Source organism: Pectobacterium cacticida (assembly GCF_036885195.1).
GTDB classification, from domain to species: Bacteria; Pseudomonadota; Gammaproteobacteria; order Enterobacterales; family Enterobacteriaceae; genus Pectobacterium; species Pectobacterium cacticida.
This window is the reverse complement of record NZ_CP133656.1, coordinates 346,029-403,699: the sequence shown is the minus strand read 5'-3', so window position 1 is coordinate 403,699 and position 57,671 is coordinate 346,029. Positions and strand designations below refer to the sequence as shown.

General features: G+C 51.1%; 52 protein-coding genes, 2 tRNA genes and 3 rRNA genes (2 of these 57 cut by a window edge). 20 read left to right on the top strand and 37 right to left on the bottom strand.

All coding sequences use genetic code 11. The features are described from left to right. From wzyE to trxA, 12 genes are all read right to left on the bottom strand, one after another. Positions 1-456, bottom strand: the beginning of a protein-coding gene (gene wzyE, locus RFN81_RS01920) for an ECA oligosaccharide polymerase (protein WP_264497546.1). The gene continues 933 nt to the left of window position 1, outside the view; 456 of the gene's 1,389 nt are visible here — the first part of the coding sequence; it begins with the start codon at positions 454-456; its stop codon lies beyond the left edge, outside the window. Then, positions 453-1,538 carry a TDP-N-acetylfucosamine:lipid II N-acetylfucosaminyltransferase gene (locus tag RFN81_RS01915; protein ID WP_264497545.1) on the bottom strand — a complete coding sequence of 362 codons (1,086 nt, stop codon included), beginning with the start codon at positions 1,536-1,538 and terminating at the stop codon, positions 453-455. The genes wzyE and RFN81_RS01915 overlap by 4 nt, the downstream gene beginning before the upstream one ends. Continuing rightward, positions 1,535-2,785 (bottom strand): lipid III flippase WzxE, encoded by a 1,251-nt coding sequence (wzxE, locus tag RFN81_RS01910; protein WP_264497544.1) that lies wholly within the window; start codon positions 2,783-2,785, stop codon positions 1,535-1,537. Before wzxE ends, RFN81_RS01915 begins: the two co-directional genes overlap by 4 nt. A 1-nt stretch (position 2,786) precedes the next feature. Beyond that, on the bottom strand, positions 2,787-3,917 hold the full coding sequence (gene rffA, locus RFN81_RS01905; RefSeq protein ID WP_264497543.1) for a dTDP-4-amino-4,6-dideoxygalactose transaminase: 1,131 nt from the start codon (positions 3,915-3,917) through the stop codon (positions 2,787-2,789). A 4-nt stretch (positions 3,918-3,921) separates the two neighbouring features. Further along, positions 3,922-4,653 carry a dTDP-4-amino-4,6-dideoxy-D-galactose acyltransferase gene (gene rffC, locus RFN81_RS01900; RefSeq protein ID WP_264497542.1) on the bottom strand — a complete coding sequence of 244 codons (732 nt, stop codon included), beginning with the start codon at positions 4,651-4,653 and terminating at the stop codon, positions 3,922-3,924. A 49-nt stretch (positions 4,654-4,702) separates the two neighbouring features. Then, the gene (rffG, locus tag RFN81_RS01895; protein WP_264497541.1) at positions 4,703-5,776 is read right to left on the bottom strand and encodes a dTDP-glucose 4,6-dehydratase; all 1,074 of its coding nucleotides are present in this window, start codon (positions 5,774-5,776) and stop codon (positions 4,703-4,705) included. Next, positions 5,767-7,029: a UDP-N-acetyl-D-mannosamine dehydrogenase gene (gene wecC / locus RFN81_RS01890; RefSeq protein ID WP_264497540.1), complete on the bottom strand. Its 1,263-nt coding sequence runs from the start codon at positions 7,027-7,029 to the stop codon at positions 5,767-5,769. The genes rffG and wecC overlap by 10 nt, the downstream gene beginning before the upstream one ends. Before the next feature lie 188 nt (positions 7,030-7,217). Then, positions 7,218-8,348: a non-hydrolyzing UDP-N-acetylglucosamine 2-epimerase gene (wecB, locus tag RFN81_RS01885; RefSeq protein ID WP_264497539.1), complete on the bottom strand. Its 1,131-nt coding sequence runs from the start codon at positions 8,346-8,348 to the stop codon at positions 7,218-7,220. Positions 8,349-8,412: 64 nt separating this feature from the next. After that, positions 8,413-9,459, bottom strand: a complete 1,047-nt coding sequence (gene wzzE, locus RFN81_RS01880; RefSeq protein WP_264497538.1) for an ECA polysaccharide chain length modulation protein — start codon at positions 9,457-9,459, stop codon at positions 8,413-8,415. A gap of 21 nt (positions 9,460-9,480) precedes the next feature. Beyond that, positions 9,481-10,578 (bottom strand): UDP-N-acetylglucosamine--undecaprenyl-phosphate N-acetylglucosaminephosphotransferase, encoded by a 1,098-nt coding sequence (gene wecA / locus RFN81_RS01875; protein ID WP_264498846.1) that lies wholly within the window; start codon positions 10,576-10,578, stop codon positions 9,481-9,483. A gap of 206 nt (positions 10,579-10,784) precedes the next feature. Continuing rightward, positions 10,785-12,044, bottom strand: a complete 1,260-nt coding sequence (rho, locus tag RFN81_RS01870; protein ID WP_264497537.1) for a transcription termination factor Rho — start codon at positions 12,042-12,044, stop codon at positions 10,785-10,787. 492 nt (positions 12,045-12,536) lie between these two features. Then, positions 12,537-12,863, bottom strand: coding sequence for a thioredoxin TrxA (gene trxA / locus RFN81_RS01865; protein WP_264497536.1), 327 nt, complete (start codon positions 12,861-12,863; stop codon positions 12,537-12,539). Positions 12,864-12,981: 118 nt separating this feature from the next. Here trxA and rhlB point away from each other — a divergent pair, with 118 nt between their 5' ends. Both rhlB and ppx read left to right on the top strand, forming a co-directional pair. Beyond that, complete coding sequence (gene rhlB / locus RFN81_RS01860) at positions 12,982-14,271, top strand: ATP-dependent RNA helicase RhlB (protein WP_264497535.1); 1,290 nt, start codon at positions 12,982-12,984, stop codon at positions 14,269-14,271. A gap of 6 nt (positions 14,272-14,277) precedes the next feature. Continuing rightward, positions 14,278-15,774: an exopolyphosphatase gene (ppx, locus tag RFN81_RS01855; RefSeq protein ID WP_264497534.1), complete on the top strand. Its 1,497-nt coding sequence runs from the start codon at positions 14,278-14,280 to the stop codon at positions 15,772-15,774. Between the two features lie 10 nt (positions 15,775-15,784). Here ppx and rep read toward each other — a convergent pair whose 3' ends face one another. Beyond that, positions 15,785-17,812: a DNA helicase Rep gene (gene rep / locus RFN81_RS01850; RefSeq protein ID WP_338539451.1), complete on the bottom strand. Its 2,028-nt coding sequence runs from the start codon at positions 17,810-17,812 to the stop codon at positions 15,785-15,787. Between the two features lie 314 nt (positions 17,813-18,126). Here rep and RFN81_RS01845 point away from each other — a divergent pair, with 314 nt between their 5' ends. From RFN81_RS01845 to putP, 8 genes are all read left to right on the top strand, one after another. Continuing rightward, a complete protein-coding gene (locus RFN81_RS01845; RefSeq protein WP_264497532.1) occupies positions 18,127-18,978 on the top strand; it encodes a MurR/RpiR family transcriptional regulator in 852 nt (283 codons plus the stop codon). A 251-nt stretch (positions 18,979-19,229) separates the two neighbouring features. Then, positions 19,230-20,066 (top strand): transporter substrate-binding domain-containing protein, encoded by an 837-nt coding sequence (locus tag RFN81_RS01840; protein ID WP_264497531.1) that lies wholly within the window; start codon positions 19,230-19,232, stop codon positions 20,064-20,066. Positions 20,067-20,068: 2 nt separating this feature from the next. Further along, complete coding sequence (locus RFN81_RS01835) at positions 20,069-20,701, top strand: urea carboxylase-associated family protein (RefSeq protein ID WP_264497530.1); 633 nt, start codon at positions 20,069-20,071, stop codon at positions 20,699-20,701. Continuing rightward, on the top strand, positions 20,685-21,332 hold the full coding sequence (locus tag RFN81_RS01830) for an urea carboxylase-associated family protein (protein ID WP_264497529.1): 648 nt from the start codon (positions 20,685-20,687) through the stop codon (positions 21,330-21,332). The genes RFN81_RS01835 and RFN81_RS01830 overlap by 17 nt, the downstream gene beginning before the upstream one ends. Before the next feature lie 4 nt (positions 21,333-21,336). Then, complete coding sequence (locus RFN81_RS01825) at positions 21,337-21,987, top strand: amino acid ABC transporter permease (protein ID WP_264497528.1); 651 nt, start codon at positions 21,337-21,339, stop codon at positions 21,985-21,987. Beyond that, positions 21,987-22,655, top strand: coding sequence for an amino acid ABC transporter permease (locus tag RFN81_RS01820; RefSeq protein ID WP_264498845.1), 669 nt, complete (start codon positions 21,987-21,989; stop codon positions 22,653-22,655). The genes RFN81_RS01825 and RFN81_RS01820 overlap by 1 nt, the downstream gene beginning before the upstream one ends. 14 nt (positions 22,656-22,669) lie before the next feature. Then, positions 22,670-23,344 carry an urea carboxylase-associated family protein gene (locus tag RFN81_RS01815; RefSeq protein WP_264497527.1) on the top strand — a complete coding sequence of 225 codons (675 nt, stop codon included), beginning with the start codon at positions 22,670-22,672 and terminating at the stop codon, positions 23,342-23,344. A 590-nt stretch (positions 23,345-23,934) separates the two neighbouring features. Further along, positions 23,935-25,419: a sodium/proline symporter PutP gene (gene putP, locus RFN81_RS01810; protein WP_264497526.1), complete on the top strand. Its 1,485-nt coding sequence runs from the start codon at positions 23,935-23,937 to the stop codon at positions 25,417-25,419. A gap of 42 nt (positions 25,420-25,461) precedes the next feature. On the opposite strand, the gene RFN81_RS01805 is transcribed toward putP, so the two are convergent. Beyond that, complete coding sequence (locus tag RFN81_RS01805; protein WP_264497525.1) at positions 25,462-26,349, bottom strand: LysR family transcriptional regulator; 888 nt, start codon at positions 26,347-26,349, stop codon at positions 25,462-25,464. A gap of 101 nt (positions 26,350-26,450) precedes the next feature. Here RFN81_RS01805 and RFN81_RS01800 point away from each other — a divergent pair, with 101 nt between their 5' ends. After that, positions 26,451-27,113, top strand: a complete 663-nt coding sequence (locus RFN81_RS01800; protein ID WP_264497524.1) for an NADPH-dependent F420 reductase — start codon at positions 26,451-26,453, stop codon at positions 27,111-27,113. Positions 27,114-27,192: 79 nt separating this feature from the next. On the opposite strand, the gene ilvC is transcribed toward RFN81_RS01800, so the two are convergent. Then, positions 27,193-28,671, bottom strand: a complete 1,479-nt coding sequence (ilvC, locus tag RFN81_RS01795) for a ketol-acid reductoisomerase (RefSeq protein ID WP_264497523.1) — start codon at positions 28,669-28,671, stop codon at positions 27,193-27,195. 163 nt (positions 28,672-28,834) lie between these two features. On the opposite strand from ilvC, the gene ilvY reads away from it, so the two are divergent. Together ilvY and RFN81_RS01785 are read left to right on the top strand one after the other, a co-directional pair. Next, positions 28,835-29,725 (top strand): HTH-type transcriptional activator IlvY, encoded by an 891-nt coding sequence (ilvY, locus tag RFN81_RS01790; protein ID WP_264497522.1) that lies wholly within the window; start codon positions 28,835-28,837, stop codon positions 29,723-29,725. Continuing rightward, the gene (locus RFN81_RS01785; RefSeq protein WP_264497521.1) at positions 29,722-30,516 is read left to right on the top strand and encodes a lysozyme inhibitor LprI family protein; all 795 of its coding nucleotides are present in this window, start codon (positions 29,722-29,724) and stop codon (positions 30,514-30,516) included. Before ilvY ends, RFN81_RS01785 begins: the two co-directional genes overlap by 4 nt. A gap of 18 nt (positions 30,517-30,534) precedes the next feature. Here the strand turns inward: RFN81_RS01785 and RFN81_RS01780 are convergent, their stop codons facing one another. The 10 genes from RFN81_RS01780 to ilvL form a co-directional block, all read right to left on the bottom strand. Beyond that, positions 30,535-31,278 (bottom strand): DUF2461 domain-containing protein, encoded by a 744-nt coding sequence (locus RFN81_RS01780; RefSeq protein WP_264497520.1) that lies wholly within the window; start codon positions 31,276-31,278, stop codon positions 30,535-30,537. A gap of 97 nt (positions 31,279-31,375) precedes the next feature. Next, positions 31,376-31,801, bottom strand: coding sequence for a hypothetical protein (locus RFN81_RS01775; protein ID WP_264497519.1), 426 nt, complete (start codon positions 31,799-31,801; stop codon positions 31,376-31,378). Further along, positions 31,774-32,148, bottom strand: coding sequence for a hypothetical protein (locus RFN81_RS01770; RefSeq protein WP_264497518.1), 375 nt, complete (start codon positions 32,146-32,148; stop codon positions 31,774-31,776). Before RFN81_RS01770 ends, RFN81_RS01775 begins: the two co-directional genes overlap by 28 nt. A gap of 30 nt (positions 32,149-32,178) precedes the next feature. Next, positions 32,179-32,772 carry a PhoP regulatory network YrbL family protein gene (locus RFN81_RS01765; RefSeq protein ID WP_264497517.1) on the bottom strand — a complete coding sequence of 198 codons (594 nt, stop codon included), beginning with the start codon at positions 32,770-32,772 and terminating at the stop codon, positions 32,179-32,181. Positions 32,773-33,119: 347 nt separating this feature from the next. After that, complete coding sequence (ilvA, locus tag RFN81_RS01760) at positions 33,120-34,673, bottom strand: threonine ammonia-lyase, biosynthetic (protein WP_264497516.1); 1,554 nt, start codon at positions 34,671-34,673, stop codon at positions 33,120-33,122. Between the two features lie 5 nt (positions 34,674-34,678). Further along, positions 34,679-36,529, bottom strand: coding sequence for a dihydroxy-acid dehydratase (gene ilvD, locus RFN81_RS01755; RefSeq protein ID WP_264497515.1), 1,851 nt, complete (start codon positions 36,527-36,529; stop codon positions 34,679-34,681). A gap of 74 nt (positions 36,530-36,603) precedes the next feature. Further along, positions 36,604-37,530, bottom strand: a complete 927-nt coding sequence (locus RFN81_RS01750; protein ID WP_264497514.1) for a branched-chain amino acid transaminase — start codon at positions 37,528-37,530, stop codon at positions 36,604-36,606. Between the two features lie 24 nt (positions 37,531-37,554). After that, complete coding sequence (gene ilvM / locus RFN81_RS01745; protein WP_264497513.1) at positions 37,555-37,815, bottom strand: acetolactate synthase 2 small subunit; 261 nt, start codon at positions 37,813-37,815, stop codon at positions 37,555-37,557. 38 nt (positions 37,816-37,853) lie between these two features. Further along, on the bottom strand, positions 37,854-39,500 hold the full coding sequence (gene ilvG / locus RFN81_RS01740; RefSeq protein WP_264497512.1) for an acetolactate synthase 2 catalytic subunit: 1,647 nt from the start codon (positions 39,498-39,500) through the stop codon (positions 37,854-37,856). 139 nt (positions 39,501-39,639) lie between these two features. Further along, the gene (ilvL, locus tag RFN81_RS01735) at positions 39,640-39,738 is read right to left on the bottom strand and encodes an ilv operon leader peptide (RefSeq protein WP_071531109.1); all 99 of its coding nucleotides are present in this window, start codon (positions 39,736-39,738) and stop codon (positions 39,640-39,642) included. Between the two features lie 406 nt (positions 39,739-40,144). On the opposite strand from ilvL, the gene RFN81_RS01730 reads away from it, so the two are divergent. Further along, entirely contained in the window at positions 40,145-41,671 is a 1,527-nt protein-coding gene (locus tag RFN81_RS01730) for a YifB family Mg chelatase-like AAA ATPase (RefSeq protein ID WP_264497511.1), read from the top strand. A 108-nt stretch (positions 41,672-41,779) separates the two neighbouring features. On the opposite strand, the gene RFN81_RS01725 is transcribed toward RFN81_RS01730, so the two are convergent. Continuing rightward, positions 41,780-42,118, bottom strand: a complete 339-nt coding sequence (locus RFN81_RS01725) for a DUF413 domain-containing protein (protein WP_264497510.1) — start codon at positions 42,116-42,118, stop codon at positions 41,780-41,782. 119 nt (positions 42,119-42,237) lie between these two features. Here RFN81_RS01725 and hdfR point away from each other — a divergent pair, with 119 nt between their 5' ends. Continuing rightward, positions 42,238-43,065: an HTH-type transcriptional regulator HdfR gene (gene hdfR, locus RFN81_RS01720; RefSeq protein ID WP_264497509.1), complete on the top strand. Its 828-nt coding sequence runs from the start codon at positions 42,238-42,240 to the stop codon at positions 43,063-43,065. A 696-nt stretch (positions 43,066-43,761) separates the two neighbouring features. On the opposite strand, the gene rrf is transcribed toward hdfR, so the two are convergent. The 5 genes from rrf to RFN81_RS01695 form a co-directional block, all read right to left on the bottom strand. Beyond that, positions 43,762-43,877, bottom strand: a 5S ribosomal RNA gene (gene rrf, locus RFN81_RS01715). Positions 43,878-44,014: 137 nt separating this feature from the next. After that, a 23S ribosomal RNA gene (locus RFN81_RS01710) occupies positions 44,015-46,920 on the bottom strand. A 218-nt stretch (positions 46,921-47,138) separates the two neighbouring features. Beyond that, positions 47,139-47,214, bottom strand: a tRNA-Ala gene (locus tag RFN81_RS01705). A 42-nt stretch (positions 47,215-47,256) separates the two neighbouring features. Then, positions 47,257-47,333, bottom strand: a tRNA-Ile gene (locus RFN81_RS01700). Positions 47,334-47,405: 72 nt separating this feature from the next. Next, a 16S ribosomal RNA gene (locus RFN81_RS01695) occupies positions 47,406-48,945 on the bottom strand. Together the 16S, 23S and 5S rRNA genes with 2 tRNA genes alongside form the textbook arrangement of a ribosomal RNA operon. A gap of 488 nt (positions 48,946-49,433) precedes the next feature. Here RFN81_RS01695 and RFN81_RS01690 point away from each other — a divergent pair. Beyond that, positions 49,434-49,982: a gamma carbonic anhydrase family protein gene (locus RFN81_RS01690; RefSeq protein ID WP_264497508.1), complete on the top strand. Its 549-nt coding sequence runs from the start codon at positions 49,434-49,436 to the stop codon at positions 49,980-49,982. Here the strand turns inward: RFN81_RS01690 and RFN81_RS01685 are convergent. The 6 genes from RFN81_RS01685 to dprA are packed head-to-tail and all read right to left on the bottom strand — an operon-like array spanning position 49,967 to position 53,778. Continuing rightward, entirely contained in the window at positions 49,967-50,224 is a 258-nt protein-coding gene (locus RFN81_RS01685) for a DUF1488 domain-containing protein (RefSeq protein ID WP_264497507.1), read from the bottom strand. The genes RFN81_RS01690 and RFN81_RS01685 overlap by 16 nt on opposite strands. Next, positions 50,221-51,048 carry a shikimate dehydrogenase gene (gene aroE / locus RFN81_RS01680; protein ID WP_264497506.1) on the bottom strand — a complete coding sequence of 276 codons (828 nt, stop codon included), beginning with the start codon at positions 51,046-51,048 and terminating at the stop codon, positions 50,221-50,223. Before aroE ends, RFN81_RS01685 begins: the two co-directional genes overlap by 4 nt. A 19-nt stretch (positions 51,049-51,067) precedes the next feature. After that, positions 51,068-51,634 carry an L-threonylcarbamoyladenylate synthase type 1 TsaC gene (gene tsaC / locus RFN81_RS01675; protein WP_264497505.1) on the bottom strand — a complete coding sequence of 189 codons (567 nt, stop codon included), beginning with the start codon at positions 51,632-51,634 and terminating at the stop codon, positions 51,068-51,070. After that, a complete protein-coding gene (locus RFN81_RS01670) occupies positions 51,634-52,191 on the bottom strand; it encodes a DNA topoisomerase family protein (RefSeq protein ID WP_264497504.1) in 558 nt (185 codons plus the stop codon). Before RFN81_RS01670 ends, tsaC begins: the two co-directional genes overlap by 1 nt. Before the next feature lie 20 nt (positions 52,192-52,211). After that, entirely contained in the window at positions 52,212-52,685 is a 474-nt protein-coding gene (locus RFN81_RS01665; RefSeq protein WP_264497503.1) for a DUF494 family protein, read from the bottom strand. Then, entirely contained in the window at positions 52,657-53,778 is a 1,122-nt protein-coding gene (gene dprA / locus RFN81_RS01660; protein ID WP_264497502.1) for a DNA-protecting protein DprA, read from the bottom strand. Before dprA ends, RFN81_RS01665 begins: the two co-directional genes overlap by 29 nt. Before the next feature lie 127 nt (positions 53,779-53,905). On the opposite strand from dprA, the gene def reads away from it, so the two are divergent. From def to trkA, 4 genes are all read left to right on the top strand, one after another. Beyond that, entirely contained in the window at positions 53,906-54,418 is a 513-nt protein-coding gene (gene def / locus RFN81_RS01655; protein ID WP_264497501.1) for a peptide deformylase, read from the top strand. Between the two features lie 24 nt (positions 54,419-54,442). Next, entirely contained in the window at positions 54,443-55,390 is a 948-nt protein-coding gene (gene fmt, locus RFN81_RS01650) for a methionyl-tRNA formyltransferase (RefSeq protein ID WP_264497500.1), read from the top strand. A gap of 66 nt (positions 55,391-55,456) precedes the next feature. Next, the gene (rsmB, locus tag RFN81_RS01645) at positions 55,457-56,746 is read left to right on the top strand and encodes a 16S rRNA (cytosine(967)-C(5))-methyltransferase RsmB (RefSeq protein WP_264497499.1); all 1,290 of its coding nucleotides are present in this window, start codon (positions 55,457-55,459) and stop codon (positions 56,744-56,746) included. Positions 56,747-56,802: 56 nt separating this feature from the next. After that, positions 56,803-57,671, top strand: partial view of a Trk system potassium transporter TrkA gene (trkA, locus tag RFN81_RS01640; protein WP_264497498.1) — the 5' portion only. 508 nt of this gene lie beyond the right edge of the window; the window shows 869 of its 1,377 coding nt (coding positions 1-869); the start codon lies at positions 56,803-56,805; its stop codon lies beyond the right edge, outside the window.

The following is a 57,671-nucleotide window of genomic DNA, read 5'->3' as shown; positions in this document are numbered from 1 at the left end:
CACACCGCTGGAAAATATCTGGCTGTAAGAGTGCAGTTTAAACAACAAAAAACCATTATTAAGAAAGAAAATACCCACGGTAACAACCGCAATCAATGCCAGTAGCAGCCAGGTTAGGTTGGCTTCGACCCGATTGACCGTCAGTCGCGGCGCCTGCGGCGCTGCAATTTTCCGGCACAGACGCGTTTTATAGCTAACGTAATAGATCGCATAAAATGCCGTTGCCGATAGCAGCGCCTGAAGCAGGTACTGCACCGGAACGACGTCAACGCCAAAACGAAACACCAACACACAGGTAAATGGGAAACCAAAGTAGAACGTCAATAGATAGAGTAGAGAAAACAGCACGTTAAAATTAAAACGCACCCGACGAAACTCTACCCAGGTCAGGCTTAGGATAAACGTGACTGAAATCAGATAAACGACCAACAGCCCACCGAATTGTCCCAGCGTCATGTGGGTTCTCCCGCCGCCAATGCCAGCGCATCCCGCCAACCTTGTAGATAATTTGGATAAAAGAACGCGATCTGCCGTTTATCCACCGACGCCAGTTGCCGCTGCGCCTCACGCACCAGCGCCTCATTCAGGTCGTCACCGTAAAACAGCACGGGCAGTCCCTGTTCCGTCAAATCGCGCCAGAATGGATTTTTTCGGCTAATGACGAAGGGTACGCCAGACTGGATCAACAGACATAGCGTCCCGATTCCCTGCTGTCGATCGAAAATAAAATAACCCAAATCACAAGTACGTAGCATGTTGAGATAATCATCAAACGCCAGTTGATCTTTCAGCAGTTGGAAATTTTTCACGCCGAATAGCGCCAAACCGTCTTTTTCCACCTGCGCGATGTAGGATTCGTTATTCGCTGGATAACCCATTGGCACAATCACCCGCACACGGTTGCCAAACTGTTGGTGAATCGCCCGCAGTGCCTCCTGGTGACGATTCGTGCGATCGCCAGAATTGCCGACCAGAATCGTCATCGGCCCTGCCAGCGGTTTATCCACCTGCATGCTCGTTAGCGCCGGATTCATGCGCGTGGGGAAGTACAGCAACGATGTCGGAACATGAGGGGCACGCTGCTGATACCGCGCCAGATCGCCACGCGTAGCAAACACATGTGCGACACGCCTTTGCGCCCAGCGCCGCAGCCAATAAAACAGGCGGTATTTCAAGCTACTCGCTTCTTCATAGAGGTCAGCGCCCCACACGTGCCAGTAAACCTGCCCAGACTTGATCTCCCCACTCAGTAGCGCCAACCATAACCTAGGATTAAATTGCCCATGCAGAAAAAAGCGCGTCTTGCGGTTTGCCTTCGCTCTGGCAATCACCGCGGTAGCCAACGTTTTTTTATCTACACAGGTTTCAATATGCAGCATGGGGAAATCGGTTGCCGACATACCCTCGCGAGATGCCACAATAAAGTGCCGCACCTGCTGTGCCGGAAGTTCCGCCGCCAGCACGTCATTAAAAAAACGTAAGACGGTCTGGTTATGATGCGGAATGTCTGAACCGAGAATATGAATCAGTGGTGTCATGCTCGCCTACGGTAAATAATGAATGCGCCACAGCAGAGTGAAAAATAGACCAGGTAGGTTGCCATATAAGCCTGCGCCGCGCCTTGTGCGCCATAAAGCGGAATGAGCCAGTGGGAAAAACCGGTTAACAGAAGGAACTGGCTGACTTCCGTCAGTAGATAAAAGCGCAGCGCCGCTTTCGCAATGATCAAATAGCCAAAGACGTAAGCACCCACTTTCATCACATCGCCAACCAATTGCCACACGAAAAGATCCCTCATGGCGGTAAACTGGCTGGAAAACAGTAACCAAATGGCAAAATCACGTAATAGCCAGACGCAAAAGCTGACGCCCGCCACGACAGGTAATACAAACTTCAACGACCGCACAATTTCTTGCGCCAGCGCAGTTTTATCCGTCAGACGCGACAGCGTCGGCAACAGATAAACGGTAAAAGAGGCGGTAATAAATTGCAGGTAAGCATCAGAAATGCTGCTGACACCCTGCCAAATGCCGACCTCATCCCACCCGTAATGCGCCGCCAGCAGGTTTCGCATCATGATATACGCCACGGGCAACGTCACGGCCGTCATGAACGCCATCAGCGTAAACGTGCCCAATTGCCCGGCGATAGCGCGATCCCACGTCGGTTTAAGCGACGCCAGCGACAGCGGCGTGCGGCGTAAGAGCATGATGCCCGCGGGGATCACCAACAACGACGGCACCAGCGCCAGCCCGGCGAGTGCGCCAACGTAGCCGCCGAGTTCCAGACAGAGGCCAAAAGCCGCCAGCCCAATCAGGCTACCTACTATAACGGCTAGCGCATTGCCTACCGCATCCCGATAGCCTTTAAGGATCGCCAGAAATAAATTGGCATAGGCGATGCCCATTTGGATAAACGCCAGCGCTCGCACCACGTTACGATAGTCGTCATGTCCAAACAGTAAATGGGCAATCGGCGTTGCCGCCGCCAAGAAAAGTATCGCCAGAAGGGTGCTAAAACCCAGTACCAGCGTAACCGAGGTGCCGAGTAACGACCTCAGTCTATCCGGCTGCGGTTGGTATTCCGCCACATATTTCGTCACGCCGTTGAAAATGCCCGCCCCGGCTAATACGCCCAGCACGGTAATCAGTTGGCGGAAATTCCCTGCCATTCCCACGCCGCCGGGGCCAAACGTGACCGCCAGTAGTTTGACGACAACCAGCCCAGCCGCAATTTTGATGAGCGTCGAGCCAGCCGTCCATATCGACGCTTTCGCCAACGACATATCAGGAAAAAAAGCTCAGAATAGAATTGATCACCGTCCGCTGATTAACATCCGACAGGTTATAAAACAGCGGTAAACGCACCAGCCGTTCGCTTTCCCTGGTGGTATAGCGATCGTCACCAGAGAAACGGCCAAAGTTCACCCCGGCTGGGCAACTGTGCAGCGGAATATAATGAAAGACCGTCATAATTTCAGCTTCTTTCATATAGTTGATAAACGCGCTGCGGTCGTCCCGATCGCGCAGTTTGATATAAAACATGTGCGCGTTGTGAACCCCATAGGCTGGTATGGTCGGCAGGGTAATGCGTCCGGCATCGGCCAGCGGTTGAAATGCCGCATAGTAGTTCTGCCACAGTTTCAGCCGCCGTTCGTTAATCGGTCGCGCCGCTTCCAACTGCCCCCAGAGGTAAGCCGCCTGAATATCCGCCATCAGGTAGCTTGAACCGATATCGCGCCAGGTGTATTTGTCTACCTGACCGCGAAAGAACTGGCTGCGGTTAGTTCCCTTTTCACGGATGATTTCCGCACGCTCTACCAAGCTGGCGTCATTAATCAACGTAGCGCCACCCTCACCGCCAGAGGTGTAATTCTTGGTTTCGTGAAAACTGAAGCACCCTATATGGCCGATCGATCCCAAAACCCGCCCTTTGTAGCTGGACATCACACCTTGCGCTGCATCTTCTACGACATATAACTGGTATTTCTGCGCCAGCGCCATAATGGCATCCATCTCGCAGGCCACGCCCGCGTAATGAACCGGCACAATAATGCGCGTCTTGTCCGTAATAGCCGCTTCGATCTTGGTTTCGTCAATGTTCATGGTGTCTGGACGGACATCGACAAACACGATCTTCGCACCACGTAGCACAAAGGCGTTAGCGGTGGAAACAAAGGTATAGCTCGGCATGATCACTTCATCGCCGGGCTTTACATCCAGCAAGATAGCAGCCATCTCCAATGATGCCGTACAGGATGGCGTAAGCAGGACTTTTTTACTGCCGGAATAATGTTCCAGCCACTGCTGACAACGGCGGGTAAACCCGCCATCGCCGCACAATTTGCCGCTGCTCATCGCCGCCTGCATATAATCAAGTTCCGTACCGACAACCGGTGGCGCATTAAATGGAATCATGTAGTTACCTATATAACCAATACGCCGTGCTTTCAATCGTAGCACCACGGCGAAGATAAAGACGAAGCGCCGCGACGTTGCCAGCCTGTGTCGCGACCCGAAGACGTTCGCACCCTTGCTGTCGACACCACATTTCCGCTAACGCCATCAGTTGCGAGCCAACGCCGCGCACCGTCACACCCGGCCAAACGCCCAATAGTCCGACACGGGCATCCGTGGCATCTATGCTGCGTAGCGTGACCCATCCTTGTGGATTGCCAGCGTTATCTTCCGACAGTAAACAACAGTGGTCGAACGTACCGCGCACGGCATTTTCAATCCACTGCGCATAAAAGCGCCCGCTATCTTCTGGTCGGTACCATGGGGCACGGAAGCGGCTGAAGGAAAAAACGCGCGAGGCCGCTTCCCTCAGCGCAGGGATATCGTCAAGCGTCGCCTCACGCCAATGCGGTAACGGCGTCACGACAGTAGCCTGTTGCAGCGTCAGGCAGAGATCAATCTCGCCTTCCACCAAGCGAAAGCCCAAGTCGGCCAGCGCATCCGCCAGCACCAGATTATCTGCCGGCACCTTGGCCTGCGTCAGCGCAAATGCGCTCAGCGCCGCGGGGGTTAAGACGGGCGCAGACGGCGAAAAATTTAACCTGGCGCTGTCAATCTGGAAGAATGCATTCTCCCAGTCCGAGGGGTCAACCGTGGCGTGGATGTCGCGCTTTCCTACGGATGGTCGATGAGACACTGATTCGCCCTTCTCTTTTATGTCAGCTTATTTTTCCGCCATCTCAGCGCTAGTCGTTCAGCCCTAAGCGTTCACCGGCATAAGAACCATCCAGCACGCTGCGCCACCATTTTTCGTTGTTCAGATACCAACTGACGGTCTTTCTCATCCCTGTCTCGAAGGTTTCTTCTGGCCGCCAGCCCAATTCCCGCTCAATTTTTCCGGCATCGATCGCATAGCGCATATCGTGACCCGGACGGTCTTTCACATAGGTGATAAGATCGCGGTAATGCGTCACACCAGCGGGTTTATTCGGCGCCAACTCTTCCAATAGGGCGCAGATGGTTTGCACCACATCAATGTTTTTACGTTCGTTGTGACCACCGATGTTGTACGTTTCGCCAACTTCCCCCTCCGTCACCACTTTATACAGCGCGCGCGCATGGTCTTCGACAAACAGCCAGTCGCGAATTTGTCCGCCGTCGCCATACACTGGCAGCGGCTTACCCGCAATCGCATTGAGGATCACCAGTGGAATCAGCTTCTCAGGGAAATGGTACGGGCCATAGTTATTCGAACAGTTGGTGATCAAGGTCGGTAGCCCATACGTGCGTAGCCAGGCGCGCACCAGATGGTCGCTGGAGGCTTTCGACGCGGAATAAGGGCTGCTTGGCGCATATGGCGTGGTTTCAGTGAACAGATCGTCTGACCCATGCAGGTCGCCGAATACTTCATCGGTAGAAATATGGTGAAAACGGAACGCTTTTTTGTCCGCTTCCGCCAAATTCTGCCAATAGTGACGCGCCGCTTCCAACATCGTATAGGTGCCGACAATATTGGTTTCGATAAACGCCGCCGGACCATCGATCGAGCGATCGACGTGGCTTTCCGCCGCCAGATGCATCACCAACGCGGGCTGATAGCGGGAAAAAACGCGGTCAAGTTCGGCGCGATCGCAAATATCGACCCTTTCGAAGGCGAAACGGTCACTATCCGCAACCGGTGCCAGCGAAGACAAATTTCCCGCATAGGTCAGCTTATCTACCACGACGACGCTGTCCTGCGTCGCTGTCAGAATGTATCTGACTAAGGCTGAACCAATAAACCCTGCACCACCGGTAATTAAAATACGCTTCAACGCCATACTCCTTTGGTATCAATAACCCACTGTTGTTTCACATCTTCTGGATTAATCGCTTTAAACTGACGATGGTCGACCAGCATGACCAATACATCGGCCTCTTTTAATGCGTTGTGAGTCTCGACCAGCTTGACCTGCCCGGTCAACCCCGATGGCAGATGTTTGATATTCGGTTCGACGACTAACGTCATACCGGTATTCCACTGCGCAATCATGGCGGTGATCCCGACGGCGGGGCTTTCCCGTAGGTCGTCAATATCAGGCTTAAAAGCCAGGCCAAAGCAGGCCACAGTGACCTCGCTGGCGCGTTTATCGGTTTGCGCCAGAAAATCTGCCACCGCCGCCTTGACACGATCCACCACCCAGAGCGGTTTGCCGTCATTCACCAATCTGGCGGTATGGATCAACCGAGCCTGCTGCGGATTCTGCGCCACGATAAACCAGGGATCGACAGCGATACAGTGCCCACCGACCCCAGGGCCGGGTTGCAGGATATTGACGCGGGGATGCCGGTTTGCCAATCGGATAAGTTCCCAGACGTTAATATTTTGTTCGGCACAGATCAGTGAGAGCTCATTAGCAAACGCAATATTCACGTCACGAAAACTGTTTTCCGTTAGTTTACACATTTCGGCAGTGCGAGAATGGGTCACCACGCACTCCCCTTCGAGGAAAATCTTATAGAGCTCGCTGGCACGCGCAGAACACACCGGGGTCATACCGCCAATGACGCGATCGTTCTTAATCAGCTCCACCACGACCTGACCAGGCAGCACGCGTTCGGGACAATAGGCAATATTAATGTCTGCGGTTTCTCCAACCTGCTGTGGGAACGTTAAATCTGGACGTGCGCCAGCCAACCAATCGGCCATTTGCTCGGTTGTTCCTACGGGGGATGTCGATTCCAGAATCACCAGATCGCCTTTCTTCAGCACTGGCGCGATGGATGTCGCCGCTGATTGCACGTAAGCCAAATCGGGTTCATGTTCGCCTTTAAAGGGCGTGGGAACCGCGATCAAAAAGGCATCGGCGGGGGCGGGCTTCGTCGTTGCCTGCAGATAACCCTTTTCCACCGCGATCTGTACCAATGCCCCCAGATCGGGCTCGACGATATGGATTTCGCCGCGATTAATGGTTTCAACCACCAGTTTACTCACATCAACGCCGATAACCTTTCTCTGGCGGGAAGCAAAAGCAGCGGCAGTGGGTAAACCAATGTAACCCAAACCAATGACGGAAATGGTCGTAAAGCTCATAGTGTCACCATATTTTTATGTCTGTCGTCGCAAGCGACGTTTAACATCGCGCCAGGCGATTTTTTATGCCGGGCTATCCCTGCCCGGCTCCCTTCGGGCCGTCGCAAGCGACGTTTAAAATCGCTCCAAGCGATTTTTTATGCCGGGCTATCCCTGCCCGGCTCCCTTCGGGCCGTCGCAAGCGACGTTTAAAATCGCTCCAGGCGATTTTTTAAGGTGTCGACGATGCGTTGACAGGCATGACCATCGCCATAGGGATTGTGGGCGCGGCTCATCGTCTGATACGCCTTTTGGTTCGTCAGTAGCATAGATATCGCATCGACAATGCTTGCAGTTTCCGTCCCGACCAGTTTCACCGTACCGGCTTCCACCGCTTCCGGCCGTTCCGTCGTATCACGCATCACCAATACCGGCTTGCCCAACGAAGGCGCTTCTTCCTGAATACCGCCCGAATCCGTCAGGATCATATAAGAGCGATGCATTAAATACACGAATGGCAAATAGTCCTGTGGCGCAATCAGCATGACATTATCAATGTCACTCAGGATACGATTTACCGGCTCGCTGACATTCGGATTTAAGTGAACCGGGTACACAATCTGGACATCAGGGTGCCGATGCGCAACTTCTGCCAGCGCACTGCAAATGCGTTCAAAACCACCGCCAAAACTTTCACGTCGATGCCCGGTAACCAGAATCAGCTTCTTCTTGTCGTCCAAAAAAGCATATTTGTCATCGAGACTACGGCGCAACACGGCATCGCCAAGAATACGATCGCGCACCCAGAATAATGCATCGATCACCGTATTGCCGGTCACAAAAATATGCCGGTCGGAGAGATGTTCGCGCAGTAAATTTTGGCGGGAATTTTCCGTAGGTGCAAAATGATACATTGCCAGATGACCGGTCAGCTTGCGGTTTGCCTCTTCCGGCCAGGGCGAGTACAAATTACCAGTACGTAGCCCAGCCTCTACATGACCCACGGGGATACGTTGATAAAATGCGGCTAAACTGGTCGCCAATGTCGTAGTGGTGTCTCCGTGGACTAACACCAGATCTGGCTTGAACGTTTCCATGACAGGTTCAAGCCCCGATAGAATCCGACAAGATATTTCACTGAGGCCCTGCCCCGGTCGCATAATATCAAGATCATAGTCTGGCGTAATATCGAACAAGCGCAGCACCTGATCTAGCATCTCCCGATGCTGGGCGGTCACGCAAACTCTCGATTCAAAAGCGACATCCTGTGCCAGAGCATGAACCAGCGGCGCCATTTTAATGGCCTCCGGCCGGGTGCCGAAAACGGTCAAAACTTTCACATTGAATCTCTTTAATCAGGTTAGACGCAGGCGATCGATGAACTCACGCACTTCGGCAGGCCGGTTAACGGGAACTACGAGCCAGAGCCACACCACAGCCAACGAGTACGCCAATCGCTCCCCACATCACCATCAGGAATGCCCGACGCGGGCTATCGCGCCTCACTGGCTCTTCCGGCGTACGCAGATAACGGTAGGTCTGGAAACTAGGCTCAAGCGTTGGGCCAACATTCAACGTCGCCAACATCGCGCGATTCTGATCATAATCCCGCTCATAATGTGGGCCGCTGGCTTGCAATGTCTCCAGACGAGCCTGAAGCATCGGCCTGCCAAGCAAGAACAGTTCCGATGCAGGAATTTCATCTGCCGGTGTATCAGTCTGGCTACGGCGAATCCCTTGCTGCTGAGCAATTTTCAGTGCTAATTCAACGCTGCGGACATCACGATCGTAAATCGCTTTCGCGACCGATTCCTGGCGCTTGATCTGTGATTTCATGAAAATTGTTCTCGCCGCCCAAGCGCCCTTGATTTCTTCATTCAGGTGGTTGGCGGCACGCTGGCTGGCAAAAGTCACATATTGACGAAGCAACGTGTTGGAATCCGCCGCGGTTTCTGCCACTAACCTCACCGTATCATTGGTTTTTTTCCCTTCATCACGCGGCGAAAACTGAATGTTATTCACGAATTCATCCAACAGCGCCGCATCGGCCTTTTCATCACTCTCCAGGCGCTGTTTATAATAGTCAGTCTGCAACCAGAAATCGCGGCGAGTATCATAAGCGGCTAATTGCATGATGAATTCATCATACGCATTCGCCGCAATAGACGGTTGCTCAGGCAGAGGAGAGGAAAAGGAGAGAGCGTCGAGGTTACGCAAAAACTGCTGCTGCGAATAGTATCCGCCTAGCATATTTACCGTTGGCTTATCGGTCATCGCCGTCGCGCTCCATTGCTGCTTCACCAGATAGGAATAGCCTAATGCCGCCACGGTAAAAAGCAGCCCCATGATGATTGGCCACCGCTTTCCACGCCACAGCAGGCGAAATAAACCCCGGATATCCAGTTCGTTATCCATCAATGCATTCCCGGTAGATAAGTTATCTGATTTCATTACTTCCCCAGCATTATTTAGTCAGGATGACGGCTTTTGTACATCGGAATGCCGCATGCGGCGTTTCATGCGCTTGATAAAACGGGCGACTCGCCATGCTCGTTTCAGGCAGTAGCCGTACAACAAAAACGCAAGTAAAAACAGGACTAACATCAACCATTCAGGGATAAAAAAGACATACTCTCCCAACACGCCGAACGCGGCCAACAGTGCGGCGGCAAGGGTAATCAGCACAAAGGCCTGGCGGGAAGAAAAGCCGGCCCGCATAATCAAATGATGGATGTGTTGTCGGTCGGGCGAGAACGGGCTCATACCTTTACGTAAACGTCGATACATAATGGCGATCATATCAATCAGTGGAATCGCGATGATCCACAGCGCCGTTACCGGATTAATCGGATGTTGTGGGCCTTGCGTTGTTTGAATCAGCAGCCAGATAGCCGTGAAGCCTATCATCGTGCTGCCTGCATCGCCCATAAAGACTTTATAGCGCCGCCCCAAAATGCCGAGGTTAAGTAGAATATACGGTAATGTTGCGGCGATCATGGCAAAACACCACAAGGCCAGATGGGTGTGGCCATTCAAGTACAGTAGGATCCCCATCGCCCCAAACGAGACACAGGACAATCCCCCAAGCAGGCCATCGATCCCATCCACCATATTGAACGCATTAATCGCCGCCCACACCGCAAAGAGTGTGACCAGATAACCAAACGGCCCCAGCTCCATCTGCCACGGGCCGAAAATGTAACCCAGGTTGTGTATCGACAAACCGGCAAAGGCCATCATGATCATCGCGACACATGCCTGCACTACGGCGCGAATTTTTACACTGATATCAAAGCGATCGTCTAGTATGCCGACAAATACCAGCACGCCGGCACATAGTAGGTAAAGACGAAAATGGGGAATGAATTGATCGGTTATAACATAGCTAAAACAGATTCCCGCATACACGGAGATACCGCCAACCAACGGGACCAGGCCCCGATGACGTTTACGGTAATTAGGGCGATCGACAAGCCCGACTCTACTCGCGACATTGCGAGCCAAAAGCAAAAAACCGAAAGAAAACAAGAAAATAAATAGTAATTCAGCACTCATAATGAGTAAGTTCACCATTAACAGCCGCGCTGTTGCTGTTGAGTATAGACTCGGTTTACGCCTTATATCCCATCGTCTGTGCCGATTGCCAGTATAAATTGGCGTGATGGCCACGTTTTATAGTGGAAACGCGCTTCACATAGAACTCGCCAAGAGATAAAAAAAACGCCACGACCCAGCGTGGCGTTCTACGAGTCATCCCCAACGGGGAATACCCAGATTTATGAACGCTTCATCATATCGAAAAATTCATCGTTCGTTTTCGTCATCGCCAGCTTATTGATGAGGAATTCCATCGCGTCGATCTCGCCCATAGGGTGGATAATCTTACGTAGGATCCACATTTTCTGCAATTCTTCTGAGGTCGTAAGCAATTCTTCTTTACGCGTACCGGAGCGGTTGTAGTCAATCGCCGGGAAGACACGTTTTTCTGCGATTTTACGTGCCAGGTGCAATTCCATGTTACCTGTGCCTTTGAATTCTTCGTAAATCACTTCATCCATTTTTGAACCGGTATCAACCAGCGCTGTGGCGATGATCGTCAGGCTGCCACCTTCTTCTACGTTGCGCGCCGCGCCGAAGAAACGCTTCGGACGATGCAATGCGTTAGCATCCACACCACCGGTCAGCACCTTGCCCGATGCCGGAACAACGGTGTTGTAGGCACGCGCCAAACGAGTAATCGAGTCCAGCAGAATAATAACGTCTTTCTTGTGCTCAACCAGACGTTTCGCTTTCTCGATCACCATTTCGGCGACCTGAACGTGACGCGAAGCCGGTTCATCAAACGTAGACGCCACGACTTCACCTTTCACCAGACGCTGCATCTCGGTCACTTCTTCCGGACGTTCGTCAATCAGCAGCACCATTAGCACGCAGTCTGGATGGTTATAAGCAATGCTCTGCGCGATGTTCTGCAACAGCATGGTTTTACCCGCTTTCGGCGGCGCAACGATCAGACCACGCTGACCACGCCCGATTGGCGAAGCCAGATCCAGCACGCGCGCTGTCAAATCTTCCGTCGAACCGTTACCACGTTCCATACGTAGACGAGAATTTGCGTGCAGTGGCGTTAAGTTTTCGAACAGGATCTTGTTGCGGGCGTTTTCTGGTTTATCGTAGTTAACTTCGTTAACTTTCAGCAGCGCAAAATAGCGTTCGCCCTCTTTCGGCGGACGAATTTTGCCGGAAATCGTATCGCCAGTGCGGAGGTTAAAACGACGGATTTGACTGGGAGAAACGTAGATATCATCGGGGCCTGCGAGGTAGGAACTGTCTGCGGAGCGGAGGAAGCCAAAGCCATCCTGCAATATCTCCAGCACGCCGTCGCCGAAAATATCCTCGCCGCTTTTGGCATGCTGTTTCAGAATAGCGAAGATAATATCCTGTTTACGCATGCGGGCCTGGTTTTCCAGACCCATACTTTCGCCAAGAGTAATTAACTCAGAAACTGGCGTATTCTTTAATTCGGTAAGATTCATAGTGGGGGTTCTTTAACTCGGGGTAAATCTCGAACTATTAATGTGAATGGTATGGCAGGATCATCCGTGCCTCTCTAACGGCCTTCAACCACCGGATCTCTGTTTGGTTTCACACCTGAAGCGCATTACGTCCGCGCAAACACGACATCCGCCTTAACGACATCCGCATAAATCAACGGCAGGAGATCGAAGACACATAAACTCATTATTATAAAACTCGTAGACTGCCTAAACCGGCTCACAAACGCGTTGTGAAATAACCGCCTCGTAAAAAACAACTTTACAAAACAACGATTTTTCGATTTCGACACAGAATAATGCTTTAGACTCTAACTTTCAGGCTTAAGCCTAATGGCTTAAACATAGGCAAGTACGATATGCAGTGGTAAAGAATCTAACACGCTTCCCGGCGAGCGGCAAGCAGTCAATATGAGAATTGCATATTGCCCGATTGTGCTCGCCGACAATCCCCTTTCTGGGGAGCCACGCTGATTACAGATTCGCTGTCAGGAACTCTTTCAGTTGCCCTTTAGATAAGGCACCCACTTTTGTTGCCGCCACTTCACCGTTCTTAAACAGCAACAGAGTAGGGATACCACGAATACCATATTTCGGTGCCGTCGCCGGGTTTTCATCAATATTTAGTTTGGCCACCGTTAATTTGCCTTCAAATTCTTCGGCAATTTCATCCAGAATAGGAGCGATCATTTTGCAAGGACCACACCATTCTGCCCAGAAATCAACCAGGATAGCGCCCTCAGATTGTAGGACTTTCGTTTCAAAGCTGTCATCAGTCAGGTGAATTATTTTATCGCTCATATGTTACTCCGCAGGATTATTTCTACCTTGTTGGTGTAGCATTAACCAACAATGGCTTGACTTTATTTCACCGGATACGCTTTCGTAAAGCAATAGTTAGCTGATATTCTACCACACTATGAGCAAAACACACTTAACTGAACAGAAGTTTTCCGACTTCGCCCTGCACCCGCAGGTTATCGAGGCCCTTGAAAGTAAAGGGTTTAATAACTGTACGCCTATTCAGGCATTAGCTCTGCCATTAGCTTTGTCAGGGCGAGATATTGCGGGCCAGGCGCAAACCGGAACCGGCAAGACGTTAGCTTTTCTCGCGTCTACTTTCCATTATTTGCTTTCTCACTCTGCAAACACAGAGCGGCAAACGAATCAACCACGCGCCTTAATTATGGCGCCCACGCGTGAACTGGCTGTCCAGATTCACTCAGATGCTGAAGCATTGTCTCACCTTACCGGGCTAAAATTGGGTTTAGCCTACGGTGGCGATGGTTACGACAAGCAACTCAAGGTGCTGGAACACGGCGTTGATATTTTGATTGGCACCACCGGACGCTTGATCGATTACGTTAAACAAAATCATATTAATTTAGGTGCGATTCAGGTCGTCGTGTTAGATGAAGCAGACCGGATGTACGATCTCGGCTTCATCAAAGACATTCGTTGGCTATTCCGTCGTATGCCGCCTGCGGACCAGCGTCTGAACATGCTCTTTTCCGCCACGCTCTCTTATCGGGTGCGTGAACTCGCGTTTGAACAGATGAATAATGCAGAGTATGTGGAAGTCGAACCGGAACAGAAAACCGGCCACCGCATTAAAGAAGAACTGTTTTATCCATCAAACGAAGAAAAAATGCGCCTGCTTCAGACGCTTCTGGAAGAAGAGTGGCCAGACCGCTGCATTATTTTTGCCAATACTAAACATCGCTGCGAAGACATTTGGGGCCATCTGGCCGCCGACGGTCACCGCGTAGGGCTATTGACGGGTGATGTTGCACAGAAAAAACGCCTGCGTATTTTGGAAGATTTTACGCAGGGTAATTTGGACATTCTGGTGGCTACGGATGTCGCCGCACGCGGTTTGCATATTCCTGCCGTCACGCACGTTTTCAACTACGACCTACCGGATGACTGCGAAGACTACGTACACCGTATTGGCCGCACGGGCCGCGCGGGGCTCAGCGGATTTTCCATCAGCCTGGCGTGCGAAGAGTACGCACTGAATCTCCCGGCTATCGAAACTTACATCGGTCACAGTATTCCGGTCAGTAAATACAACAGCGATGCGTTGATGACCGATCTGCCCGCGCCAAAGCGTTTAACGCGCCCACCGCGCTCCAATAATGGCCCACGACGCAACAGCGGCCCGCGTCGCAATGGCCCGCCCCGTAACAACCGAAAAAGAGCGGATTAACCGTTGATGCTGAGTTCTTCTTCACTTTACGCAGCCATCGACCTCGGCTCAAACAGCTTCCATATGCTGGTCGCCAGGGAAACCGCCGGCAGCATTCAGACTCTGGCGAAAATAAAGCGTAAGGTTCGCCTTGCTGCTGGATTGGATAAGCAAAATCGTCTCTCGCTGGACGCAATGCAGCGCGGCTGGCAGTGTTTACAACTGTTCTCCGAGCGGTTACAGGATATCCCACAGAATCAGGTGCGCGTCGTCGCAACCGCGACCCTGCGTCTGGCAACCAACGCTGACGAATTTCTACAGCGGGCCCAGGACATTTTGGGGCTGCCGATCCAGGTAATTAAGGGTGAAGAAGAAGCGCGCTTGATCTATCAAGGCGTCGCGCACACAACGGGTGGCCCGGATGCACGCCTGGTCGTCGATATTGGCGGAGGCAGTACCGAGCTTGCAACAGGAATAGGCGCCAAAGCAACGCAACTCATCAGTTTGCCGATGGGTTGCGTCACCTGGCTGGATCGCTATTTTAGCGATCGGAATCTGGAAGCGGGTAACTTTGAACGCGCAGAACAGGCGGCGCGTGAAATGCTGCGGCCCGTTGCCGCTTCTCTGCGCGAGCAAGGGTGGCAAATCTGCGTTGGCGCTTCCGGTACCGTACAAGCGCTACAGGAAATTATGGTCGCGCAGGGCATGGATGAATACATTACCCTGTCTAAACTCAGGCAGCTTAAGGCGCATGCCATTCAGTGCAATAAGCTGGAAGAATTGGAAATCGAAGGGCTGACGCTGGAGCGGGCGCTCGTTTTTCCTAGCGGATTGGCGATCCTGATGGCGATTTTTCAGGAATTGGACATCAAAACGATGACGCTAGCGGGAGGCGCGCTGCGTGAAGGTCTGGTCTATGGCATGTTGCACCTGCCCGTCGATCAGGACATTCGTCACCGCACGCTGTCGACACTACAGCGTCGTTATCTGCTGGACACCGAACAGGCTCAGCGCGTTAGCACATTGGCAGACAACTTCCTGCAGCAGGTTGCCCGTGACTGGCAGTTAGATAACCGCTGCCGAGAGTTATTACGCAGCGCCAGCCTGGTACACGAAATCGGTTTGAGCATCGATTTCCGCCATTCCCCCCAACATGCCGCCTATTTGATTCGCCATAGCGATCTCCCTGGTTTTACGCCAGCGCAGAAGAAATTATTAGCAACCCTTCTGCAAAACCAGGTTAACCCTGTCGACCTGATCGCGCTCAGCCAGCAGAATGCGTTACCGGTTCAACAGGCTCAGCGTTTGTGCCGCTTGCTACGCCTGGCCATTATTTTTGCCAGCCGTCGTCGCGATGACACACTACCCGCCGTGAGATTGCGCGTAGAAGGTGAAACATTGCGTTTAATTCTGCCTGCGGGATGGCTGACGCAGCATCCATTACGGGCAGAAATGCTGGAACAAGAAAGCCGCTGGCAGAGCTACGTACACTGGCCGCTGATGCTGGAAGAAACCCTCGCTTGACGGGGGAAGCTTACTCCCCTTCCCCTTTCGCCTTTGCCAACATCGCCCGGATGTTGGCAACGTTCGCCTGACCTTTGTGCATACGCTCTTGTGCGCTCACGACTTTCCTCTCTGTTTCCCACACGACATCGTCTTGCGGTAATTCCAGTAGAAAGCGGCTCGGTTCAGGGCGGATCAATTCGCCATACTGGCGGCGTTCTTTACACAATGTGAAAGTGAGTTCACGCTGCGCGCGCGTTATCCCTACGTATGCCAGACGGCGTTCCTCATCGACGTTATCTTCATCAATGCTGCTCTGGTGCGGCAATAACCCCTCTTCCATCCCAACCAGGAAAACATAAGGGAATTCCAGCCCTTTTGACGCATGTAGCGTCATCAACTGCACCTGATCCAACGTTTCGTCATTTTCTCCCCGTTCCATCATGTCCCTCAGCGTGAAACGCGTCACCACCTGCGCGAGCGTCATAGGTTCATCCAGATCGGAACCTTCCAGCATTTCCGTCATCCAACTGAATAGTTGATTGACATTCTTCATGCGCATTTCTGCCGCTTTTGCGCTGGGTGACGTCTCATAGAGCCAGCTTTCGTAGTCCAACCCATGAATCAGATCTCGTACGGCCGCCACAGGCTCGTGCTCGGCCAAACGGGCAATTTCCGCTAACCACTGCGTGAAACGTTGCAACGCCTCCAGTCCACGCCCGGTCAGCGACTGACTGAGGCCCACATCAAAGCTCGCGCTGAATAGGCTTTTATTGCGCAGCCCTGCCCACTCCCCCAACTTCTTCAATGTTGCTGGCCCAATCTCACGCTTAGGCGTATTTACGATGCGCAAGAACGCGCTGTCATCGTCCGGATTCGTCAATACGCGCAGATACGCCAGTAAATCTTTGATTTCAGGACGGGAGAAAAAAGACGTACCGCCGGAAATGCGGTAAGGAATGCGGTTCTGCATCAGCATCTTTTCGAATAGGCGCGACTGATGGTTGCCACGATACAGGATGGCGTAGTCGCCGTACTGGGTCTTATTAATAAAATGGTGAGCAATTAGCTCGCCCACAACGCGCTCCGCTTCATGATCTTCGTTGTTAGCGGTAATGACCTTAAGCTCATCGCCATAACCCAGTTCCGAGAAGAGCTGCTTTTCAAAGACGTGCGGGTTATTGGCGATAAGAATATTGGCCGCCTTCAGAATGCGCCCGGAGGAACGATAGTTTTGCTCCAGTTTAATCACATCTAACGCGGGGAAATCTTGCTGTAACAACACCAAATTCTGAGGGCGCGCCCCACGCCAGGAATAAATTGACTGATCGTCATCACCGACGACGGTAAAACGCGCGCGCGTCCCCACCAACAGTTTGATTAGTTCGTACTGACTGGTATTTGTGTCCTGATATTCATCCACCAGCAGGTAACGTAAGCGGTTCTGCCAACGTTCGCGCACCGCCGCATTCTGCTTCAACAATAGCGTAGGCAGCAAAATCAGATCGTCGAAATCCAACACGTTACAAGCGCGCAGATGTTCATGGTAGAGCGAGTAACAATGCGCGAACTGTCTGTCACGTTCGGAGCGCGCTGCCGCTGCCGCTCCGGCGGGATCGATCAGATCATTTTTCCAATTTGCGATCGCTGAGGTTAACTGCCGTAACAGTTCCTTATCATTTTCCAGCCACGGTTCGGTCAGATCTTTTAGCAGCGCCATTTGATCCTGATCGTCAAACAGGGAGAAGTTGGCTTTCATCCCCAGCGCCGCATATTCGCGCTTAATGATCTCCAATCCCAGCGTGTGAAAGGTCGCAATCATTAGCCCGCGCGTCTCTTTACGCCCCAGCGTTTGCGCCACGCGCTCCTTCATCTCACGCGCGGCTTTATTGGTAAAGGTCACGGCGGCAATATGTCGAGCCTGATAGCCACATTGACGAATCAGATGCGCAATTTTATTGGTGATCACGCGAGTCTTGCCTGACCCCGCTCCCGCCAGCACCAGGCAAGGGCCAGTGACAAATTCGACAGCGTGTTGTTGGCTGGGATTTAAACGCATAACGATCTTATCCACTCATAAAACGGAAACCGATTGTAGCAAAAAGCCGTGTCTATCTGGTCAGGATTTACCACAAGTCAGTGACCTTCAATGTGGCAGTCGCGTCACTACTAACCCACATGCTTGGTATGGGGAGCAAAGCGAGTTGAGCATGGTCTAGCACAGCAGACTCAGCCCATAGTCTATGCATTGCCAAGTAATCACGTTACAGGCCCGTTCCCCGGTCTTTGCTCACTGAGAATAAAAATCTAAAATTCTGGTGACATCTAGGCATGCTCTGTGCAGGATGAGTTTTTTCATTTCAGGGAATCATCATGAGTGCAAAGACGGCATCGCTAGAAGGCCGAATCCGACAGCACTGGGATCGTCTCTCTAGCCACGAACAGCGATTGGCGGACGTGTTGCTTGCCGCCCCAGGCCAGTTGGCGATGAATACGGCCACTGAATTGGCGCAAAGCGCCGGCGTATCCAAAGCGACCACCACCCGTTTTTTCCGCCACCTGGGTTATGACAGCTATGAAGCGGCCCGCCGTCAGGCGCGAGAAATGCAAAGCAGCGGATCGCCGCTCTATTTGCAAGCCGCGCCGGGCGCTTCGCCAATAGATACAGTGATGCAGCAACATTTGGAAAAAGAGATCGCCAACCTGGTGAACAGCTACCGCACGCTGGATGGCACGCAGCTACAGGAGGCGAGTGTTGCGATCTCTCAGGCTCGCCGCGTGGTAGTTATGGGGTGGAGACATAGCCAGACCATCGCGCAGTTGATCTATCGCGACCTGGTGCACGTGCACCCGGATGTACGATTGCTGCCTCGACCTGGCGACTCACTGGCTGAACATCTGGCGGCATTGGCCTCGCAAGACGTGGCGATTTGCGTAGGGCTGCGGCGACGGATGCCCGCGCTGGATGCCGCCATGAGCGCGTTGGCGGAACGTCAAGTGCCGATGCTCTATCTGGCGGATGTGCTCTCCGGCAAACCCGCTCGCCATGCGCAATGGGTGATACGTTGCCACACCGATAGCAGCATGCTGTTTGACAGCACCGTCGCCCTCTCCGGCGTATGCAATTTACTGTGTTCGCTGGTGGCTCGCCAGAAGGGTAAGAGCGGTAACGATCACCTTGCACAGATTGAAGCATTGCATCAATCTCTCGACGAACTCGAGTAACGCCCCATTCTGGCGCACGCTGCGCCAGACCTTTCCCCAAAATAGTGCTTATTGCCCTGCCCTGGTTGATTGTGCTTCCCCTTAAAAGAAATCAAAGAAATAAATTTAAAACAAAAAGAAACGATTGTTTCTTTTTGTTTTTATTACACAAATGGAATTTAAAAGATCATTTATTGAGCGGCCATGAAAAAACTGGCACAAAAAGTGCTCATCAGAAAATGATATTTCACCAACATCGGGGAAACACCACAATGAAAAAAATAGCATTGCTGATCGCCGCCCTACTCACCACGGGCACGCTCGCACCGGCGCAGGCCGATACGCTGTCTGATATCAAAAGCAGCGGCAAAATGACGGTGGGTATCGATCCCACTTTCCCACCCTATGAATACACGGATGATAAAGGCGAGATTACCGGCTATAGCGTGGCGATCATGAAATCGTTCGCCAACGATCTCGGCGTGAAACTGGAGTTTCAAAAAACCGCCTTCAGCGGCATTTTGCCAGGGCTGATTTCCGGAGCGTTCAATGCTGAAGGATCCTCGCTTAACGTAACCGCTGAACGGGCTAAGAAAGTGCTTTTTACCGTGCCTTACAGCAAAACCGTGAACGGCGTGCTGGTTCGTAAAGGTGACGCTAATGCCCTGAACGGCAAAACGTTAAGCCCGGAAAGCCTATCCGGCCTACGCGGTGCGGTAAAAACCGCCAGCGTGCCAGAGCAATTGCTTAAAGGCTTTAATGCCGAACTGGTAAAAGCGGGCAAAAAGCCTATCACTATTATCAGTGTGGATTCGCTCGATCAAACCATCAGCACGCTGATGACGAAACGCGCCGATTTCGTCTACGACGACATTGCGGTACTCGCGCCAGTGACGAAAAAGTTTGCTGGTAAAGTGGAACAAATAGGCGAAGTCGGGCCGTCTCAATGGATGGCATGGGCGACACGCAAAGAGGACCGTAGCCTGAACAAAGCCATCAGCGATCACATTCTGGCGATGCAGGAAAGCGGTCAGTTGGCCCAACTACAGCAGCAATACCTCGGCACCACGTTTACCGTCCCAGCCAGCGATTTCATTCCTCAGGAGTAATTATGTGTCAATCTCATCTGACGGTTCCGGCAGGCCACGGAAAAACCTTCCGTGTGCATAAAGGGCAGTTTATTACCGTCATCGACAGTGAAGGCCAACAGGCCGCCGATTTTGTGGCAGTCAATGCCGACAATCTGAACGAGAAGTTGTCGCCTGTTCACACGCGCCAACATCTGCGTTCGCTGTTTTTTACACCTGGCGATGCGCTGTGGTCGAGTGAGAACCGCCCGATGTTACGCATCGTTGCCGACACCATCGGCATTCACGATGCTAACGTACCGGCCTGCGACCGTACACGATTTAGCGTTGATTTCGGTGTGGAAGGACACCGTAACTGCGTAGACAACCTGCTTGAAGGGATGAAAGCCCACGGCGTGACGTACTTTACGCTGCCGGAGCCGTTCAATCTGTTTCAGAATGGCCCGGTTACCGCCGATGGGCGTATGGAGGTGACCGATCCACACAGTAAAGCCGGGGATTACATCACCTTTGAAGCCCTATGCGATTTGATTTGTGCCGTCTCATCTTGCCCGCAGGACATCATTCCTGGCAACGGGTTGCAGGTGACGCCAATTGATATTCGCATCAGCGACCATTTCCCCATAGAGGAGACGCGCCATGTTGCTCATGCGTGAGGAGTTTGCGGAAAACGCCGTACGTCCGCTGGCGGCTCCGGTAGATGTTGCCGCCGGAAGCGTTGGATCGATTCGGGTGTTGCGCGGTCAGTTGTTGCGCATTACGGCAATGGGCGATGGGGCAGTGGCGTCGCTGTTTGGTTTTAGCGTGCAGGATCCGGCGGTCTGGCTCTCGGTGCATCACACCCGGGTATTCAGCAACAGTTACCTGCTCGGTTCTGGTATGCGCATGGTGAACAACCGTCGTCGCCCTATGATGGTGCTAGGTAAAGATAGCGTCAAACGCCACGACCTGCTGCTACCGGCGTCCACCCGCGCGTTTCTGGCGGAGAATGGGTATGAGGGCGAAGGATGTATTGAAGCGGTTAGCGCAGAGCTGGCGCGCCAAGGAATGCGCGTACCGAAACTACCCGATCCCATCAACCTGTTTATGCATGTCCGTTTAACGCGTGACGGCCAAATCGTGCCGGAAAACAACCTCACGCAAGCTGGCGACAGCATCACCTGCCGGGTGGTAATGGATACGCAATTTATTGTCTCCGCCTGCAATACCGGCATTGAGGGGAATGATAAACCCGCGCCACTGCGCTTATCGGTTGCGGAAAACCTAACGGGCTTTGGCAAGGAGTAAATCAATGGGGCTGGATCAACAGGTACTCGCCGCGTTGCCAGAATTAGGCCGCGGGCTGCTAATGACGCTTTTGTTAACCGTACTGGCGTCGCTGGTAAGCGTGGTGATGGGGCAGTTCGTCTGCTTCCTGCAGCTACGCCGAGCCTGGATCTGGCGAACCCTTGGCCGTTTGTACGTCAGCCTGATGCGCGGAACCCCCGCGATTGTGCAACTGTTTGTGGTGTTTTTTACCCTACCGAAATTGGGACTTGGCGGACAACCCTTGCTGGCGGCGGTGTTGGCGATCGGTTTCAATAGCGGCGCGTATGTTGCTGAGATCCTTCGCGTTAACCGCAACCTGGTCACACGCGGTCAACTGGAAGCGGCACGCACGTTGGGGCTGAGCCGCCTGCTCACCTGGTGGTATGTCATTAACCCCCAGGTGCTGCGCGCCAGTCTGCCAATGCTGGTGAATGAGTTCACCATTCTGCTGAAAACTACCCCGCTGGCTTCGGTAGTGGCATTGACGGAACTGACATTTGCCGGGCAAATCATCATTGCACGTACTTACGAAGCCACTCAGGTGCTATTGCTAGTGGCGGCAGGATATCTGTTGATCGCACTACCGTTAACCACTTTCGCGCGGCGACTGGAAGCCAAAAGGGGGCCGGTATGATGGATTGGCAGGCCATTATTGATGCACTGCCTTCGCTGGGCGAAGGCATGACGGCGACGCTACGACTTTGTGCAATAGCGGCGCTCTGTTCGCTGCTGTGGGGTACGCTGATCGCGGTGGGGTTGATGCGGGCATCACACTTCTGGCAGCGGTTGCTGCTGGTTTACACCAACGTCACGCTGGCATTACCGCTGCTCGTAGTGATTTATCTGCTCTACTTCGTGTTGCCGGAGTATGACATCACGCTCTCTTCGCCGGTGGTCGGCGTGCTGGCGTTGACGCTCTATTACGCACCCTATATTGCGCAGGTGATCCGCGCGGCGATTGAAGCGTTGCCGAAAGGACAGTGGGAAGCCTGCCGTGTTCTCGGGCTTAGTCGTAGCGAGCAACTGCGTGATGTGGTACTGCCGCAAACCCTGCCACAGATGTTGTCGCCGCTGGTCGGCCTAATGATCGGCCTGATTAAAGATTCAGCCCTGCTGTCGATTGTTTCAGTGCAGGAGTTTATGTACGCCGCCAAACAAGCGATATCGGAAACCTATGCGCCGCTAGAAATCTACCTCACGGTCGCACTTTGTTACTGGTTGCTGAATAGTCTACTTGACTGGCTGGCGCGCCATTTCGAATCCCGCATGACGCGCTACCGGCGCGGCATGCTACATGAATGAACCAGGAGAAAAACATGTCTGCTGAATTACAGCACCGTAAAATAATGACTGTTCCGGCACGCCACGGTAAAGCCGTGCGCGTAAATAAAGGTGAGGCGGTACAGGTGATCAATCTGCACGGCACCCAGGTGGTTGATTGCTGGGCCTATAACGCCAACGATGTCAGCGAATATATGTGCATGGAAGCGACAAGAGTATGGAATCAGCGCCTTAATCCGCGCGTGGGCGACAGCTTTATCACTGACCAGCGCCACCCGATCCTAACGCTGGTGGCGGACACGTCACCGGGTGTACACGATACTTTTATGGCAGCCTGCGATGCGCGCCGTTACGAATTGCTCGGCTGCACTGAGCCGCACCGTAACTGCCATGACAATCTGCACGAAGGATTGGCGGAACTGGGCGTGACGCTGCCGCATGGCAACCTCGCCTCTTTCAATATTTTTATGAACATCCAGGTGCAGCCAGACGGCATCACCCTAAAAACGCTGCCGGTGGTGACGAAGCCGGGGGATTACATCATTCTGCGCGCGGAGATGGATTGCTATGTGGCATTTTCGGCCTGCCCGCAGGATATCGTCAGCATTCAAGGACAGGGGGATAACACCCCGCGCGATGTGGAAGTGCGTATTCTGACAGCAGGATTCCCACAGGTGAATCTACAAGGGCCGTGGGTACCAACCAATTGACACCCTATCGTTTCGCTCCTCGATAAACAAGTGTCTGCATTAATGCCGCCATTTCGTTGGTAAATCGCGCTTATTCAAGCAAAAACGTACGATTTCGTTTTATGACTACGGTGAACAACGGTAATGGCGGAGCTGGCCGCCAACTGAATAACGCCCATTTCGTGAAAACAAGAATCGGTTGATAGGTTTCTTCTTCGCGTTATTGCGGCATAATCTCTTTCACTTCAATACGGCGATCGTTGCCGATTGCTGTATTTCAGGAGAGTTGAGGCTTCTTTTGAGGCGTTCGTGGTAATGGATAAGGCCTGATTGATTGACCAGAACCGCGCAATCAATACAGGGTGCGACAACCTCGATACGCCCGCATGTTTCCTCATTGAGTTTACCCCCCTTGTGGTAGAGCGCATCACACCCCCTCCTGTGATTAGAAGATTCTCATCGGGAAAACGTTAATGTCGTCCATGTGGCAACATTGTGTAACCTTATTAAATAATTAAGCGGCTTCGGCGCCTTACCACATGAAGTCCTCGTTCCGGCCTGCGTGGTAACGACCGAGTATCAGCGGCGCGAAAAATAAAGTGGAGAGTTGAATGACAATAAGCACACCTATGTTGGTGACGTTTCTGGTGTATATTTTCGGGATGGTGATCATCGGCCTATTCGCCTATCGCGCCACGACTAATTTCGGCGATTATATTTTGGGTGGGCGTCGGATGGGGAGCATTGTCACCGCACTGTCGGCGGGGGCTTCCGATATGAGTGGTTGGCTACTTATGGGGCTACCCGGCGCTATTTTCATTTCCGGAATCGCTGAAAGCTGGATCGCGATTGGCCTGACGATAGGTGCTTACCTGAACTGGAAATGGGTCGCCGGGCGTCTGCGCGTACATACCGAGGTCAATCATAACGCGCTTACTCTGCCGGATTATTTCAGCCATCGTTTTGAAGATAACAGCAAATTACTGCGTGTAATCTCCGCATTAGTGATCCTGATTTTTTTTACTATCTATTGCGCATCCGGCGTGGTCGCTGGGGCTCGCCTATTCGAAAGCACCTTTGGTATGAGTTATGGCACCGCACTATGGGCAGGTGCGGCGGCAACCATCGCCTATACCTTCATCGGTGGCTTTCTGGCGGTGAGTTGGACAGATACCGTTCAAGCCAGCCTGATGATTTTCGCCCTGATCCTGACGCCAGTGATGGTTATCCTATATCTGGGTGGCGTAGATACTTCACTGATGGTGATTGAGGCTAAGAATCCCGCCTATCTTGATATGTTTAAAGGGATGAACGTAGTCGCCATTATCTCGCTAATGGGCTGGGGATTAGGCTATTTCGGTCAACCCCACATTCTGGCACGCTTCATGGCCGCTGATTCACACCACACCATCCACCATGCACGCCGTATCAGCATGACCTGGATGATTCTCTGTCTGGCTGGCGCGGTAGCCGTGGGCTTCTTTGGCATCGCCTATTTCAATAATCATCCGGATCAGGCCGGTAGTGTAACGCAGAACAGCGAACGCGTTTTTATTGAACTGTCCATTTTACTGTTCAATCCGTGGATTGCTGGCGTATTGCTATCTGCTATTTTAGCTGCCGTCATGAGTACATTAAGCTGTCAACTGCTGGTGTGCTCCAGCGCAATTACCGAAGATTTATATAAACCTTTCCTGCGCAAGAACGCCAGCCAAAGAGAACTGGTGTGGGTGGGGCGTTCCATGGTACTGCTAGTGGCTATCATTTCTATCGCACTATCATTGAATCCTGAGAACCGCGTATTGGGTCTGGTGAGCTATGCCTGGGCGGGATTTGGCGCGGCTTTCGGTCCGGTGATTTTGATCTCTCTGCTGTGGCCGCGCATGACGCGCAACGGCGCACTACTCGGTATGATTGTTGGGGCGGCGACGGTATTAATCTGGAAACAGTATGCCTGGCTGGGATTGTATGAAATTATCCCTGGTTTCCTCTTCAACAGTCTGACCATTTTTATCGTCAGTCTACTGGGCAAAGCGCCGTCGCAAGCAATTATCGACCGTTTTAGTCAGGCGGAAGCGAAATACCAATCTGTTTAATCATCACCCCGTGGCACCGTCCGCGGTACCACGGGGTGATCTTTATCCGAACGTTGCTCTGACTGCATCGACAAAGGTTTTAATTTTAACTGCCGCCCGCCGTCCCATCGGAACCATGACATGAACCGGGCGAGCAGGGCCGTTATAGTCAGATAGCACCTGAACCAGTCGTCCGCGCTCAATTTCCTTCCGTAGCACGACCTCCGGTCCAAGCGTAATACCATATCCCTCTATAGCTGCATGCAACAATGCGTTCCAGTCATTGGCAAAAAGCCTACCCTGTGGCCTGATTTCTTCGGACTTACCCTCTTTCTGGAATACCCATCGGCAAGACGTCGCAGCGGTGCGTACACCATAAATAAGGCACGCGTGACATGCGAGGTCGGCTGGCGTCTCCGGCACACCCTCTCGCGCCAGATAGCCAGGAGATGCACAGGCAATCAACGAGTAAGGCTGAAGTGGCCAAGCCACCATCGAACTGTCCGCCAATTCACCGATACGAATAATGACTTCAAACCCCTCTTCTATCGGGTCGACCATTCGATCATTCAGCGTCAGAGCAATTTGCGTGTCAGGATAGCGGGCGAGGTAATGCGTGATAAACGGCGCGAGTAGATGCGAGCCCCAGGTAACCGGCGCGTTAACCTGAATAATTCCCGAAGGTGTCAGTTGCATCTCACGGGCGACGGCGTCAGCATCCTCTGCCTCGGTAAGAACAACCTTACAGCGCTCATAGTAACGTAAACCAATATCCGTCAGACTTTGCCTCCGCGTCGTGCGATTCAGCAACCGAACGCCAAGCCTCGCTTCAAGCCATGCCACCTGCTTCGCTACCATCTGTGGCGACGTGCCCAACGCTTCTGCGGCAGCGGCAAAAGAGCCTAGCTCTGCTGCTTTAACAAAGACACCCATACTCGTCAGCCGGTCCATGATTCACTCATATTTGTTGTTTGTTTTCTCTAAAAATCACAATTTATCTGCAAATTGTAGGCAATTAAGATGTTTTTCTCAAAAGCATTAAGGAGAAGAAGATGAATATCGGCATTATTGGTGCAGGCTTTGTTGGACGGGCGATAGCTAAATTAGCGCTCCAGAACGGTCATAAGGTCATGCTCAGTAACTCACGCGACCCCCAATCACTTTTCAGCCTCCGCCCGATGATCGGCTGCGACATCGGAACCGCCACTCAGGCCGCGCTATTTGGTGACATTGTGGTTATCGCCGTTCCCTTTACCGCCATCGATAAACTTCCTGAACAGGCTTTACGGGGAAAATCCGTTATCGATACCGTCAATTACTATACCGAGCGAGATGGTAAGGTCGCCGCACTTGATACTCGTAGTACCACGACCAGTGAGCTACTGGCACAGTATTTACCAGACGCCAGGATTACCAAAGCGTTCAATGCCATCCCAATGACGCAGCTTGAAAGTGATGGGCTTCCGGCTGGCTCGGCCAATCGCCGAGCGCTACCGCTTGCAGGTGATGATGATCAGGAGAAAGCTATTGTGACCAAACTTTATGATGCGTTCGGCTTCGATGCCGTCGATGCGGGAAAATTGTCTGAAGGATGGCGCTTTGAAAGAGGTATGCCGTCTTACTGTATTCGTATGACAAAGGCAGAATTAACCTCGGCGCTGGCACGTGCCTCACGTAACATACAGACGGTAGTCGGCGTAACTAACACAAGATAAGAGGTAACATAGATAAAAATGCTGCTCCCTAAGGAGCAGCATAGCAATCATCGTATTTCAGTAAACATAGAACGTAGCGTTAACCTGCAACAGCGATGCGTTTCATGTCTTTCATATAACCGCGCAGGGTGCGCCCAACGGCTTCGATCGGGTGATTACGGATGGCTTCGTTAACGTCACGCAGTTGTGCGTTATCCACTGCGGTACCCGCGATCGCTTTACCCAGATCGCCCGGTTGCAGTGAGGACATGAACTTCTCTTTCAACAACGGCACGGCGGCATTAGCGAACAAATAGTTACCGTATTCCGCGGTATCAGAGATAACCACGTTCATTTCGTACAGGCGTTTACGTGCAATCGTATTGGCGATCAACGGCAGTTCATGCAGTGACTCGTAGTAAGCCGATTCGGCGATAATACCTGAGCTCACCATGGTTTCAAACGCCAGTTCAACGCCTGCCTTCACCATTGCAACGAGCAGTACGCCGTTATCAAAGTATTCCTGCTCAGCGATTTTACCTTCAAACTGCGGCGCGTTTTCAAACGCCGTTTTACCGGTTTCTTCACGCCAGGTCAGCAATTTCACATCATCATTCGCCCAGTCAGCCATCATGCCACGGGAGAATTCACCGGAAATAATGTCGTCCATGTGTTTTTGGAACAGCGGCGCCATGATACCTTTCAACTGCTCAGACAGCGCGTAAGCACGCAATTTTGCCGGATTGGACAGACGATCCATCATCAGCGTAATTCCGCCCTGTTTCAGTGCTTCAGTGATGGTTTCCCAACCGAACTGAATCAGCTTTTCGGCATATGCGGGATCGGTGCCGTCCTCAACCAGTTTGTCAAAGCTCAGCAGAGAACCCGCCTGCAACATGCCGCAGAGAATGGTCTGCTCACCCATCAGGTCAGATTTCACTTCCGCAACAAATGAAGATTGCAAAACGCCAGCACGATGACCACCCGTTGCCGCCGCCCAGGCTTTAGCAATTGCCATGCCTTCGCCCTTCGGATCGTTTTCCGGGTGAACCGCGATCAGTGTAGGCACACCGAAACCGCGTTTGTATTCTTCACGGACTTCCGTACCTGGGCACTTCGGCGCCACCATCACGACGGTGATGTCTTTGCGGATTTGCTCGCCCACTTCAACGATATTGAAACCATGAGAGTAGCCCAGCGCTGCGCCTTGTTTCATCAGCGGCTGTACCGCCTGAACCACGGCGGAGTGCTGTTTGTCTGGCGTCAGGTTAACCACCAGGTCAGCCTGCGGGATCAGATCTTCGTAGGTGCCAACGGTGAAGCCGTTTTCGGTCGCTTTACGCCATGACGCACGCTTTTCAGCAATCGCTTCCGCACGCAGGGCATAAGCAATATCCAGACCGGAATCGCGCATGTTCAGGCCCTGGTTCAGACCCTGAGCGCCACAGCCGACAATCACCACTTTTTTCCCTTTCAGATAGCTCGCCTCATCGGCAAATTCATCACGCCCCATAAAGCGGCACTTGCCCAATTGCTCTAGCTGCTGACGCAGGTTCAATGTGTTGAAATAGTTAGCCATGTCGTGCTCCGTATCCGGTTTTATTTGTCTATTATAGAAAAGGATTCCCATCAAACGGGAATTCATATGACCCCATCATATGACAGGAAATGCGTTGCTTAAATTGATATATTAACAACGTGATATTGCATTATTTGCAAGACGGTAATGAGGCACGCATTCCATGGATTTACGCGATCTTAAATTATTCCTGCACCTAGCGGAAAGTCGGCACTTTGGTCGTACTGCCAAGGCGATGCATATCAGCCCATCCACACTATCTCGACAAATTCAGCGGTTGGAAGAAGATGTAGGGCAGACGCTGTTTTTGCGTGATAACCGTACTGTGCGGCTGACCGATGCCGGAGAGCATCTCAAGCTTTTTGCCCAGCAAACGCTGCTGCAATATCAACAGTTGCGCCATCAGATAGACCAGCATGGGCCATTCTTAAGCGGCGAACTGCGAATTTTCTGTTCCGTCACCGCAGCTTACAGCCATCTACCGTCCATACTGGATCGCTTCAGGGCGCTACACCCGCTGGTAGAAATCAAACTGACGACCGGCGATGCCGCCGATGCCGTTCAAAAAGTACAATCGAATGATGCGGATCTCGGCATTGCGGGCCGACCTGAGACGCTGCCTATCAGCGTCGATTTCGATCCCATCGGTAAGATCCCACTGGGGCTGACTATTCCGGCGCGGCCCTGCCCAGTACAGACGCTGGCACGAACGACCGACCCGGATTGGTCACACATTCCCTTCATCCTGCCGGAGCATGGCCCGGTACGTAAACGCATTGAACAGTGGTTTAAGCGTAATCATGTGACCAATCCGCAAATCTATGCCACCGTCTCAGGCCATGAGGCAATGGTGTCGATGGTCGCGCTAGGCTGTGGCGTCGCGCTGATCCCTAATATCGTCCTGGAGAACAGTCCGGAACCGGTGCGCAACCGCGTCTTCGTACTTATTGAACAGGCAATGGAACCGCTTGAGCTTGGCGTCTGTGTACAAAAAAAACGGCTTGGCGAGCCGCTTATTGCCGCCTTTTGGGACATATTACAGGACACGCCATGAAGATCGCCTTTACGACCATTATTGGCGTGACGCTGACCGCCTTCAACTACAATGTGCAAGCCGCCAGTTTCCCCTGCGACAAGGCCACTTCGGAGCAAGAGAAGCGCATTTGCGCTAGCCCGCTGCTCGGGCAGTTGGATGAAGAACTGGCGCAGGCTTGGAAGACCTCGCGCGCGTTCCTGACCGCGTACGGAAACAGCGCCCCGTGGGAAAAAACGCTCAATCAGTTTCAGCGCAGTTGGCTGACCACGCGCGATCGGTGTAAAGACGAAGACTGCCTGCGTCAGCGCTATCAGCAGCAGTTAAATCGGCTACGCTACCTGAATGACATCGCACAGCACGCGCTGCCTTCGCCCATTGCCCCTGTGAAAAGTACCTCCTGCTTCCACGGTTCATTCAGCTATGAGTATGTGATGTCAGGGCTTTCCGCCGAGGAATATCGCGAGCTGGGGGATTATTTTCGGGAAATGTACGATCGGAAAGCGCCCTACCACGCCGTCAGCCTGACCATGACCAACCAGCGCGGCAAGATTGAAGGCAACACTTCGATTGCATTTCGTTACGCAAGTAAATTGGATGATGTCGCTTTCACCACCCGTCAGATGAGCGATAATCAAGCCATTGGCAAAGGCGAGAGCAGCTTTGGCCAGCAGGTGAAAATACTGCTCACCTGCATCGACGATAACCATCTGCAAGTCGCCACCTTCGGCAGCAATCAGGAAGAAGGTTACCTGTTTAACTATTTGCTGGAGCGCGATAAAACTCCGCCAGAGCAGCGGAAAACGCCATAGCGCTGGCTATCTCTGGCGCTAGCGTTCGAACCATTTCTCCGCCGAAAAGGCCCGCGTATCGGATTCCGTTTCCTGCGCGGCCTTCTTCATCGTTTCGATATTCATCAGATAATGGTAGAGCGGTTCAAGCTGGGTAAAACCCTGCGACAGACGCATCACCAGATCGCCGGAAAACAGCATCTCCATATCCTGCCGGGTACAGATCGCGGCAAACGATTTACGGTTATACCAGTCCGCCAGTTCAGGAGCCTGATCTTTAATCAACGGGCGTTTGTAGCTTTCCCCCTCAAGGGTGAAGGTGTCTCCCAGACAGCTTGCCACGTCAAGAAACTGTGACGGATTACCCCGCAGCGTCTGACGGAACAAATCCATCGTATTGCGCGTCGCACTGTAATAGCCCAGCCCATAACGCCAGGTATCCGGCGTGATTTCAAAGAAGTAAACTGGTGCATCCGTCCAGTCTTTGCGCGTTCGCTTGAACGTGAGCCACATATGGCTGCGGTAGCGTGATTTATCGTGAGAAAAACGCGTATCGCGATGAATACGGGAGAGAGTCTTACCGATAGCGGGACGCGTTTCAAAATGGTCGTCAATCTGCAACATAGTTAGACTAAGCTCATCCACCAGCATGCGGAACGGCGCAACCAGTTGCTCATCGTAAACCGCACGATGCGCGTCAAACCAGGCTTTATCGTTGTACTGGCGTACCTGCTGAAGAAACGTTAACCCTGCTTGAGTAAAACCCGTGAACGGCGTTGCCATAAAGAAATGCTATCCCTGTTGCTGTCAGATGATATAAAGATAACGCCGCCAACGGTTAAACACCATCGGCGTGACACACTGATCCAAATGATGAGTATTAAGGGATATTGAGCTCACCGTCTAGCGACTCGATCCGTCTGTAGTTTTCTACCGCCTCGCAAAGATCTTTATTGGATAAATAAACGGGGCTATCTTTAATATATGGGTGCCCTCTATACGCACAACGATGGACAACATAATTTTTCCACGCGGCTTGATCTGCTTTGAAAAGCTTAACGGCATCGTCCTCATCTTTCATAGTTATAAGTTTGGATAGAAAGCTTATTACTTCTTTATTTTTTGTAGAATCAGCAAGCATTTGGTCAGTGCAAATGTAAATTTTATGATAGCTTTCCCCTTTCATTATGTCTTTACATAACGTTTTATCCATTAACTCCAGTTTGCTCAAATAAATTTCACCAAATGCAGAAGATATACCGCTCACAGCAAATAGTATCAACATACATAAATAGATGCTTTGCATTTTCTCATCCTTAAATAACCCGATCGGTTTCTTCCAGCCTCAAACTTTAACAAATAAGCATCACTTTCGATTTTCTTTATTAAGAGATCGATATCATTTTTTGCTGCGATAGGCATCGTCGTTTCCCCAAAAATTCCTTGATAGGCCAGATCCACCAGAATATCCCTGATGGCGGGATGAAGTTCAGCCCAGCCTATCTGGTACATCAATGGAATAACGTGCGTATCGCTCCTTTTATGCTCATGCGACAAGACAAAGCTACGCATCCAAACGCCAACGATACATTTGCCGATACTAAAATAGCATTGCGGGCAGCACAAAGAGTAAAAAGTATCGCCCTTCGCCATGACCGTACCGGCAAACATCGCGCGACACGATCAGCAGGAGGTAAGCATTGTTAATTGATCAAACAGGCGTGTCAGACATTTTATTTTATTGCGTGCGTGGATATAGCTAGAAAAATGGCTTAGTTGGAAAAAGGTTTTATCACCGAACCCATCAATTATTTTAAACTGATATTGTTCATCTCTGAAAGAATAGACGATATTCTTACAGTGCAGGGAGTTAATAACTACGTCCGTTCTAATGAACCAAGCCAGAAACAGATGTAGCTTACCTAATTTTTCTTTATCAAGTTCACCTTGTTCAGCAAGGTCATATAATGTAGGCGCAATATCGCCATTGCTATCTTTTTCCTTAACGACGATTTCGCCTAATCCCAAATTGGTTTTGACGTATCCTTTAATTGTTTGAATATAGCTTCGATCCTCATTTCGAACAGCACTACAAACATGGATTTCACGTTTCATTTCTCTCAGTTTACTATGATATTTAGGGATATCAGCGATCACGACTTTAATGATCAAGTTGTCATCATCCGGGTGCTGATATACCCATCGGTCATTTCCTTTCGCTAGCAAAATCTTGTTCGTCAGCACGATCTCATTCGTCAACGCAATATCGTCCGCCATGTCGCTTTCCTTTTTATTATGCAATCTTATGCAATGGCCGTGGTTAACGCCCAGCATGAAGGCTTAGAACCTATCCTAGTAGGCGTGATTGTCGCAATCAGTTTGGTCACAGACAGTGCGCAGAAATCGGAGCGTACACGAAGCTCGTGAAGATTTCGGGCACAGCCAAGGCCAAACTGGCAAATAAAATAATCCCAGCGGGGTAAAGTGTTAACGTTACCATCCGCCAGGGATAGACATAGCACGCTACCAATCAGGGTACCATACAGCCAGCTATCGCTACCTTTTAATGATAGTAAAGATAACGCGTCCAACGAAGATACGCGACCGCTGGCACGCGTTTGTAATCAGGCAACGTTACCGGCCAAAAAGAAACGAAACGCCGAATTATCCGTCTCGTCATGGCACTCGTAGCCTAGCGCTTGTAACCGCTGTTCGAATTCCAGATCTCGCTCAGTAAGCTCAAATGCCGCCAATACACGACCAAAATCTGTGCCATGGCTGCGGTAATGGAACAACGAGATGTTCCAGTGCGTCCCCAGCGTATGCAGGAATTTCAATAGCGCTCCCGGCGACTCTGGGAACTCAAAGCTGTAAAGCCGCTCCTGTAACGCCTTGGAAGGGCGGCCTCCCACCATATAGCGAACATGCAGTTTCGCCATTTCGTCATCGGATAGGTCAACAACGTCATAGCCCCCAGCAGAAAGATCGTTGATGATTTCTTGCCGTTCTGCATAACCACGCGTCAGACGCACACCGACAAAAATGCAGGCATCTTTGGCATCCGCATAGCGGTAGTTGAACTCGGTGACAGAACGCCCGCCGAGTAATTGGCAAAACTTCAGGAAACTCCCCTGTTGCTCGGGAATCGTTACCGCCAGCAAGGCTTCGCGCTGTTCCCCCAGTTCACAGCGCTCAGAAACATAGCGCAACCCGTGAAAGTTGACATTGGCGCCGGATAGGATGTGCGCCAGGCGCTCTCCCTGAATCTGATGCTGCTGGATATACTTTTTCATACCCGCCAGCGACAGTGCGCCGGAAGGCTCGGCAATCGCCCGAACATCTTCAAAGAGATCTTTTACGGCAGCACAGATAGCGTCGCTGTCAACGGTAATCACGTCATCCAGATATTCCCGACACAGGCGGAACGTTTCATCGCCGATGCGCTTTACCGCGACGCCTTCGGCAAACAACCCGACACGCGGCAGATCGACCGGCTGCCCCGCATCCAGCGCCGCGCGCAGACAGGCGGAATCTTCCGCTTCCACGCCGATCACCTGAATCTGCGGCATCAGTTGTTTGATCAGTACGGCAACACCTGCCGCCAAACCACCTCCGCCAACCGGCACAAACACGCGATCCAGATGAGCATCCTGCTGGAGTAATTCCAGCGCCAACGTACCCTGCCCGGCAATCACCGCGGGGTGATCAAAGGGCGGTAAAAACGTCATTTTTTGCTGTTGCGATAGCTCAATCGCTTTCGCTTTCGCTTCATCAAAATTAGCGCCGTAAAGCAGGACTTCGCCGCCGAACCCCCGCACCGCATCCACTTTGATGTCGGCCGTCGCTACGGGCATGACGATCAGCGATTTAATCCCCAGCTTGCTGGAAGAAAGCGCCACGCCCTGAGCATGGTTGCCAGCGGACGCCGTGACGACGCCATGCGACTTCTGTTCGTCACTCAAACCCGCCATCATCGCATACGCGCCGCGCACCTTGAAGCTGTGCACCGTATGCCGATCTTCACGTTTGACCAAAATAACATTACCCAACCGCGCAGAGAGTTTATCCATCTTCTCTAACGGCGTAACCTGCGTGATTTCATAGACTGGCGAGCGTAGGATCGCCCGCAGGTATTCCGCGCCTCCCGGCGCGGCGGGTAGAGGTTGTGACACAGCCATCTGTATTAGCCTCCCAGCTTGCTTTTATCCCGTACCGCGCCCTTATCCGCACTGGTTGCCAGACTGGCATAAGCACGCAGCGCAAAAGAGACTTGGCGTTCACGTTCGTGTGGCGTCCAGGCGCGTTCGCCTCTTGCTTCTTCTGCCTCGCGGCGTCTCGCTAACTCAGCGTCGTCCAAAACCAGCGCAATACTCCGATTCGGAATATCAATCGCGATAATATCGCCATCTTGTACCAATGCAATGGTACCGCCGCTGGCCGCTTCTGGAGACGCGTGGCCAATTGATAGGCCAGACGTGCCGCCGGAGAAGCGCCCATCGGTGATCAGCGCACAGCTTTTCCCCAACCCCATGGATTTCAGGTAGGTAGTTGGATACAGCATTTCCTGCATTCCTGGCCCACCTTTCGGCCCTTCGTAACGGATCACGACTACATCGCCCGCGACAACTTTCCCGCCCAGAATGGCATCTACTGCATCATCCTGACTTTCATAAACTTTCGCCGGGCCACGAAAGACTAAGCTCCCCTCATCCACGCCAGCGGTTTTTACGATACAGCCGTTTTCCGCCAGATTGCCATAGAGCACGGCTAGGCCGCCATCCTGGCTATAGGCAAACTCACGGGAACGAATACAACCATTTTGACGATCGGTGTCCAACGAATCCCAGCGGCAATCCTGTGAGAAGGCCTTCGTGGTACGGATACCGGCCGGACCGGCTGAATACATGCTTTTCACTCCTGCATCTTGCGTGCGCATGATATCGTAGGCATCCAATGTTTCCGGTAGCGTTTTACCCAATACGTTTTTAACGTTGCGGTTCAGCAAACCCGCTCTATCAAGTTCTCCCAGAATACCCATCACACCCCCAGCGCGATGAACATCTTCCATGTGATATTTCTGCGTACTCGGCGCGACTTTACACAGATGCGGAACTCGACGCGACAGTCGGTCAATATCGGTCATGGTGAAGTCCACTTCACCTTCCTGTGCCGACGCCAACAGGTGCAGGACGGTGTTAGTAGAGCCACCCATGGCGATATCCAGAATCATGGCGTTCTCAAACGCCGCTTTGTTCGCGATGCTCCGCGGCAATACGCTTTCGTCATCTTGCTCGTAATAGCGTTTTGCCAGATCCACAATGCGTTTGCCTGCATTCAGGAACAGTTGCTTACGATCGGCATGCGTCGCCAACAGCGAACCGTTACCCGGCTGAGACAGACCCAGAGCTTCCGTCAGACAGTTCATCGAGTTAGCGGTGAACATCCCAGAGCAGGAACCGCAGGTTGGGCAGGCAGAGCGCTCTACCTGTTCACTCTGTTGATCGGTTACTGTTGGATCTGCGCCCTGAATCATTGCATCCACCAGATCCAGTTTGATGAGCTGATTGGATAATTTTGTTTTTCCGGCTTCCATCGGGCCACCAGAAACGAAAATCACCGGGATATTCAGGCGCAGCGACGCCATTAGCATCCCTGGGGTAATTTTGTCGCAGTTGGAAATACAAACCATCGCATCTGCGCAGTGCGCATTGACCATGTATTCCACCGAGTCGGCAATGAGCTCACGGGAAGGCAGAGAATAGAGCATGCCGCCGTGCCCCATCGCGATGCCGTCGTCCACCGCAATAGTGTTGAATTCCTTTGCCACACCGCCTGAGGCTTCGATCTGCTCGGCAACCAGTTTTCCCATATCACGCAGGTGTACATGACCCGGCACGAATTGAGTGAAGGAGTTGACCACCGCAATGATGGGTTTACCAAAATCATTGTCGGTCATTCCTGTTGCGCGCCACAGGGCTCGGGCTCCGGCCATGTTACGGCCGTGCGTGGTGGTGGCTGAACGATACTTAGGCATGCTCTTATTACTCCAAAAATTACGTATTCGGTGATGGCAAAATGGGTCATCACCAGTCTATCTGTCTTAATTGATTAATTATTTACTGGATCCAACCAACCCCATTTATCTTCGGTTGCGCCCGTGAAGAGGCCGAAGAACGCCTGTTGTAAGGCCTTAGTGATCGGGCCACATTTACCAATGCCAATCTGGATACCGTCTACACTACGTACTGGGGTAATTTCTGCGGCAGTACCGGACATAAAGACTTCATCTGCCAAATACAGTGATTCACGGGACAGCACCTGCTCGCGCACTTCATATCCCGCGTCCTTCGCTAGCTTGATGATGGCATCACGCGTAATGCCCGGTAGTGCCGAAGACGTAAACGGCGGGGTAAAAATAATGCCATCCTTGACTTCAAACAGGTTCTCACCCGCCCCTTCAGAAACATAGCCATGAATATCCAGCGCAATACCTTCCTGATAGCCATGTCGCCGTGCTTCATTGCCTACCAACAGCGAAGAGAGATAGTTCCCCCCGGCTTTCGCCGCCGTTGGAATGGTATTCGCGGCGGCGCGATTCCAGGATGACACCATGACATCAATACCTGCTTCCAGTGCGTCATCACCCAAATAGGCTCCCCAAGGAAATGCGGCGATGATCACGTCAGTTTTATAACCATCCGGTGGATTCACGCCCATACCCACATCGCCGACGAATACCAGTGGGCGAATATATGCACTGGTCAGGTTATTTTTACGCAACGTTGCACGGCAGGCTTCCATCAATTCATCCACGTTCTGCTCAAGCGGCATACGGTAAATTTTCGCCGAGTCATGTAAGCGCCGCATGTGTTCACGGTGGCGAAAAACCACCGGGCCCTGGTGTGAATCGTAGCAACGAATACCCTCAAAAACGGATGTGCCATAATGCAGCGCATGCGACATGACGTGCACTTTGGCTTCAGCCCATGGCACCATTTCCCCATTAAACCAAATGTAATCTGATTTTTTAGTCATTTTCTTTTCCTTATTATTTACTTGTTAGGCGCTAATTTGCTGCGATACCGTCATCGGTTGAATATCAACGCTGGCGATATCCAGCAACTTACTTAATTGTGCGGACAATAAATCTACCGAACGATGGCTAGCAACGGTCAGTTCAATATTAATGTGATCGTTATTGGTCGTTTGTACCATGTTCATGGCGCATACTTTAAACCCTCGATGGCGAGTAACACGTAAGACGCGCTCCAGAACCTCAGGTCGAAAACGTGCCTGAATCGAAAGTTGATGGTGTGTCATTCTGTTATCTCCAACACTTATTCTGTTTAAGTTGGCCATTATTGGATTCTGTCGAGCATCGTTTCGTTACCCGCGCCCGGTGGAACCAGCGGCCAGACGTTTTCGTATTCATCAATTGAAACGTGCAATAAATAAGGGCCTTCACTGTTAAACAGTGCATTCAGCGCGGCATCAATTTGATCTTTACGATTGATACGCTGGCCGGGGATATCAAATGCACTTGCCAACGTCAGAAAATCAGGGTTATCAGAAAGGTCGGTTTCACTATAACGTTCATCAAAGAATAATTGCTGCCATTGTCGCACCATGCCTAACCGTTGGTTATCCAACAGCACGATCTTCAGCGGCAGCTGCTTTCGCTTGATAGTACCCAATTCTTGAACGTTCATCATGAAAGAACCATCACCAGAAATACAAATGACCATGTCATTCGGGCGGGCCACCTGTGCACCGACCGCTGCGGGTACGCCAAACCCCATCGTGCCGAGGCCACTGGAGGTAATAAAATTCTCTGGACGGCTGAATGTCATATGCTGCGCCGCCCACATTTGATGCTGGCCAACATCCGTGGTCACTACGGTATCAGCATTCATGCGCTCAGAGATAGCTTTCAGTAGTGCTGGCGCATAAATCGCCTGTCCTGGGTGATCATAGCGCCACGGATACTCCGCCTTCATTGCGCGAGCCTGCTGACGCCATACGTTGACGTTTAGCGGCTGTTGCAAAGCAGGTAATATCGCCTTCAGGTCACCTTGCAACGCAACATTGGCATGACGCAATTTGCCGAGCTCTGCGGGATCGATATCCATATGAATAACGCTGGCATGGGGCGCAAAGGCGTTCAGTTTGCCGGTCACACGATCATCAAAACGTGCGCCAATCGCGATTAACAAGTCACACTCCTGCACAATCAGGTTCGCGGCCTTCGTACCATGCATGCCGATCATGCCGAGGTAATAAGGGTGAGTCGCTTCCACCGCGCCTAACCCTTTCAAGGTGGAAACGGAAGGAATGTCCGTTACCTTCAGGAATTCACGTAGCGCCGGAACCGCATTTGCCATACCAACGCCGCCGCCGACGTATAGTACGGGTTTTTGCGCTTTCGCTAATAATGCGCGCGCCTGGGTAATAGCCTGTTCCGGAAACGCCATATCGTTGGCGACAGGGACAAAGCTTGGAATGAAATCCCCCATCGCTAACTGAATATCCTTAGGAATATCGACCAGAACAGGGCCGGGACGGCCGCTGTTGGCAATAGCGAACGCTTCCGCCATCACATCCGGCAATGATTCGAGAGACTCAACCAGAAAGCTGTGTTTCGTACAGGCTAGCGACAACCCCAGCACGTCAATTTCCTGAAAGGCGTCGGTGCCGATCAGCGCGGATCCGACTTGCCCGGTGATTGCCACCACGGGTACAGAATCCAGCAACGCATCGGCCAAACCCGTAACCAAATTCGTCGCGCCTGGGCCAGATGTTGCAATACAAACACCGACGCGCCCCGTGGCACGAGCATAGCCAATCGCCGCCATCACTGCACCTTGTTCATGGCGACACAGCAGATGTTTAACGCCGCCGTCATAAAGTGCGTCATAGACTGGCATTATTGCGCCCCCCGGATAACCAAATACGGTCTCCACTCCTTGCGCTCGCAACGCTTGAACTACCCACTGTGCTCCATTCATAGTTATTTCCCCGAAGTATTATGGGAATAACAGAGTTTTATTCTACCGTTCATTTCTGTTCCTTTCCGTTAAAGATTACGCCCAACAAAAAACCCCCGACCTTACGGTGCGGGGGTTTTCCTGAATCAGGGCTTGATTTCTAAGCCATTCTTCGTCCAAGTGCAGCCCCGCACGGTGGGATAATAATCACCACCACGCTAATCACGACTAGGCTAATCACTAGGGATAGGGCTTTCATAATAGAGTGTTCATTAATCTTCTGTCGAACGAATGCCTACAGAGTTATCACAGTATCGCGGGGCATGACAACTATTTTTTTCATTGCACTTCACGAAAATCATCCATGATATGTATAAAAAATACTGAGTAATCAAATAATAGAAGTGAGATAAATTATTTTTACTTATCGGCGAAAAAATGAGCGCACCACGAAAAAATAGGAGCAAGGATACGAATGCTCTCAACGAGCAAATAACCTAAGGGAAGTCTTTTATTCTAAATAAGCGCGATCTATCACGCATAATTTTTATCCACAGTTGAAAAAGAAAATGCTTTTATGATGCGGCTATCCAAATTAGAGACAACAACCTCTACTTCTCACACCTTACCAGACATGATGTGAACCCTTAGCAAGGGAGAAACGTATGTCATTGGCAGTCACCTATACCCGGGCAATGATTGGTGTACAAGCGCCAGATGTCTGTATCGAAGTTCACATTAGTAGCGGGCTTCCAGCGCTCACGCTGGTGGGTTTACCAGAAACTACCGTCAAGGAAGCACGCGATCGCGTGCGCAGCGCACTCATCAATTGCGGGTTTACCTTCCCCGCCAAGCGCATAACAGTCAATCTCGCGCCCGCAGATCTCCCAAAAGAAGGAGGACGCTACGATCTGCCGATCGCATTAGCGATTCTGGCGGCATCAGAACAAATCGATGGCGAAAAGCTAAGCCGCTACGAGTTTCTTGGCGAGCTCGGTCTGTCTGGCACGCTACGCGGCGTAAATGGCGCTATCCCAGCAGCATTGGAAGCCATAAAATCCGGGCGTCAGCTTATCCTGCCAGGTGATAATAAGCGGGAGATGGCCCTGATACCGCAAGGTGAAGCGCTAATGGCCGAGCATTTACTGGAAGTGTGTGCGTTTCTCAGTGGTGAAGAGGAATTATCCCGGTGTACAGACACCATACCAGTTGCGGCGCCGAATGAGGATGAATTCGATATGAAAGATATCATCGGCCAGGGGCAAGCCAAACGGGCATTGGAGATCGCGGCGGCGGGAGGGCATAACCTTCTATTACTGGGGCCTCCGGGAACAGGAAAGACCATGCTGGCAAGCCGCTTAGGCAATTTGATGCCGCCACTAAGCAACGAGGAGGCATTAGAAAGCGCAGCCATCAATAGCCTAATCAACATTGACGCTACCATGACACGCTGGCGAGCCAGACCGTTCAGAGCCCCTCATCATAGTTCTTCCATGGCGGCGCTGGTCGGCGGCGGATCGCTGCCTAAACCCGGGGAAATCTCACTGGCCCATAACGGTGTACTTTTTTTAGATGAATTGCCGGAGTTCGAGCGACGCGTTCTAGATTCACTACGAGAGCCACTGGAGTCCGGCGAAATAATTATTTCTCGCACCCGTGCCAAAGTGCGTTACCCAGCACGCGTTCAGCTCGTCGCAGCAATGAATCCCAGCCCTTCAGGCCACTATCAAGGCATTCATAACCGATTACCAGCGCAACAAATATTACGCTATCTCAGCAAACTTTCCGGCCCTTTCTTGGATCGCTTCGATCTTTCGATTGAAGTTCCTTTGCTACCACCAGGCGTTTTGTCTCAGCAACACCATCAGGGGGAAAGTAGTGCGGCGATTCGAGAGCGTGTGCTGCTCGCACGCCAAGTACAATTGAAACGGTCAAATAAAATTAACGCGCTACTCACCTCACGAGAAATAGAAAAATACTGTGTGCTAACGACGCCTGATGCGGCCTATTTGGAAGAAGTGATGAACAAGCTTGGCTTATCTGTACGTGCATGGCACAGGATATTGAAGGTCGCTCGTACAATCGCTGACCTCGGCGAGCGAGACGACATAGAGAGGAAACACTTATCCGAAGCGCTAAGCTATCGTAGCATGGATCGGTTACTCATCCAGCTTCATAAGAGTCTCGAGTAACCATAGCGTAAGATTCGCCCATCAATAACACAATGGGGCTTTCGCCCCATTCAGATCATTAACACATAACACACCAACAATTTTTGTTGTCGGTATGTCTATTGTTAATCAGTCATCACTTTCAATGTATTCTTCCACCACATCCATCTGCGGCTTACCGCCAGACAGCGTATGGAAGCGTTTAGGCCGGCGAATACGATCCAAATATTTAGACCAGATTTTTTCCAGTTCCGTTTCCGCTTTACGCTCACCGCGACACATTGCGACAAACAATACTTCTTCCTCTGTCACAGGTTCACGTTTACCTAAATCCAGCTCATTGAAGGCATAACCGTAGCGTTCCAGCAGTTGTGCTTCTTTAATGGTAAAATCACCATGTCGAGAAAAACCGCGAGGGTAGAACTTGTTATCAAAAAAACGATGAGTGGTAGAGAAGCTTTCTGCCATCTTACACGCTCCTAATTATTCTATGGTCGTGTTGTTTATGGCGCGGAGTATTAGATAGGCTTGACACTGTGTAAAACAAAACATTTAAATCATTACGACAAAATTTTTTGGAGATAGGTGTGGATACCGAATTATTGAAAACCTTTCTGGAAGTCAGCAGGACAAGACACTTTGGTCGTGCCGCCGAATCTCTGTATTTAACGCAGTCGGCAGTGAGTTTTAGGATTCGCCAACTAGAGACTCAACTTGGTGCCAATCTGTTCACTCGCCACCGGAACAATATACGTTTGACCCCCGCAGGAGAACGGTTGCTGCCATATGCTGAAAGCCTGATTAGTACCTGGCAGATCGCTAAAAAAGAAGTCGCTCGTTCCCAGCAACACAGCCAGCTTTCAGTGGGGGCAACGGCTTCTCTATGGGAAGCATACCTAACGCCCTGGTTACAATCTCTGTACCAGCAGCATCCACTGCTACAACTAGAAGCACGTATTGCCTTACGTCATTCACTTGTAAAACAACTTCACGAACGCCAATTAGATCTCCTGATTACGACCGAACAACCCAAAATGGAAGAGTTGGCAAGCCAGTTGCTAGGAAATTTTTCTCTTTCGCTATTCGCTGCAGAAACTCACCCCCCTGGACAAGAATTCACCTATATAAAATTGGAATGGGGCGCCGACTTTCACCAGCAAGATCATCGTCTATTAACCAGCGATCAACTCCCCGTTTTGACAACGACATCGGCTCATTTAACTCGCCAACTACTTAAAACAACTGGAGGATGTGCATTTTTGCCTAGCCATTGGCTACAAGCATACCCAAGTTTGCGCTTAGTCGGAGATGGCTTGCCCGTTGTACGCCCATTTTATGCAGTTTGGCTACAAAACAGCGATCAGCAGACGATGATTCGTCAGTTACTAAAAACACCTATTGTGATTTATCCATAATCTCGTTGGTTCAAGCTCAACGTAGGCACGCTAAGGTATGACTGCTGCGCCTGTTTTAGGTCCGATGCCTTTAACTTTGGCTATTTTCTGGCAGGCTGAAAATATTCGCGACGATCTGAGTAACGTTTTACGGTCAGTACGTTTTTTATAAACTGGCCTACCCGTCTGATTTACCTCATAAAACTGAAAAATGTATAGCCAGACCAATACCCGGATAGATGACATTCATAACAACGCCCCCGCTGAATGTATTTTGTTCAGTTAACCTCAGTAGGAAGAGGTAGTCCATCCCATTAACTGAGACAAATGCTATCAGGATAAAGCGAATGCATGTTCTATAACACGCCACACCTTTCTCAACAGGCACTGGATATTCGACGCCTTAAAGCTAAAATCGCCGAACTGGAAGAGGATAAATTCATCAAAAAGCAGAGCGTTCCTTGCTCGGGAAAGCCGCTAAGATATCAAAAACTAGTAGATACCAGTAGATGATGAAATGGTGGTGTTATTAGGTGATGACAATTCCAGGGATAGAGCAACTTATGGCGGACGGTCCTACCCTCCCCCTTCGGGCCGTTGCTTCGCAACGTGCGACTCCGCGCCCGGCGGAGTTGTCCTGTTACAAAGCGCGCTCACCGACAAACAGATAAAGCAAAAAGCCCCTGTCTTGCGACAGGGGCTTTCCACTTATTTGATGCCTGGCAGTTCCCTACTCTCACATGGGGAGACCCCACACTACCATCGGCGCTACGGCGTTTCACTTCTGAGTTCGGCATGGGGTCAGGTGGGACCACCGCGCTATCGCCGCCAGGCAAATCTGTTTCATTCCGACCGTTACTTAACATGACTCCCTTCTTTGTCATCTCCGTAACCATCAGAACCAATCCTAAAACAAGCTGAATATCGTTCTCTATGCGTCTTTCATCTCTCAAAACACCTTCGGTGTTGTAAGGTTAAGCCTCTCGGGTCATTAGTACTGGTCAGCTCAACGTATCGCTACGCTTACACACCCAGCCTATCTACGTCGTCGTCTTCAACGGCCCTTCAGGGGCATCTTGTGCCCAGGGAAGACTCATCTCGAGGCAAGTTTCCCGCTTAGATGCTTTCAGCGGTTATCTCTTCCGCACGTAGCTACCGGGCAATGCAATTGGCATCACAACCCGTACACCAGCGGTGCGTTCACTCCGGTCCTCTCGTACTAGGAGCAACCCCTCTCAATCTTCCTACGCCCACGGCAGATAGGGACCGAACTGTCTCACGACGTTCTAAACCCAGCTCGCGTACCACTTTAAATGGCGAACAGCCATACCCTTGGGACCTACTTCAGCCCCAGGATGTGATGAGCCGACATCGAGGTGCCAAACACCGCCGTCGATATGAACTCTTGGGCGGTATCAGCCTGTTATCCCCGGAGTACCTTTTATCCGTTGAGCGATGGCCCTTCCATTCAGAACCACCGGATCACTAAGACCTGCTTTCGCACCTGCTCGAGCTGTCACTCTCGCAGTCAAGCTAGCTTATGCCTTTGCACTAACCTCCTGATGTCCGACCAGGATTAGCTAACCTTCGTGCTCCTCCGTTACGCTTTGGGAGGAGACCGCCCCAGTCAAACTACCCACCAGACACTGTCCGCAACCCCGCTCAGGGGCCCACGTTAGAACATCAAACATTAAAGGGTGGTATTTCAAGGTTGGCTCCACGCAGACTGGCGTCCACGCTTCAAAGCCTCCCACCTATCCTACACATCAAGGCTCAAGGTTCAGTGTCAAGCTATAGTAAAGGTTCACGGGGTCTTTCCGTCTTGCCGCGGGTACACTGCATCTTCACAGCGAGTTCAATTTCACTGAGTCTCGGGTGGAGACAGCCTGGCCATCATTACGCCATTCGTGCAGGTCGGAACTTACCCGACAAGGAATTTCGCTACCTTAGGACCGTTATAGTTACGGCCGCCGTTTACCGGGGCTTCGATCAAGAGCTTCGCCTTGCGGCTTACCCCATCAATTAACCTTCCGGCACCGGGCAGGCGTCACACCGTATACGTCCACTTTCGTGTTTGCACAGTGCTGTGTTTTTAATAAACAGTTGCAGCCAGCTGGTATCTTCGACTGGTCTTAGCTCCATCCGCCAGGGACTTCACCAACTCCAGCGTGCCTTCTCCCGAAGTTACGGCACCATTTTGCCTAGTTCCTTCACCCGAGTTCTCTCAAGCGCCTGAGTATTCTCTACCTGACCACCTGTGTCGGTTTGGGGTACGATTCGATGTGACCTGGTGCTTAGAGGCTTTTCCTGGAAGCGTAGCATCGGTTACTTCATCACCGTAGTGACTCGTCATCACGCCTCAGTGTTAACAATGACCCGGATTTTCCTAAGTCATCCACCTTCACGCTTAAACCGGGACAACCGTCGCCCGGATAACCTAGCTTTCTCCGTCCCCCCTTCGCAGTCACACCCAGTACAGGAATATTAACCTGTTTCCCATCGACTACGCCTTTCGGCCTCGCCTTAGGGGTCGACTCACCCTGCCCCGATTAACGTTGGACAGGAACCCTTGGTCTTCCGGCGTGCGGGTTTTTCACCCGCATTATCGTTACTTATGTCAGCATTCGCACTTCTGATACCTCCAGCAGCCCTCACAGGCCACCTTCGCAGGCTTACAGAACGCTCCCCTACCCAACAACACCTTAGTGTCGCTGCCGCAGCTTCGGTGCATGGTTTAGCCCCGTTACATCTTCCGCGCAGGCCGACTCGACCAGTGAGCTATTACGCTTTCTTTAAATGATGGCTGCTTCTAAGCCAACATCCTGGCTGTCTAGGCCTTCCCACATCGTTTCCCACTTAACCATGACTTTGGGACCTTAGCTGGCGGTCTGGGTTGTTTCCCTCTTCACGACGAACGTTAGCACCCGCCGTGTGTCTCCCGTGATAACATTCTTCGGTATTCGTAGTTTGCATCGGGTTGGTAAGTCGGGATGACCCCCTAGCCGAAACAGTGCTCTACCCCCCAAGATGAATTCACGAGGCGCTACCTAAATAGCTTTCGGGGAGAACCAGCTATCTCCCGGTTTGATTGGCCTTTCACCCCCAGCCACAAGTCATCCGCTAATTTTTCAACATTAGTCGGTTCGGTCCTCCAGTTAGTGTTACCCAACCTTCAACCTGCCCATGGCTAGATCACCGGGTTTCGGGTCTATACCCTGCAACTTAACGCCCAGTTAAGACTCGGTTTCCCTCCGGCTCCCCTATTCGGTTAACCTTGCTACAGAATATAAGTCGCTGACCCATTATACAAAAGGTACGCAGTCACCCAACTAGTGGGCTTCCACTGCTTGTACGTACACGGTTTCAGGTTCTATTTCACTCCCCTCGCCGGGGTTCTTTTCGCCTTTCCCTCACGGTACTGGTTCACTATCGGTCAGTCAGGAGTATTTAGCCTTGGAGGATGGTCCCCCCATCTTCAGACAGGATATCACGTGTCCCGCCCTACTCATCGAACTCACAGCCTGTGCATTTTTGTGTACGGGACTATCACCCTTTACTGTGCGACTTTCCAGACGCTTCCACTAATACACACACTGATTCAGGTTCTGGGCTCTTCCCCGTTCGCTCGCCGCTACTGGGGGAATCTCGGTTGATTTCTTTTCCTCGGGGTACTGAGATGTTTCAGTTCCCCCGGTTCGCCTCATGACACTATGGATTCATGTCATGATAGTGTGTCTAAACACACTGGGTTTCCCCATTCGGGTATCGTCGGGTATAACGCTTCATATCAGCTTACCGACGCTTTTCGCAGATTAGCACGCCCTTCATCGCCTCTGACTGCCTAGGCATCCACCGTGTACGCTTAGTCGCTTAACCTCACAACCCGAAGGTGTCTTTGATAAACCAAAGTCATCATCGCGCTGTGATTATTTGAGAGACTCATTGACAGACAAATTCACCGTGTTTACCCATAAATAGCCAAGGTATTCACGATTATTCCGCTGTCATGTTTCAATTTTCAGCTTGTTCCAGATTGTTAAAGAGCAAAATACTTCGCAGCATACTGTTTCCAATACACTCTGAAGTCTTTTTAATGGTGGAGCTATGCGGGATCGAACCGCAGACCTCCTGCGTGCAAAGCAGGCGCTCTCCCAGCTGAGCTATAGCCCCATCGCTACTCGCAGTCACCCTAATTACCACTCATGGAAGAGTTGGTAGGCCTGAGTGGACTTGAACCACCGACCTCACCCTTATCAGGGGTGCGCTCTAACCACCTGAGCTACAAGCCTATTAAGGTATTCTGCTCGCTATCTTCATCAGACAATCTGTGTGAGCACTTCACTCAATCCATATCTTCTTGCTAAGGAGGTGATCCAACCGCAGGTTCCCCTACGGTTACCTTGTTACGACTTCACCCCAGTCATGAATCACAAAGTGGTAAGCGCCCCCCCGAAGGTTAAGCTACCTACTTCTTTTGCAACCCACTCCCATGGTGTGACGGGCGGTGTGTACAAGGCCCGGGAACGTATTCACCGTAGCATTCTGATCTACGATTACTAGCGATTCCGACTTCATGGAGTCGAGTTGCAGACTCCAATCCGGACTACGACGTACTTTATGAGGTCCGCTCACCCTCGCAGGCTCGCTTCTCTTTGTATACGCCATTGTAGCACGTGTGTAGCCCTACTCGTAAGGGCCATGATGACTTGACGTCATCCCCACCTTCCTCCGGTTTATCACCGGCAGTCTCCTTTGAGTTCCCGACCTAATCGCTGGCAACAAAGGATAAGGGTTGCGCTCGTTGCGGGACTTAACCCAACATTTCACAACACGAGCTGACGACAGCCATGCAGCACCTGTCTCACAGTTCCCGAAGGCACTAAGGTATCTCTACCAAATTCTGTGGATGTCAAGAGTAGGTAAGGTTCTTCGCGTTGCATCGAATTAAACCACATGCTCCACCGCTTGTGCGGGCCCCCGTCAATTCATTTGAGTTTTAACCTTGCGGCCGTACTCCCCAGGCGGTCGACTTAACGCGTTAGCTCCGGAAGCCACGCCTCTAGGGCACAACCTCCAAGTCGACATCGTTTACAGCGTGGACTACCAGGGTATCTAATCCTGTTTGCTCCCCACGCTTTCGCACCTGAGCGTCAGTCTTTGTCCAGGGGGCCGCCTTCGCCACCGGTATTCCTCCAGATCTCTACGCATTTCACCGCTACACCTGGAATTCTACCCCCCTCTACAAGACTCTAGCCTGTCAGTTTTGAATGCAGTTCCCAGGTTAAGCCCGGGGATTTCACATCCAACTTAACAAACCGCCTGCGTGCGCTTTACGCCCAGTCATTCCGATTAACGCTTGCACCCTCCGTATTACCGCGGCTGCTGGCACGGAGTTAGCCGGTGCTTCTTCTGCGGGTAACGTCAATCATGAAAGGTATTCGCTCTCACGCCTTCCTCCCCGCTGAAAGTGCTTTACAACCCGAAGGCCTTCTTCACACACGCGGCATGGCTGCATCAGGCTTGCGCCCATTGTGCAATATTCCCCACTGCTGCCTCCCGTAGGAGTCTGGACCGTGTCTCAGTTCCAGTGTGGCTGGTCATCCTCTCAGACCAGCTAGGGATCGTCGCCTAGGTGAGCCTTTACCTCACCTACTAGCTAATCCCATCTGGGCACATCCGATGGCAAGAGGCCCTAAGGTCCCCCTCTTTGGTCTTGCGACATTATGCGGTATTAGCTACCGTTTCCAGTAGTTATCCCCCTCCATCAGGCAGTTTCCCAGACATTACTCACCCGTCCGCCGCTCGTCACCCGAGAGCAAGCTCTCTGTGTTACCGCTCGACTTGCATGTGTTAGGCCTGCCGCCAGCGTTCAATCTGAGCCATGATCAAACTCTTCAATTTAAGATTTGTTTGATTTGCTGAACTCGTCAGCCATGCTCAAAGAATTAAAACTGTTTATTCGTAATGAATTTACTGTTGTTCACTCTTCAAGACTTTTTATATCGTTAAGATACGGTCTTGTGAGTGCCCACACAGATTGTCTGATTGAATTGTTAAAGAGCAGTGCCGCAGCGTACTGCGGCGCGGGCGCATATGTTATGCGTTTCCGCTGTGAAGTCAAGTCATGACTGACTGCCTTCGTTGAATCTTTTTCCTTTCCACCACAACCGCGTGTCGCTGTTGCCGTGTCAGTGGTGGCGCATTATAGGGATAAATTGCCATTACACAACAACTTTCTCGATCTTTCTTTCTGTTCGAGCGTTTTTCACCCTTTGTGATGAAGCTTCGCTCGCGCCACATTACTTTTCAGTTGCCGATGTCTCATATCTGTCGATATTTTGTCTGTAATGCGAATAATCAGTATATGGAAAATAACTAAGAGGTTGTCGATGAATGCAAAAACATTCCGTCGTTATAACGGCATTTCTCCCGTTTTAGGCGAAAGAGTCATGGTCGATCATTCTAGCGTGGTGGTTGGCAAGGTAACACTAGGCAATGATGTCAGTATCTGGCCACTTGTCGCCATACGTGGCGATGTTAACTACATCACTATTGGTGCGAGAAGTAATATTCAGGATGGATCAGTACTCCACATTACCCACTGTTCAGAGAAAAGACCAGAAGGTTACCCGCTTATTATTGGGGAAGATGTCACGGTGGGCCATAAAGCGATGCTGCATGGTTGCCAAATAGGAAATCGGGTTTTGGTAGGAATGGGGTCAATACTTCTGGATGGCGTAATTGTTGAAGATGATGTCATGATTGGTGCTGGTAGCCTGGTCCCTCCAGGAAAACGACTAGAAACGGGACATCTATACCTCGGCAGCCCAGTCAAAAAAATTAGGCCTCTGACACAAGAAGAAATAGAAGGATTGATTTACTCGGCAAACAACTATGTTCGTTGGAAAGATGAATATCTCGCTCAGGACAACGAGTAGTAACCTTCATCATCCCATTCTTCAGCAACGATCATTTTCTCCAATTCATCTTCAAGGTCCCATCGATATTCCCTGAACAGCGACAGCCACTGTTCAGGGCTATTACCACCATAGCGTTGCTGAAGCAGCTCTGCACTCACTAAACATTCCTGCTGAAAGCCATTCACTAAAACGGGAAAGCGGATCGCCATGACCTTTTCATCCCAACTTTCGCGGTCAGGGAACTGGATCGCCTGATTCACGTCGTAAGCTCTTGCTCTAGTAAATCGATCACGGGTTCCACATCAGGCATAACGCCATGCCAAAGCTTGAACGCATGTGCCGCTTGCCCTACCAACATTCCCAAGCCATCTGCATAACGGGTAGCACCATGCTGTACACACCATGACAAAAAAGGTGTCAATTGCGGCAGATAGAACATGTCATAACAGCACGTTTTCGACGAGATGAGTTCTGGCGGTAAGTTAGGAATACTGTCATATATCCCAGAAGATGTCGCATTAATGATCAGATCGAACGACTGACTATGTAACTCGTCTAGGGCAACAGCTTTAATTTCCCCAACACCACTGAAAACCTTAACCAAATCATCAGCCTTGGAAAAAGTCCTATTCGTCAGCACAACCGTACAGCCATAAGACAGCAAAGGCTGGATAACCCCACGAGCCGCGCCACCAGCCCCCACCAGCAACACACGATCCGACGGCTTCACCAGCGCCAATCGCTGCAGATCGCTGAGTAAACCAATGCCATCCGTATTATCACCAAACAGGCGACCGTCACTCAGCCTCTTCAATGTATTGACCGCCCCAGCTAGCGCCGCGCGTTCGCTATGCTCATCGGCTTCGGCAAAGGCGCGCTCTTTGAAGGGCGCAGTCACGTTAGCACCCCAAGCACCATCGAGAAAATATTGGCGTAGCATTTGCTCAAAATCATCCAGAGACGCTAAAACACGCTCGTACGTCAACGTTATCCCCGTCTGGGCAGCAAATAACTCATGTATGCGAGGTGATTTACTATGCGCAATCGGATTACCAAAAACTGCAAAAGACGTTACTTCAGACACGTTTTTCTCCAATTTGCCGCTACCCCTGACGAATAAGTTCGCCTGTTAAAACATCCCTGATTTCCGACGGGTTCATTCGTCCTCCGACATCCCCAACTAGCACAGGAAAATCATCACCAAACTGTTGAGAAACTTCAAGAGCCGTGCGACAAGGAGGCTGACCACTTAAATTGGCGCTGGTCGACACCAACGGTTTACCGTAATGACGACACAATTCTTTAACTAACGAGTGGTCACTAACGCGCACTGCAAGCGAAGAAAATCGCCCCGTTAACCATTGAGGGGTCGTGCGTTTTGCAGGTAATACCCAAGTAACCGGCCCAGGCCATGTGGAAAACATCATCGCCTTCTGCTCGTCAGATAACACGCTGTCATCAATATAAGGAGCCAATTGGCTAAAATCTGCCGCAACCAGGATCAGCCCCTTTTGCCAGGGGCGTTGTTTTAAGGCCAGCAGACGATTAACCGCCACTTCACTATCAGGATCGCATCCCAACCCGAATACTGCTTCAGTTGGATACGCAATAACCTGCTCGTTATGTAATTCCTGCAAGACGGACATCATTAATTCATTAGGCACACACATTACTCATTCTTGTCAATTTCTGCCGCTATAGGTTTTCCACATAATTTACTGGCACAAAATAGCCTGGTGCCTTGTGCCGTTTTTTTCTCAACCAATAAAGTGTAATGGCAAGAAGGACATTCACCCGCTACCGGCTTATGGTTTAACGTAAACTGGCAATCGGGATAGCGATCGCAGGAATGAAACACCTTGCCATAGCGAGATTTACGCTGTAACAACGTTCCTACATTACACTGTGGACATCGAATCGCCGTTTCATCAGGGCGATCAATCGCCTCGGTGTGACGACATTCAGGGTAATTGCTACAGCCGATGAACATCCCATAACGGCCTTGCCTTAGTACCAATGTCGACTGACAAAGCGGGCACTGCTGCCCATCCAACACTTTGACGATATGTCCATCAACTTGCGCTTTCAGTGGGCGAATGAATTCGCATTCTGGATAAGTAGAGCAGCCTAAGAATGGGCCATTCCGACCAGAACGGATAACCAAAACCGCCCCACAGTCTGGACAGATTTCCTGTTTTTTTTCAGCAAACAATGCAGGTTTAGCCATTCGAACTGTTATTCCTTTGGCTATTGCACATAACCGTCATTGACCTCGAAGAGTAATTCTTCCATTTGCTGATAGGCATTTTCACACCCTGGGACATTGAAAAGCACCATGAGAATAACCCACTTCAGATCTTCAAGATCAAATTCCTGCGTTTCCAACGCCATGACGCGTTCAATAATCATTTCCCGAGTTTCAAGACTCAGAACCTGAATTTGCTCAAGGAATAATAAAAAGCCTCGACAATCCGCATCAAGACGCAGCTCTTCATCCCGTGTATAGATCCGCATAGCCAGAGGATCGTTAGCAAGATAAAGCGGGGCAGTCTGCCCCTCCTGAATATCGGCCAATTTTTCCAGCCAGCTCAGCGCACTATAGATATCGTTACGATGAAATCCAGCTCGGGTGAGGTCATCAGTTAACGTATCCTGATCGACACGTATTTCAGTTTCATTTTGGATGTAGCTCTCAAACAAGTACATGAGTACGTCGAACATGGCCAGCTCTCCTCAATCGGACATAGCCGCCGGGTACTGCAGCGATCCACCCTGCTAACTCCAGTTCAAGTAACTTAACAACTATCTCTGGCACAGGTTGGCCGACACGTTCAGCGACGACGTCAACAGGTGTAACCTCATCCCCTACGTTAGCCAACACGTCGGCAAATGGCAATTCGTCATCCTCTTCTTCGGTAGAAAAAGTTTGTTCGCTCTGCATCGGTAACCACTGTAACCCACCACCTAACTGTTCAAGAATATCCTTCGGATGTGCCACCAGACTAGCGCCTTGTTGGATTAACCAGTGTGTTCCCTCTGTCATAGGATTACCGATTGGCCCTGGCAGAGCAAAAACCTCCCGACCTTGCTCTAACGCATAACGCGCTGTGACTAGCGACCCGCTGCGAATCGAAGCCTCAATAACCAGAACTCCCATACCTAATCCGCTAATGATGCGATTTCTTCTGGGAAAGTTGGTTGGGAAAGGGGGCATCGAGAGGGGAAACTCTGAGACCAGCGCACCGCCATCGTCACAAATACGTTCTGCAAGCTTAGCGTGCCGCTTAGGATAAATATTCTCCAGCCCACTTCCCAACACAGCGATAGTTCCCCCTTCTGCATCCAAAGCCGCACGATGAGCAATACCATCAATGCCAATTGCCAGCCCGCTTGTCACTGTAAGGTCATTGGCAGCAAGTTCTTGAGCAAAAAATCGTCCCCAGCGTTCTCCGTAAGCACTGCTGCCTCGGCTACCAATAATTGCTATTTGCGGCGATGCCAATAACTCAGGAGAGCCAGACACAAAAAGCAACAGCGGAAAATCGCGAATATTGCTCAACAGAAAGGGATACAGAGCATCCTCGCACGTCACGAGATGATGATTGGGATAAGACAACCACTCGAGTGTTTTTCCCAAGCTCTTACGATCATAGGAATGGAATTGTGCGATTTGAGTATCAGACAAACCTAATGTGCTCAGACTCTCATTATCGAACGTGTTTACATCAACAAGCCTTCTGACAATAGCCCGAGCCCGCCCGGCGCTCAGATGCCTTACGGCCGTCATACGTAGCCAAATTTCCGTTGATAGCATCAGCGTCCCTTATTCCGCTATGTTCAGATAAGTGGTGCAATTCAGTGTGGATGCTGTCAATCAGAGCAGGAAATGTCTAGAATGATAATCAATACTTTTAACTATTCAGATACAGATCTAGATATATATGTCAGTTTTACAGATATTACATTTTCCAGACGAGCGGCTTCGCATCACTGCGCAACCCGTAAAAGAAGTTAATGCAGAGATTCAACGTATCGTGGATGATATGTTCGATACCATGTACGAAGAAGAGGGTATCGGTTTGGCTGCAACACAAGTTGATATTCATCAGCGTATTATCGTGATTGACGTCTCTGAAGAACGAAATCAACGGTTGGTGTTGATCAATCCCGAACTGATTGAAAAGAGTGGCGATACTGGCATTGAAGAAGGTTGTTTGTCGATTCCTGAAACACGTGCGCTGGTTCCTCGCGCAGAGCACGTCAGGGTGCGAGCATTGGATCGTGAAGGTAAAGAGTTTGAGCTCGAGGCAAGCGACCTACTGGCCATTTGTATTCAGCATGAAATGGACCATTTGGTTGGAAAACTCTTTATCGATTACCTTTCCCCGCTTAAACGCCAGCGCATTCGTCAAAAGTTAGAAAAAATGGCTAAGCAGAATAGCCGTGCCCGATAATTTTTTATCCTGACAGGAAGCATCGTGTCTGATTCTTTACGTATCATCTTTGCTGGCACCCCGGATTTTGCAGCGCGTCACCTTGACGCGCTTTTATCATCAGTGCATGAGATCGTCGGCGTTTTTACACAGCCCGACCGACCAGCAGGTAGAGGCAACAAGCTCACCCCCAGTCCGGTAAAAGTACTGGCAGATCAACATAACATTCCCGTTTTTCAGCCTAACTCTCTGCGACCAGCAGAAAATCAGGCGATGGTTCAGGCGTTAGATGCCGATGTTATGGTCGTTGTCGCCTACGGCTTAATTCTGCCGCAACCCGTATTATCGATGCCTCGTCTTGGCTGTATTAATGTCCACGGTTCCCTATTGCCCCTCTGGCGCGGCGCCGCTCCCATTCAGCGTGCGTTGTGGGCTGGAGATAGCGAAACGGGAGTGACAATCATGCAAATGGATGTCGGGCTGGATACTGGCGCCATGCTGCACAAACTTGCGTGCCCCATCCTGCCACAGGATACCAGCGCCACGTTGTACGATAAACTTGCTGAACTGGGGCCACGTGGCCTATTGGAAACGCTGGAACAGCTTGCTGACGGCAGCGCTGTTGCTGAAAAACAAAATGACGCTCTTGCCACCTATGCAGACAAACTTAGCAAAGAAGAAGCTCGTCTCAACTGGCAGTTACCTGCAGAGCAGCTTGAGCGCTGTATTCGTGCTTTTAATCCTTGGCCAGTCAGCTATTTCGTCGTCGATGAACTGCCAGTGAAAGTGTGGAAAGCTGAGGTCATAGCCAAAGCCCATGGCTCACAGCCAGGTACAATCATACAGGCAGACAAGCAAGGCATTCAGGTAGCAACAGCCAATGGCATCTTGAATATTAAGGAATTGCAGCCTGCAGGCAAAAAAATCATGGGCGCGCAGGACTTGCTTAACTCACGTCGTGAGTGGTTCGTTCCCGGTAATACTCTGGACTAATCTATTTTTCATACTGGTGTCATTCCGGTATATCCTCTCTTTTTACGTATATGTCATCGCTAACACATGAAAAGCTCATACAATCTACGCAGTATTGCCGCAAAAGTGGTGGGACAGGTTCTGGATCAGGGACAATCACTTAGTGCCTTATTACCTGTTTATCAGCGTCAAGTCTCCGAGAAAGATCGCGCGCTTTTACAAGAGCTTTGCTTTGGCGTATTGCGCGTTTTACCCCAGTTGGAGTGGTGTATTCAGCAGCTGATGGCAAAACCCCTGACGGGCAAACAACGCACGCTGCATTACCTCATTATGGTCGGCATTTACCAACTGCACTATACGCGAATCCCACCACATGCGAGTCTGGCAGAGACGGTAGAAGGTGCCGTTGCGCTAAAACGGCCACAGCTTAAAGGGCTGATAAATGGCGTATTGCGTCAATTTCAGCGCCAACAGGAAGAACTCATTCAGCGTGAGGCAACTCACTCATCTCACTACCTGCATCCAAACTGGCTGCTGGCACGCATTGAGCAAGCCTATCCTCATCAATGGCAAGACATCGTTGAGGCGGATAATCAACGTCCTCCGATGTGGTTACGCGTAAATCGGTTACACCATACACGGGAAGCCTACTTAAATTTACTGGCACAAGAGGGAATTGAGGCATTCCCTCATACTGTTTTCACTGATGCAGTACGGCTTGCTTCTCCTTGTACCGTCGATCAATTACCAGGATTTTCACAAGGATGGGCGACGGTGCAGGATGCATCGGCTCAAGGTTGCATCTATTGGCTCGATCCACAAGATGGCGAGCATATCCTCGACCTCTGCGCCGCACCTGGAGGTAAAACGACGCACATTTTAGAAGCTGCGCCACAATCTCACGTACTCGCTGTCGATATTGATGAAACCCGTTTAGGTCGCGTAAAAGAAAATTTACTTCGATTGAACATGCATGCAGAAGTGAAACAGGGCGATGGGCGTTACCCCGATTTGTGGTGTAAAGGGCGTATGTTTGACCGTATTCTGTTGGATGCCCCTTGTTCCGCCACTGGCGTGATTCGTCGTCATCCAGATATTAAATGGTTGCGCCGGGACAGAGATATCGAGGAACTGGTTGCGCTGCAAAAAGAGATTTCTGACGCCATCTGGCCACATCTCAAAGTAGGCGGAACGATGGTCTACGCGACTTGCTCCATTCTGCCACAAGAAAATGCCCAACAAGTTGCTGATTTCCTGACTCGCCATGTCGATGCAACACTGGTTGATACGGGAACACGCGAACTGCCAGGCATACAGATGCTGCCTCATGCTGATGGTGGCGATGGTTTCTTTTATGCGAAGCTGGTAAAAAACTGATATTGAACCCAGTATTGTCTGCAACAGGCAGCAATCAATAAACGGCATGGCTTATTATGAAAATTATCATCCTTGGCGCGGGTCAGGTCGGTGGAACACTGGCGGAAAATCTAGCCGGTGAAAACAATGACATCACTGTCGTTGATACTGATGCGAACCGGTTACGCCAGCTTCAGGATAAGTTTGATCTGCGCGTCGTTACGGGCTATGCCTCTCACCCGCGGGTACTACGTGAAGCGGGAGCGGAAGATGCAGATATGTTAGTCGCCGTTACCAATTCAGATGAAACGAATATGGTAGCGTGCCAGATTGCTTATTCTCTTTTCAAAACCCCAAATCGAATTGCGCGGATTCGTGCCGCTGAATACATCCGAGAATCAGAACAGCTATTTTTGCCTGAGGCCGTTCCCATCGATCACCTTATCTCTCCAGAACAGCTAGTAATCGACAATATTTATAAACTGATCGAATATCCTGGGGCGCTTCAGGTCGTCAATTTCGCCGAAGGCAAAGTATGCTTGGTCGCCGTTAATGCTTATTATGGCGGCCCACTGGTCGGAAACGCGCTTACCTCTCTACGCGAACACATTCCTCATGTGGATACCCGTGTTGCTGCCATTTTCCGCCACGATCGCCCTATCCGCCCGCAGGGTTCAACAATTATCGAAGCCGGTGACGAGGTGTTCTTCGTTGCCGCTTCTCAACACATACGCGCAGTAATGAGTGAATTGCAACGACTTGAGAAACCTTATAAGAGAATTATGATCGTCGGTGGGGGAAATGTCGGTGCAGGTTTAGCCCTACGATTAGAAAAAGATTACAGTATCAAATTGATAGAGAGAGATGCCGATCGCGCTGTAGAACTAGCAGAACTTTTGCAAAACACCGTTATATTTCATGGCGATGCGTCAGACCAGGAGCTCCT

Excerpts from the sequence above, each read along its gene's own strand:
- RFN81_RS01800 (WP_264497524.1), top strand. The coding sequence starts at position 26,451 with ATGAATATCGGCATTATTGGTGCAGGCTTTGTTGGACGGGCGATAGCT.
- RFN81_RS01780 (WP_264497520.1), bottom strand. The coding sequence starts at position 31,278 with ATGGCAACGCCGTTCACGGGTTTTACTCAAGCAGGGTTAACGTTTCTT.
- RFN81_RS01845 (WP_264497532.1), top strand. The coding sequence starts at position 18,127 with ATGAGTGCAAAGACGGCATCGCTAGAAGGCCGAATCCGACAGCACTGG.
- tsaC (WP_264497505.1), bottom strand. The coding sequence starts at position 51,634 with ATGTGTGTGCCTAATGAATTAATGATGTCCGTCTTGCAGGAATTACAT.
- ilvC (WP_264497523.1), bottom strand. The coding sequence starts at position 28,671 with ATGGCTAACTATTTCAACACATTGAACCTGCGTCAGCAGCTAGAGCAA.
- trxA (WP_264497536.1), bottom strand. The coding sequence starts at position 12,863 with ATGAGCGATAAAATAATTCACCTGACTGATGACAGCTTTGAAACGAAA.
- rep (WP_338539451.1), bottom strand. The coding sequence starts at position 17,812 with ATGCGTTTAAATCCCAGCCAACAACACGCTGTCGAATTTGTCACTGGC.
- RFN81_RS01840 (WP_264497531.1), top strand. The coding sequence starts at position 19,230 with ATGAAAAAAATAGCATTGCTGATCGCCGCCCTACTCACCACGGGCACG.
- RFN81_RS01750 (WP_264497514.1), bottom strand. The coding sequence starts at position 37,530 with ATGACTAAAAAATCAGATTACATTTGGTTTAATGGGGAAATGGTGCCA.
- RFN81_RS01725 (WP_264497510.1), bottom strand. The coding sequence starts at position 42,118 with ATGGCAGAAAGCTTCTCTACCACTCATCGTTTTTTTGATAACAAGTTC.
- putP (WP_264497526.1), top strand. The coding sequence starts at position 23,935 with ATGACAATAAGCACACCTATGTTGGTGACGTTTCTGGTGTATATTTTC.
- ilvA (WP_264497516.1), bottom strand. The coding sequence starts at position 34,673 with ATGGCTGTGTCACAACCTCTACCCGCCGCGCCGGGAGGCGCGGAATAC.
- RFN81_RS01770 (WP_264497518.1), bottom strand. The coding sequence starts at position 32,148 with ATGGCGAAGGGCGATACTTTTTACTCTTTGTGCTGCCCGCAATGCTAT.
- RFN81_RS01690 (WP_264497508.1), top strand. The coding sequence starts at position 49,434 with ATGAATGCAAAAACATTCCGTCGTTATAACGGCATTTCTCCCGTTTTA.
- rhlB (WP_264497535.1), top strand. The coding sequence starts at position 12,982 with ATGAGCAAAACACACTTAACTGAACAGAAGTTTTCCGACTTCGCCCTG.
- ppx (WP_264497534.1), top strand. The coding sequence starts at position 14,278 with ATGCTGAGTTCTTCTTCACTTTACGCAGCCATCGACCTCGGCTCAAAC.
- ilvM (WP_264497513.1), bottom strand. The coding sequence starts at position 37,815 with ATGACACACCATCAACTTTCGATTCAGGCACGTTTTCGACCTGAGGTT.
- wzxE (WP_264497544.1), bottom strand. The coding sequence starts at position 2,785 with ATGTCGTTGGCGAAAGCGTCGATATGGACGGCTGGCTCGACGCTCATC.
- rsmB (WP_264497499.1), top strand. The coding sequence starts at position 55,457 with ATGAAAAGCTCATACAATCTACGCAGTATTGCCGCAAAAGTGGTGGGA.
- RFN81_RS01730 (WP_264497511.1), top strand. The coding sequence starts at position 40,145 with ATGTCATTGGCAGTCACCTATACCCGGGCAATGATTGGTGTACAAGCG.
- RFN81_RS01805 (WP_264497525.1), bottom strand. The coding sequence starts at position 26,349 with ATGGACCGGCTGACGAGTATGGGTGTCTTTGTTAAAGCAGCAGAGCTA.
- RFN81_RS01775 (WP_264497519.1), bottom strand. The coding sequence starts at position 31,801 with ATGCAAAGCATCTATTTATGTATGTTGATACTATTTGCTGTGAGCGGT.
- ilvL (WP_071531109.1), bottom strand. The coding sequence starts at position 39,738 with ATGAAAGCCCTATCCCTAGTGATTAGCCTAGTCGTGATTAGCGTGGTG.
- dprA (WP_264497502.1), bottom strand. The coding sequence starts at position 53,778 with ATGCTATCAACGGAAATTTGGCTACGTATGACGGCCGTAAGGCATCTG.
- RFN81_RS01835 (WP_264497530.1), top strand. The coding sequence starts at position 20,069 with ATGTGTCAATCTCATCTGACGGTTCCGGCAGGCCACGGAAAAACCTTC.
- ilvD (WP_264497515.1), bottom strand. The coding sequence starts at position 36,529 with ATGCCTAAGTATCGTTCAGCCACCACCACGCACGGCCGTAACATGGCC.
- RFN81_RS01830 (WP_264497529.1), top strand. The coding sequence starts at position 20,685 with ATGTTGCTCATGCGTGAGGAGTTTGCGGAAAACGCCGTACGTCCGCTG.
- RFN81_RS01815 (WP_264497527.1), top strand. The coding sequence starts at position 22,670 with ATGTCTGCTGAATTACAGCACCGTAAAATAATGACTGTTCCGGCACGC.
- RFN81_RS01820 (WP_264498845.1), top strand. The coding sequence starts at position 21,987 with ATGGATTGGCAGGCCATTATTGATGCACTGCCTTCGCTGGGCGAAGGC.
- rffG (WP_264497541.1), bottom strand. The coding sequence starts at position 5,776 with ATGGCGTTGAAGCGTATTTTAATTACCGGTGGTGCAGGGTTTATTGGT.
- RFN81_RS01825 (WP_264497528.1), top strand. The coding sequence starts at position 21,337 with ATGGGGCTGGATCAACAGGTACTCGCCGCGTTGCCAGAATTAGGCCGC.
- wzzE (WP_264497538.1), bottom strand. The coding sequence starts at position 9,459 with ATGAAATCAGATAACTTATCTACCGGGAATGCATTGATGGATAACGAA.
- ilvY (WP_264497522.1), top strand. The coding sequence starts at position 28,835 with ATGGATTTACGCGATCTTAAATTATTCCTGCACCTAGCGGAAAGTCGG.
- rffA (WP_264497543.1), bottom strand. The coding sequence starts at position 3,917 with ATGATTCCATTTAATGCGCCACCGGTTGTCGGTACGGAACTTGATTAT.
- RFN81_RS01765 (WP_264497517.1), bottom strand. The coding sequence starts at position 32,772 with ATGGCGGACGATATTGCGTTGACGAATGAGATCGTGCTGACGAACAAG.
- rho (WP_264497537.1), bottom strand. The coding sequence starts at position 12,044 with ATGAATCTTACCGAATTAAAGAATACGCCAGTTTCTGAGTTAATTACT.
- ilvG (WP_264497512.1), bottom strand. The coding sequence starts at position 39,500 with ATGAATGGAGCACAGTGGGTAGTTCAAGCGTTGCGAGCGCAAGGAGTG.
- RFN81_RS01785 (WP_264497521.1), top strand. The coding sequence starts at position 29,722 with ATGAAGATCGCCTTTACGACCATTATTGGCGTGACGCTGACCGCCTTC.
- wecC (WP_264497540.1), bottom strand. The coding sequence starts at position 7,029 with ATGAGCTTTACGACCATTTCCGTCATTGGTTTGGGTTACATTGGTTTA.
- RFN81_RS01670 (WP_264497504.1), bottom strand. The coding sequence starts at position 52,191 with ATGGCTAAACCTGCATTGTTTGCTGAAAAAAAACAGGAAATCTGTCCA.
- RFN81_RS01665 (WP_264497503.1), bottom strand. The coding sequence starts at position 52,685 with ATGTTCGACGTACTCATGTACTTGTTTGAGAGCTACATCCAAAATGAA.
- def (WP_264497501.1), top strand. The coding sequence starts at position 53,906 with ATGTCAGTTTTACAGATATTACATTTTCCAGACGAGCGGCTTCGCATC.
- RFN81_RS01915 (WP_264497545.1), bottom strand. The coding sequence starts at position 1,538 with ATGACACCACTGATTCATATTCTCGGTTCAGACATTCCGCATCATAAC.